The organism is Nocardia sp. NPDC050713, assembly GCF_040654315.1.
Taxonomy (GTDB): domain Bacteria; phylum Actinomycetota; class Actinomycetes; order Mycobacteriales; family Mycobacteriaceae; genus Nocardia.
Map to the genome: position 1 here is coordinate 1 of NZ_JBFAHS010000011.1, position 57,671 is coordinate 57,671.

General features: G+C 65.4%; 52 protein-coding genes (1 of these 52 running past the window's edge). 25 read left to right on the forward strand and 27 right to left on the reverse strand.

Features of this window, described 5'->3' with window-relative positions; all coding sequences use genetic code 11:
* A partial coding sequence (locus AB0H49_RS20350) for an NAD(P)(+) transhydrogenase (Re/Si-specific) subunit beta (protein WP_357253831.1) occupies window positions 1-114 on the forward strand: 114 nt, incomplete at its 5' end.
* Between the two features lie 396 nt (window positions 115-510).
* Here the strand turns inward: AB0H49_RS20350 and AB0H49_RS20355 are convergent.
* From AB0H49_RS20355 to AB0H49_RS20385, 7 genes are all read right to left on the reverse strand, one after another.
* Window positions 511-1,185, reverse strand: a complete 675-nt coding sequence (locus AB0H49_RS20355; protein WP_357253494.1) for a TetR/AcrR family transcriptional regulator — start codon at window positions 1,183-1,185, stop codon at window positions 511-513.
* Between the two features lie 122 nt (window positions 1,186-1,307).
* Window positions 1,308-1,697 carry a hypothetical protein gene (locus AB0H49_RS20360; RefSeq protein ID WP_357253496.1) on the reverse strand — a complete coding sequence of 130 codons (390 nt, stop codon included), beginning with the start codon at window positions 1,695-1,697 and terminating at the stop codon, window positions 1,308-1,310.
* A 152-nt stretch (window positions 1,698-1,849) separates the two neighbouring features.
* Entirely contained in the window at window positions 1,850-2,005 is a 156-nt protein-coding gene (locus AB0H49_RS20365) for a hypothetical protein (protein WP_357253498.1), read from the reverse strand.
* Between the two features lie 47 nt (window positions 2,006-2,052).
* On the reverse strand, window positions 2,053-2,505 hold the full coding sequence (locus AB0H49_RS20370; protein WP_357253500.1) for a MaoC family dehydratase: 453 nt from the start codon (window positions 2,503-2,505) through the stop codon (window positions 2,053-2,055).
* 19 nt (window positions 2,506-2,524) lie between these two features.
* Window positions 2,525-3,286, reverse strand: a complete 762-nt coding sequence (fabG, locus tag AB0H49_RS20375; RefSeq protein ID WP_357253502.1) for a 3-oxoacyl-ACP reductase FabG — start codon at window positions 3,284-3,286, stop codon at window positions 2,525-2,527.
* A 151-nt stretch (window positions 3,287-3,437) separates the two neighbouring features.
* Complete coding sequence (locus AB0H49_RS20380; protein WP_357253504.1) at window positions 3,438-3,971, reverse strand: TetR/AcrR family transcriptional regulator; 534 nt, start codon at window positions 3,969-3,971, stop codon at window positions 3,438-3,440.
* Between the two features lie 356 nt (window positions 3,972-4,327).
* The gene (locus AB0H49_RS20385) at window positions 4,328-7,522 is read right to left on the reverse strand and encodes a protein kinase (RefSeq protein WP_357253506.1); all 3,195 of its coding nucleotides are present in this window, start codon (window positions 7,520-7,522) and stop codon (window positions 4,328-4,330) included.
* Between the two features lie 208 nt (window positions 7,523-7,730).
* Between AB0H49_RS20385 and AB0H49_RS20390 the strand changes: the two genes are divergently transcribed.
* Entirely contained in the window at window positions 7,731-8,714 is a 984-nt protein-coding gene (locus tag AB0H49_RS20390; protein WP_357253507.1) for an LLM class F420-dependent oxidoreductase, read from the forward strand.
* A gap of 14 nt (window positions 8,715-8,728) precedes the next feature.
* On the opposite strand, the gene AB0H49_RS20395 is transcribed toward AB0H49_RS20390, so the two are convergent.
* The 5 genes from AB0H49_RS20395 to AB0H49_RS20415 all read right to left on the reverse strand — a co-directional run bounded on the left by AB0H49_RS20395 (window position 8,729) and on the right by AB0H49_RS20415 (window position 13,578).
* Window positions 8,729-9,919: a thiolase family protein gene (locus AB0H49_RS20395; protein ID WP_357253509.1), complete on the reverse strand. Its 1,191-nt coding sequence runs from the start codon at window positions 9,917-9,919 to the stop codon at window positions 8,729-8,731.
* A 67-nt stretch (window positions 9,920-9,986) separates the two neighbouring features.
* The gene (locus tag AB0H49_RS20400) at window positions 9,987-11,021 is read right to left on the reverse strand and encodes a phosphotransferase family protein (RefSeq protein WP_357253511.1); all 1,035 of its coding nucleotides are present in this window, start codon (window positions 11,019-11,021) and stop codon (window positions 9,987-9,989) included.
* A complete protein-coding gene (locus AB0H49_RS20405) occupies window positions 11,018-12,232 on the reverse strand; it encodes an acyl-CoA dehydrogenase family protein (protein ID WP_357253513.1) in 1,215 nt (404 codons plus the stop codon). Before AB0H49_RS20405 ends, AB0H49_RS20400 begins: the two co-directional genes overlap by 4 nt.
* A 91-nt stretch (window positions 12,233-12,323) precedes the next feature.
* Window positions 12,324-12,644: a 2Fe-2S iron-sulfur cluster-binding protein gene (locus AB0H49_RS20410; protein ID WP_357253515.1), complete on the reverse strand. Its 321-nt coding sequence runs from the start codon at window positions 12,642-12,644 to the stop codon at window positions 12,324-12,326.
* Between the two features lie 70 nt (window positions 12,645-12,714).
* Window positions 12,715-13,578, reverse strand: coding sequence for an SDR family oxidoreductase (locus AB0H49_RS20415; RefSeq protein ID WP_357253517.1), 864 nt, complete (start codon window positions 13,576-13,578; stop codon window positions 12,715-12,717).
* 419 nt (window positions 13,579-13,997) lie between these two features.
* Between AB0H49_RS20415 and AB0H49_RS20420 the strand changes: the two genes are divergently transcribed.
* Window positions 13,998-14,639, forward strand: coding sequence for a TetR family transcriptional regulator (locus AB0H49_RS20420; RefSeq protein WP_357253519.1), 642 nt, complete (start codon window positions 13,998-14,000; stop codon window positions 14,637-14,639).
* Window positions 14,640-14,776: 137 nt separating this feature from the next.
* Here the strand turns inward: AB0H49_RS20420 and AB0H49_RS20425 are convergent, their stop codons facing one another.
* Window positions 14,777-16,126, reverse strand: coding sequence for a phosphotransferase family protein (locus AB0H49_RS20425; RefSeq protein ID WP_357253521.1), 1,350 nt, complete (start codon window positions 16,124-16,126; stop codon window positions 14,777-14,779).
* Between the two features lie 511 nt (window positions 16,127-16,637).
* Between AB0H49_RS20425 and AB0H49_RS20430 the strand changes: the two genes are divergently transcribed.
* Window positions 16,638-17,891 (forward strand): acyl-CoA dehydrogenase family protein, encoded by a 1,254-nt coding sequence (locus AB0H49_RS20430; RefSeq protein WP_357253522.1) that lies wholly within the window; start codon window positions 16,638-16,640, stop codon window positions 17,889-17,891.
* 428 nt (window positions 17,892-18,319) lie between these two features.
* Here the strand turns inward: AB0H49_RS20430 and AB0H49_RS20435 are convergent, their stop codons facing one another.
* Together AB0H49_RS20435 and AB0H49_RS20440 are read right to left on the reverse strand one after the other, a co-directional pair.
* The gene (locus tag AB0H49_RS20435; protein WP_357253524.1) at window positions 18,320-20,728 is read right to left on the reverse strand and encodes a CoA transferase; all 2,409 of its coding nucleotides are present in this window, start codon (window positions 20,726-20,728) and stop codon (window positions 18,320-18,322) included.
* A 755-nt stretch (window positions 20,729-21,483) separates the two neighbouring features.
* On the reverse strand, window positions 21,484-22,155 hold the full coding sequence (locus AB0H49_RS20440; RefSeq protein ID WP_357253526.1) for a GntR family transcriptional regulator: 672 nt from the start codon (window positions 22,153-22,155) through the stop codon (window positions 21,484-21,486).
* 203 nt (window positions 22,156-22,358) lie between these two features.
* On the opposite strand from AB0H49_RS20440, the gene AB0H49_RS20445 reads away from it, so the two are divergent.
* The 19 genes from AB0H49_RS20445 to AB0H49_RS20535 all read left to right on the forward strand — a co-directional run bounded on the left by AB0H49_RS20445 (window position 22,359) and on the right by AB0H49_RS20535 (window position 43,867).
* A complete protein-coding gene (locus AB0H49_RS20445) occupies window positions 22,359-23,606 on the forward strand; it encodes a cytochrome P450 (RefSeq protein ID WP_357253528.1) in 1,248 nt (415 codons plus the stop codon).
* Window positions 23,607-24,008: 402 nt separating this feature from the next.
* Window positions 24,009-26,273 (forward strand): nitrate- and nitrite sensing domain-containing protein, encoded by a 2,265-nt coding sequence (locus AB0H49_RS20450; RefSeq protein WP_357253529.1) that lies wholly within the window; start codon window positions 24,009-24,011, stop codon window positions 26,271-26,273.
* 17 nt (window positions 26,274-26,290) lie between these two features.
* Window positions 26,291-26,734 (forward strand): roadblock/LC7 domain-containing protein, encoded by a 444-nt coding sequence (locus AB0H49_RS20455; protein ID WP_357253531.1) that lies wholly within the window; start codon window positions 26,291-26,293, stop codon window positions 26,732-26,734.
* A complete protein-coding gene (locus AB0H49_RS20460; protein ID WP_357253533.1) occupies window positions 26,731-27,111 on the forward strand; it encodes a DUF742 domain-containing protein in 381 nt (126 codons plus the stop codon). The genes AB0H49_RS20455 and AB0H49_RS20460 overlap by 4 nt, the downstream gene beginning before the upstream one ends.
* Complete coding sequence (locus tag AB0H49_RS20465; RefSeq protein ID WP_357253535.1) at window positions 27,092-27,703, forward strand: ATP/GTP-binding protein; 612 nt, start codon at window positions 27,092-27,094, stop codon at window positions 27,701-27,703. The genes AB0H49_RS20460 and AB0H49_RS20465 overlap by 20 nt, the downstream gene beginning before the upstream one ends.
* A 294-nt stretch (window positions 27,704-27,997) precedes the next feature.
* Window positions 27,998-28,741, forward strand: coding sequence for a glucose 1-dehydrogenase (locus AB0H49_RS20470; protein WP_068062183.1), 744 nt, complete (start codon window positions 27,998-28,000; stop codon window positions 28,739-28,741).
* Entirely contained in the window at window positions 28,738-29,808 is a 1,071-nt protein-coding gene (locus AB0H49_RS20475; protein ID WP_357253537.1) for a phosphotransferase family protein, read from the forward strand. The genes AB0H49_RS20470 and AB0H49_RS20475 overlap by 4 nt, the downstream gene beginning before the upstream one ends.
* 19 nt (window positions 29,809-29,827) lie before the next feature.
* A complete protein-coding gene (locus tag AB0H49_RS20480; RefSeq protein ID WP_357253539.1) occupies window positions 29,828-31,141 on the forward strand; it encodes an acyl-CoA dehydrogenase family protein in 1,314 nt (437 codons plus the stop codon).
* Between the two features lie 30 nt (window positions 31,142-31,171).
* Window positions 31,172-31,393 carry a hypothetical protein gene (locus AB0H49_RS20485; RefSeq protein WP_357253541.1) on the forward strand — a complete coding sequence of 74 codons (222 nt, stop codon included), beginning with the start codon at window positions 31,172-31,174 and terminating at the stop codon, window positions 31,391-31,393.
* 691 nt (window positions 31,394-32,084) lie between these two features.
* A complete protein-coding gene (locus AB0H49_RS20490) occupies window positions 32,085-33,323 on the forward strand; it encodes a helix-turn-helix domain-containing protein (RefSeq protein ID WP_357253543.1) in 1,239 nt (412 codons plus the stop codon).
* Window positions 33,324-33,440: 117 nt separating this feature from the next.
* Complete coding sequence (locus AB0H49_RS20495) at window positions 33,441-35,084, forward strand: NAD(P)/FAD-dependent oxidoreductase (RefSeq protein WP_357253545.1); 1,644 nt, start codon at window positions 33,441-33,443, stop codon at window positions 35,082-35,084.
* A 120-nt stretch (window positions 35,085-35,204) separates the two neighbouring features.
* The gene (locus tag AB0H49_RS20500) at window positions 35,205-36,134 is read left to right on the forward strand and encodes an alpha/beta hydrolase (protein WP_357253547.1); all 930 of its coding nucleotides are present in this window, start codon (window positions 35,205-35,207) and stop codon (window positions 36,132-36,134) included.
* Window positions 36,131-37,744 carry a long-chain-fatty-acid--CoA ligase gene (locus AB0H49_RS20505; protein WP_357253833.1) on the forward strand — a complete coding sequence of 538 codons (1,614 nt, stop codon included), beginning with the start codon at window positions 36,131-36,133 and terminating at the stop codon, window positions 37,742-37,744. Before AB0H49_RS20500 ends, AB0H49_RS20505 begins: the two co-directional genes overlap by 4 nt.
* Before the next feature lie 36 nt (window positions 37,745-37,780).
* Window positions 37,781-38,938 carry an acetyl-CoA C-acetyltransferase gene (locus AB0H49_RS20510; protein ID WP_357253549.1) on the forward strand — a complete coding sequence of 386 codons (1,158 nt, stop codon included), beginning with the start codon at window positions 37,781-37,783 and terminating at the stop codon, window positions 38,936-38,938.
* 245 nt (window positions 38,939-39,183) lie between these two features.
* On the forward strand, window positions 39,184-40,863 hold the full coding sequence (locus AB0H49_RS20515; RefSeq protein ID WP_357253551.1) for an AMP-binding protein: 1,680 nt from the start codon (window positions 39,184-39,186) through the stop codon (window positions 40,861-40,863).
* A 68-nt stretch (window positions 40,864-40,931) separates the two neighbouring features.
* A complete protein-coding gene (locus AB0H49_RS20520) occupies window positions 40,932-41,336 on the forward strand; it encodes a hypothetical protein (RefSeq protein WP_357253553.1) in 405 nt (134 codons plus the stop codon).
* Window positions 41,337-41,398: 62 nt separating this feature from the next.
* Entirely contained in the window at window positions 41,399-42,427 is a 1,029-nt protein-coding gene (locus AB0H49_RS20525) for an alpha/beta fold hydrolase (protein WP_357253555.1), read from the forward strand.
* Between the two features lie 43 nt (window positions 42,428-42,470).
* On the forward strand, window positions 42,471-43,409 hold the full coding sequence (locus tag AB0H49_RS20530; RefSeq protein WP_357253557.1) for an alpha/beta fold hydrolase: 939 nt from the start codon (window positions 42,471-42,473) through the stop codon (window positions 43,407-43,409).
* Complete coding sequence (locus tag AB0H49_RS20535) at window positions 43,343-43,867, forward strand: LLM class flavin-dependent oxidoreductase (RefSeq protein WP_357253559.1); 525 nt, start codon at window positions 43,343-43,345, stop codon at window positions 43,865-43,867. Before AB0H49_RS20530 ends, AB0H49_RS20535 begins: the two co-directional genes overlap by 67 nt.
* A gap of 391 nt (window positions 43,868-44,258) precedes the next feature.
* Here the strand turns inward: AB0H49_RS20535 and AB0H49_RS20540 are convergent, their stop codons facing one another.
* The 8 genes from AB0H49_RS20540 to AB0H49_RS20575 form a co-directional block, all read right to left on the reverse strand.
* Window positions 44,259-45,077, reverse strand: a complete 819-nt coding sequence (locus tag AB0H49_RS20540; RefSeq protein WP_357253561.1) for an adenine nucleotide alpha hydrolase — start codon at window positions 45,075-45,077, stop codon at window positions 44,259-44,261.
* Entirely contained in the window at window positions 45,074-45,733 is a 660-nt protein-coding gene (gene larB, locus AB0H49_RS20545) for a nickel pincer cofactor biosynthesis protein LarB (protein ID WP_357253563.1), read from the reverse strand. The genes AB0H49_RS20540 and larB overlap by 4 nt, the downstream gene beginning before the upstream one ends.
* Window positions 45,730-46,635, reverse strand: coding sequence for a molybdopterin-binding protein (locus tag AB0H49_RS20550; protein WP_357253565.1), 906 nt, complete (start codon window positions 46,633-46,635; stop codon window positions 45,730-45,732). Before AB0H49_RS20550 ends, larB begins: the two co-directional genes overlap by 4 nt.
* A complete protein-coding gene (locus tag AB0H49_RS20555) occupies window positions 46,632-47,429 on the reverse strand; it encodes a hypothetical protein (RefSeq protein WP_357253567.1) in 798 nt (265 codons plus the stop codon). Before AB0H49_RS20555 ends, AB0H49_RS20550 begins: the two co-directional genes overlap by 4 nt.
* Entirely contained in the window at window positions 47,422-48,414 is a 993-nt protein-coding gene (locus AB0H49_RS20560) for an LLM class flavin-dependent oxidoreductase (protein WP_357253569.1), read from the reverse strand. The genes AB0H49_RS20555 and AB0H49_RS20560 overlap by 8 nt, the downstream gene beginning before the upstream one ends.
* 80 nt (window positions 48,415-48,494) lie before the next feature.
* Window positions 48,495-49,859, reverse strand: coding sequence for a hypothetical protein (locus AB0H49_RS20565; protein ID WP_357253570.1), 1,365 nt, complete (start codon window positions 49,857-49,859; stop codon window positions 48,495-48,497).
* Window positions 49,856-50,521 (reverse strand): 4Fe-4S dicluster domain-containing protein, encoded by a 666-nt coding sequence (locus AB0H49_RS20570; protein WP_068062277.1) that lies wholly within the window; start codon window positions 50,519-50,521, stop codon window positions 49,856-49,858. Before AB0H49_RS20570 ends, AB0H49_RS20565 begins: the two co-directional genes overlap by 4 nt.
* Complete coding sequence (locus AB0H49_RS20575; RefSeq protein WP_357253572.1) at window positions 50,521-51,141, reverse strand: helix-turn-helix domain-containing protein; 621 nt, start codon at window positions 51,139-51,141, stop codon at window positions 50,521-50,523. The genes AB0H49_RS20570 and AB0H49_RS20575 overlap by 1 nt, the downstream gene beginning before the upstream one ends.
* Between AB0H49_RS20575 and larC the strand changes: the two genes are divergently transcribed.
* Entirely contained in the window at window positions 51,110-52,414 is a 1,305-nt protein-coding gene (gene larC, locus AB0H49_RS20580) for a nickel pincer cofactor biosynthesis protein LarC (RefSeq protein ID WP_357253574.1), read from the forward strand. The genes AB0H49_RS20575 and larC overlap by 32 nt on opposite strands.
* A 40-nt stretch (window positions 52,415-52,454) precedes the next feature.
* Window positions 52,455-54,137 (forward strand): FAD-dependent oxidoreductase, encoded by a 1,683-nt coding sequence (locus tag AB0H49_RS20585; protein WP_357253576.1) that lies wholly within the window; start codon window positions 52,455-52,457, stop codon window positions 54,135-54,137.
* 231 nt (window positions 54,138-54,368) lie between these two features.
* Here AB0H49_RS20585 and AB0H49_RS20590 read toward each other — a convergent pair whose 3' ends face one another.
* The 4 genes from AB0H49_RS20590 to AB0H49_RS20605 form a co-directional block, all read right to left on the reverse strand.
* Window positions 54,369-55,007: a TetR family transcriptional regulator gene (locus tag AB0H49_RS20590; protein WP_357253578.1), complete on the reverse strand. Its 639-nt coding sequence runs from the start codon at window positions 55,005-55,007 to the stop codon at window positions 54,369-54,371.
* A gap of 265 nt (window positions 55,008-55,272) precedes the next feature.
* Window positions 55,273-56,838 (reverse strand): FAD-dependent oxidoreductase, encoded by a 1,566-nt coding sequence (locus AB0H49_RS20595; protein WP_357253835.1) that lies wholly within the window; start codon window positions 56,836-56,838, stop codon window positions 55,273-55,275.
* Window positions 56,787-57,047, reverse strand: a complete 261-nt coding sequence (locus AB0H49_RS20600; protein ID WP_357253580.1) for a ferredoxin family protein — start codon at window positions 57,045-57,047, stop codon at window positions 56,787-56,789. Before AB0H49_RS20600 ends, AB0H49_RS20595 begins: the two co-directional genes overlap by 52 nt.
* Before the next feature lie 13 nt (window positions 57,048-57,060).
* Window positions 57,061-57,671, reverse strand: partial view of a long-chain fatty acid--CoA ligase gene (locus AB0H49_RS20605; RefSeq protein ID WP_357253582.1) — the final stretch only. Its footprint extends 1,162 nt past the window's final position; only the last 611 of its 1,773 coding nucleotides appear in the window; its start codon lies beyond the right edge, outside the window; the stop codon is at window positions 57,061-57,063.

Below are 57,671 nucleotides of genomic sequence, written 5' to 3' on the forward strand. Positions count from 1 at the left end.
TCCGGCTTCGCCGGCATCGACAACCCGCTGTTCTACGCCGACACCACCTCGATGCTGTTCGGCGACGCCAAGAAGTCCGTCGGTGCCGTCACCGAAGAGCTCAAGGCGCTATAGCAGCACCCCCGAAGCCCGCGCCACAACCGTCAGTGGCGCGCCGTGCCGCCACCGTGAAGACTTCCCTGACTCACGGTGGCGGCACACCCCAAGAACCCGCGCCACAGCCGTGCAATCCCCTCCGTGGCGTGCCTGCCGCCACCGCGGTTACCCCCGCGGTGGCGGCAGTTTCTGTTTCCTGTGCCGAGAGCAGGGTTGCAAAAGCGAAGTTGAAGATCCGATCGACTCGCGAAGCCATCGCCGAGTCGATGACCGCTGCTGGCGGACACAACCGTGGCCACGGGCGTGTCGGCGCTGACCTCGCATACTAGGGCGGAGCAACCGAATTCGGCGCGAATATGCGCCACGGCGATCAACGGTCAGCGCAACTCGCCCGGTGGATACCGCGAGGTCCGATCAGCGTCGACGACTCGCTGCCGCGATCTTCCGCGCCTGCCTTATCTGTTCGACGCTCAGCGCCGGCGGTTGAAGAGGCAGACCGCGGCCGCGATCCGATCGAATTCCGTTCAGCAGCAAGTTCAGGTATCGCCGCCAGTGGTCCGGGTCCACTGGTTGGGTGAAGACCGCCACGCCATGCACCATCGAGATGACACCGAAGATGTCACCTATCGCGATCTCCGGACGCACCAGCTTGTCGACCCGTGCACGTTCGATAATTTCGCCGAGCGGGCGGCTGATCATCGCCTCGTGCCGCTCGAAAACGGCTGCGCCTTCTCGCGATCCGGTCATGGCTGCCATGAAGGCTCGGTTCCCGGCGACGAGTTCGCAAGTCTGCTCCAGCATTTGAACCAAACCGCACCACGGATCACGTCGCTGGGCAGCCGATTCAGCGATCTCGCCGATCCACCCGAGGTACTGCTCGAGGATTTCGGTGATGAGAGCATGCTTGTTGCCGAAATGCCGATAAGCAGTGCCCACTCCTACTCCTGCGGCCTTGGCTACATCGTCGAGCGTCACGTGCTCGCCGTACTGTGCCAGCAGTTCGTCGGCCGCTTCGAGGATGCGCCGACGGTTGCGCGCGGCATCTGCCCGCATGGGGCGGGGACTGGACGTCCTTTTGCGGTCGATCATCGGCTCTCTGCGGTTGGCGAATCTCGGTCGCGGCACCGTAATCGGTCGCCACCTGTGCGGTCTCGGTGTGCCACTGCAGTTTCAGCCCGAACCCATCGAGAAATCAGGCACCGGCGCGCCCATCAATGCGTCGAAGTAAGCGCGGCGTGTTTGTCGAGCTCGACCTCTCCGCGGCCCCGATCGCTGATTGGCGCGACTGCACGGGCCATCACAATGAAGGCCAGAACGAGCAAGATCATCGCCAATCCGAAGGCGATGATCGAAGTGAGTATTCGGTGATCGAGACGACGCTTGCGAGATCCATCCGACCGCGCCTCGTTGCTGATCAACCCCTCCGATCCTGCGACCGTGAGGGTGTTGGAGATCTGGTCGGGACCGTAATCGCAGCCGTCGCCGTGCCAGAACGTCATGGAGTTCAGCACCGTGCCGACCGGAAATGCGTCACGATCGGCGATCCGGCCGATGTGAGCGGCTCGTGGATCGGCGTGGCGACGCAGGATCTCGAACAGCAACTCCTCTTCGGAACCTAGGTGGTGAGGGACAGCGCTTCGCCCGACTCGGGAGCGATGTCCGTTCCCGGTGCCACCGGTCGCGTGAACGCTCGTCTCGCGGAGTCCGATGGTTTCCGCCGCAGGGTGGCATACCCTCTCGGCCATCGGCTCCTTCATGGCCGGTCGATCCCGCCGGGCCGGCCACACCGAAATCGGCGCGGGAACTCGCGCGCGATCCCGCGGATCGACGCGTCGAGTTCGCCAAGACGCCGCGCGGCAACGACAGCCGTCGAACCGGCAAAGGCATATCCGATTTCGGTCCAGTTCATCGCCCCAGGCTCCATGTCGGCTCGTGATCCGCGACAGGCCTACACCGTCAATCCACCAGCAGTAGCACCCATTCGGCCACGCAGGCAGGCTTGGCGCCGCCTTCGATCTCGGCGGTCGCCGTGATCGTGACCTGGGTGCCCGCGGGCGTCGAAGCGGCGGCGGTCAGTTCGGCGCCCGCCCGCACCCGATCGCCAACTCCAACCACGGATGGGAAGCGAACCTTGTTGCAGCCGTAGTTGATTCCCATCTTCAGCCCGTCGATACGCCAGATTTGCTCGGTGAGCACCGGCAGCAGCGACAAGGTGAGAAAACCGTGCGCGATGGGCCCGCCGAAGGGTCCCTTCGCGGCCGCCTCCGGATCGACGTGGATCCACTGGTGATCACCGGTGGCGTCGGCGAACAGATCGACCTGCTTCTGGGTGACTTCGTACCAGCCGCTGTAGCCCAGGTGGCTGCCGACCGCCTGCTGGAACTCGGCGATTCCGTCGAAAATCTTCATCTTTCGCGTTCCCGTTCGTTCAGACGGCCGGACCGCCGGACACGTACAGTGTCTGGCCCGAAATGAATCCCGCTCCATCTCCCGCCAGGAAGGCCACCGCATTCGCGATATCCTCGGGTTTACCCGAGCGGCCGACCGCGATCCCCTTCACCACAGCCTCACGGAACTGCTCGAAGGGCATACCCATGCGCTCGGCCGTCGCCTGGGTCATCTCGGTTTCGATGAATCCGGGCGCGATCGCGTTCGCGGTGATACCGAACTTGCCGAGTTCGAGCGCGAGAGTCTTGGTGAACCCCTGCAGTCCGGCCTTCGCCGCGGAGTAGTTCGCCTGGCCTCGGTTACCCAGCGCCGACGTACTGGACAGGTTGACGATCCGGCCCCATTTGGCTTCGGTCATGTACTTCTGCGCGGCCCGGCTCATCAGGAAAGATCCGCGAAGGTGCACGTTCATGACCGTGTCCCAATCGTTCGCGGTCATCTTGAACAGCAGATTGTCGCGAATGACCCCGGCATTGTTCACCAGCACCAGCGGTGTGCCCAGTTCGTCGGCCACCCGAGTCACCGCCGATGCCACACTGCTTTCGTCCGAGACGTCGGCTCCGATGGCGAGTGCGGAACCGCCTGCCGCCTCGATATCGGAAACAACCGTCTTGCAGGCCGATTCGTCCAGATCGAGAACGGCGACGGCGAAACCCTCGCTGGCCAACCGCTTCGCGGTGGCCGCGCCGATGCCACGGGCGGCGCCGGTGACGATAGCTGCCCGGACGGTGTCAGTGCTCATGTGCATGTTCTCCTGAAGATGACTGTTCGGGTTCGTTTTCGCACCCATCAATTATAGTGAGTATACACTCCATTAAATTGGCTGTGTGAGCGCCATGCCCCTGGTTCGCCGATCCGATCGGCGACTCGGCAACGTGGTCGCGTGAGCCGCCCTAGCGCGCCAGACCGTCGATGACCATCGCCCGGAACTCCCGCGCGATTTCATCGATACTTTGGCCGCGTCCAGGCCGGTACCACTGCGGTAACGAATTCACCATGCCCAGTAGGCCATTGGCCACGATGCGATTGGCGCGGGTCAACGCGCCCGCGCGATAACCTTCCTCCAGCACGCCTTCCCAACAGTCCTGCACTTCTTGCCGCAGTACCTGCAGCTGCCGCATGTGCTCCGCGCTGAGCGCTTCCGCGTCTCGCAGCTGGATGAGCACTTCGCGCCGATGCCGGGCGATGATGGTGACATGAACGTCGATGAGCTTCCCAAGTTTCTCGACCGGATCGACGTCCATCGCCACTACGCGTTGCGCGCCGGCCAGCGCGATTTCGGTATAGCGGCGCAGGATCTCCCACAGGAGTTCTTCCTTGGACTTGATGTGGTAATACAGTGCGCCTGCCTGCAGGTCCGTCCGGTTCCCGATCTCCGCGACACTCGCGGCGTGATAGCCCACCGTGGAGAAGAGCTCGATCGCCACGTCGAGAATCCGTTCGCGTGTCGCCTCGGTATTGCTGGCAACACTCCCCCGCGGCCGGCCCGGACGTCGCGGACCACTGCTAGTCGACTGATCAGATGCACCCACGACGACACAGTCTAGGGTCAGTCCCCGAGAATCTTTGCCCTCCGCGCGGCCCGCGGCCCCGCGCGATCAGAATCGAGGCCGCTGCTACCGCGGCATGACAAGACCGCGGTGTCGCGGCTACGACGCTGCGGCGTGGGTACGTGTCGAGGCGAATTCGGGTGCTGCCGACCATAGATACTGGCCGACGCGGCGCCGACGCGCCCGTAAGCCTCGAATGGCGGACACGAACAGGATCAGCACGGTCGGCTGCTTTATCGCTCGGTGTCTTCCGAAAGCCTGGTGTCGGCAGGTTGCTCGCCGAGTGCGTACGACACGGCTTCGTCCATGCTCATTTCCTGACCGCGCCGGAAGGCCGAATCGAATCGATGTGCCCCGAGGGCAGATCGCGCCAGCCGTTCACATTCGTCGTGATACCGCGGCATTGGGACGATGCTCGCGAGGTTACCCACCGACCGCCATAGTCCTTGTGCGGCACCCAGCAGAACCGCCGCGCGCTCGGCGCCACCGCCGTCGACGACCATCCAAGCAAGCGCCTCGAGGCTCATCGCCGCATTGACCGGGCTTCCCGTTCGCCGGTTCAGACGCAGCGCGTTCTCGACCAGCTCGATCGCCCGGGGCCGCTCACCTTGCTGCCAAGCGCCAACGCCTATGTCCCGTAATGCGGAAGACCGGAAGAGCGACTCGCCGCACGCCTCAGTGATGGAGAGGACTTGCTGGTGGTACTCCATCGCCCGTTGCATGTCGCCGGACATTTCGTGCACCCAACCGAGCACGGTCAGAGCAGCAACGTAAAGGTATCCTTGGCGATTGGAACTGAATCCCTCAGCGGCTCGTTCGAAACAGGCGGAAGCCTTGGCAAGCCCACCCCAGTAGAACTGCAAGGCGCCGTCGCAGTAAGCGATCAACGCCTGAGCCATCGGGGTGGGAGCCTGCTCAGCCAGCACGCGGGCCTGCTCCGCCAACGTATCGGCATCCTGCAGGTCACCCTGCATCGCCGCCAGGACACAGCCCGCATACAGTGCTTTGACGCGGTCGGGCACTGGTTGTCGCGCAGGGTGGTCGAGGACTCGCCGAATCCAGGATCGAGCCTCGCCGTACATGCCTCGGAAGTTCCAAAACATGAACAGCGCGGTGGTGGTCTGTAGCCCGGCTTCGGCCGCCTGCTCGCTGTCGTCGGCCAAGCAGTATTCGAGCGTGTCGCGCAGGTTCGGTTGCTCGCGTTCGAGTCTGGCAAGCCAGTAGGGCTGCCGGTCGCTGATCCATCCGGCTTCCGCGTCCAGCGCCAACCGGTGATACCAGTCGCGGTGCCGGTGACGCATATCGGCGAATTCGCCGACCTCCCGCAGCTTCTGCCTGCCGTATTCCCGCACCGTCTCCAGCATCCGGAACCGCACCACACCCTTGGCCTCGTCCCGAATCAAGATCGACTTGTCCACCAGGGAGGACAACACATCCAACGGGTCCTCCGGTGCCAGATCAGCGCCGCAGACATCTTCGGCGGCGTCGAGTTCGAAGCCGCCCGCGAACACCGACAACCGGGCCCACAGCCGCTGCTCGGCCGGGCCGCACAAGTGGTAGCTCCAGTCGATACACCACTGGAGCGTCTGCTGCCGCGCGGGCGCGGTGCGGCTGGCACGGGTCAGGAGCGCATAACGGTCGTCGAGTCGCCGCAGAATTTGCTCGGGCGACATCGTGCGCATCCGCGCCGCGGCCAACTCGATCGCGAGTGGCAATCCATCCAGCCGGGCGCAGATCCTGGCGATGGCGGCCTTGTTGTCCTCCGAGACTTCGAACCCAGGCACGACCGCGGTCGCTCGGTCCGCGAACAACGTCACCGCGTCGTCGCTCGGCAGTCCGCGCGGCGACAGCTCCGCATCCGGCACCGTCAGCGGCGGCACCCGCAGCACCGTTTCCCCCGCGATATCCAGTGGTTCACGGCTGGTGATCAGGACCCGCAGCCCAGCACAATCCCGCAACCAAGTTTCGACCAGACCCGCGACCGCCGCCACCACCTGCTCACAGTTGTCCAACACCAGCAACGACTCCCGGTCGGACAGGAACTCCGCGACCACCTCCGACAGCGGCCGCGTCGACTCGTCGCGCAACCCGACCGCCGCCGCCACCACCGCGATCAGCAGCGAAGGGTCGGACACGTCGGCCAGCTCGACCAACCACACCCCATCGGCGAACTCCCCGCGCACCTCGAACGCGGCACGCAGCGCCAGGCGCGTCTTGCCGACCCCGCCGATCCCCGTCAGCGTGACAAGCCGGGTCGAGGCCAGCAGATTCCTCAGCTCCGTCAACTCAGCGCGGCGGCCAACGAAACTGGTCAACTCGAGCGGCAGAGTATTACCGCTGCGGCGACCCGCGAACGGCGCGGCAGGCGCACGCCAGCCCCGCGCCTGCGGCTTCCCATCTGGGCGCAGCGGGCCCGGTTCGGCCTGTATGGCCATCTCATCGACCGTGAACCCATGCCTGCGCTGCGCCTGTCGGATCATCTCTCCCAGCGCCGTCGCCGACGGCCGATCGCGCGGATCGCGGCTCATCGCCGCGGCCACCAGCGCCGAGACGTCCTCGGCTATACCGCTCTCACGCAGGTCCGGCGTCGGCTGTGTGGTGATCCGCAGGAACTGGGTCACCACATTCTCCCCGCTTCGCCGCTCGAACGCCGCATGCCCGGTCAACGCGCAAAACAGGGTGGCGCCCAGCCCGTAGACATCCGCAGCCGGGCCTGGAGTATCACCCTCGAGCACCTCCGGAGCGGTGAACGCAGGCGACCCGGTCAAAGTGCCCGCTTCGGTTTGGAATCCCCCAGCGATGCGCGCGATACCGAAATCCGTCAACGCCGGCTCGCCGTAATCGGTCAGCAGAATGTTTCCCGGCTTGACATCCCGGTGCACGATATCGACGCGATGCGCGCTCTCCAGAGCCCCAGCGATCTTGACCCCGATCCACAACACCGCCTCCACCGGCAGCGGACCCTCCCCACGGATCCGGGCGTCCAGGGAGTCCAACGGGTGATACGGCATCACCAGAAACGGACGCCCGCTCGCGGTGGTACCCGCCTGGAGCATGATGACGATATTCGGATGCCCGGTCAGCCGCCCCATCGCCTGCTGCTCCCGGAAAAACCGCGCCCGATTCTCGGAATCCAGCTCCGCGGTGAGGATCTTCACCGCCACCGTCCGGTCCAGCTCCACCTGCGTGCACCGATATACGACACCGAAACCACCCCGGCCGATCTCCTCGGCATCGGCGAACCCGGCCGCGCGCAGCTCCTCCGCGACCGGCTCGGACACCTCACGCGCCGTCCGGAATGGGTCATCCTCGGCCATCAGCAGCACACCATCCGACACCGCGTCCCCACCGGGAGCACGCGTCAACACTCGGTTAACGACCAGCGTATCCCACTGAGCATCGGCGATTGAGCTGTTCGGAAGACGCATCGAGTCACCGATAGCCGAGCCGATAGCCGATCAGAATGTTGCTACCTGAACGTTCGTTTGCCACAATCACACCGCCAGATGCTCTCGATTCGGCATTGAAGAACCAGTTCGTAGCCCGCTTGTCCCATCGCACAGCCTGCTACTACGAACGAATGTTCAGCGTCTCCGGTAGCCTCAGCTCGACCGGATGCAACGGGAAAGAGGATTCATGAGCCGACTCGGCCTGACGATTCCGTTCGGCGATACACCGCTCGCACGGCAACGTGAGCACCTCGACGGCATCGAAGCGAGCGGCTTCACCGATCTGTGGTCGGCGGAGGCATCGGGCGCCGACGCGTTCACCCCGCTGGCGGCCGCCGCGGTCAGCCATCCCTCGTTCCGGCTCGGCACGGCGATCGTTCCCGCGTACACCCGCAGTCCCGCGCTGATGGCGATGTCGGCCGCGGCCTTGGCCGACGTCGCGGAGGGCGAGGTGGTACTGGGCATCGGCACCAGTTCCGATGTGATCGTGGAGAAGTGGAACGGTCTGAGTTTTCGCGCGCCCTATCAGCGGGTGCGCGATGTAGCGACCTTCGTACGCCGGGCCCTGTCCGGCGAACGGGTCGACATGGCGTGTGCCAGCTTCAGCATCAACGGGTTTCGGCTCGACCGGGCCCCACAGCGGCAACCCAAGATCATGATCGCCGCGTTGCGGCCGGGCATGCTTCGCCTGGCGGGGACCGTCGGTGATGGAGCGATCGTCAACTGGCTGTCTCCCACCGACGTCCACCGGGTGACGCCCTATGTTCTCGAGGCCAATCCGCAAGCCGACATCGTGGCGCGGTTGCTCGTCGTTCCCAGCCGAGACCTGACCGCGGTGCGCGAGACCGCCCGGCGGGCGATCGCGGCCTACTTGAATGTGCCGGTTTACGCGGAATTTCACCGCTGGCTCGGCCGGGGCGAACAGTTGGAGCCGATGTGGCGGGCATGGCGGGCCGGTGACCGCTCGGCCGCGCTGGCCGCGATACCCGACGAGCTCGTAGACGAGCTGTTCCTATATGGCACGCCCGATCAAATCAGCACTCGCATCAGAGATTACGCCGACGCAGGCGTCACCACGCCAGTCCTCGCGATCATGCAGGCCGCCGGAGAAGCGCCTCCCTCCGCCGCATCAATAGCGGAAATCGGACGCGCCTACACCGGCGATCGCTGATCGGCTACGACGTATCAAATGCGCTCGATGAGCGTGGCGTTGGCCATGCCGCCGCCTTCGCACATCGTCTGCAGTCCGTATCGGCCGCCGGTCTGCTCGAGGTGATTGAGCATTGTCGCGAGCAGTTTGGTCCCGGATCCGCCGAGCGGATGTCCGAGCGCGATCGCCCCGCCCCGCGGATTGACCTTCGCCAGGTCCGCTCCGACCTCACGCGCCCACGCCAGGGGAACCGGAGCAAAGGCTTCGTTGACCTCGAACACGTCGATCTCATCGATGCCGAGCCCGGTCCGCTGCAAAATTCGCTGTGTCGCCGGGATGGGACCGGTCAGCATCAACAGCGGGTCGCTGCCGACCACGGCGAAGGAGTGGAAACGCGCACGTGGGCGCAGACCCAGCCGTTCGGCGCGCTCACGACTCATGATGAGCACAGCGGATGCCCCGTCCGTCAACGGCGAGGAGTTCCCCGGTGTGATCGACCATTCGATCTCGGGGAAGCGCTGCGCGAACTGCGGTGTGTAGAACGACGGGTTCAGACCGGCGAGGCCCTCGACAGTGGTGTTCGGCCGGACCGTCTCGTCCAGGTCGTGAATCACTGAGTCTCCGTCGGAGCCGGGCACGGCCACCGGGATGATCTCCGCGTCGAACGCGCCGGCGGCCTGCGCCTCGGCCGCCCGTCGATGCGAGGCCGCGGCATACTCGTCGAGCTCGCTTCGCGACAGCTTCCAACGGCTCGCGATGAGCTCCGCACCGACGCCCTGATTCGCCATGCCATCCGAATACCGTTGCGACAGTGGGGCGAAAGGATCGCCGCCGACCGCGGAGGCCCCCATCGGCACTCTGCTCATCGACTCCACGCCACAGGCGATGACAATGTCGTTCACTCCCGCCATGATCGACTGGGCGGCGAAATGCGCGGCTTGCTGGCTCGAACCACATTGCCTGTCGATCGTGGTGGCCGGGACGGCCTCGGGGAACCCCGCCGTCAACAGGGCGGTACGCGCGACGTTGTAACTCTGATCCCCCACCTGCGAAACGCAGCCGGCGAAGACGTCGTCGACGAGAGCCGGATCGAGCTGGTTGCGATCCGCCAGTGTTCGCAGTGTGCTGCCGAGCAACTCGGCGGGATGTAGGGCAGAGAGCGCTCCGCCCGGCTTGCCGCGTCCGACAGCGGTTCGAACGGCGTCGACGATGACGGCTTCTGACATAGGAAATCTCCGATCAATTGTTCAACTCACGCGCTTCGTAGTCGAAGCGTCTGTTCTCAAACTGCCGTCAAATAAGCGCCTCTCGCGCAGCGGCGGCCAGCTCGCGAGGTCGGGCGGAGAGCACGTCGAGCGGGGTCGTCGGGCGCCCCATCATTCCCGCCGCGTAGCGCTGGTATACGCCCTCGCTGATGCACGCGAGCCGCCACAGCGCGAACGCGATGTAGTACGGGATGTCGGACGTGTCGTGGCCGGTCAGTCGCTGGTAGTCGGCGGCGAGCTCCGAGGCGGTGGGGAATCCGTCGGCGCGGTCCGGCGACCAGCCGTCGTCGGTGTCGAGGATCCACCAGGCGGCAAGCCACCCGAGGTCGGCGAGCGGATCGCCGACCGTCCAGAGCTCCCAGTCGAGGACCGCCGCGATCTTCCCTTCCGCTGTCACCAGCATGTTGCCCAAGCGGAAGTCGCCGTGGGTCAGCCCTGTCCATCTCTGCGGTGGCCTGCGCTCGCTGAGGATCTTGTGGACATCGACGATCTCTCTAGTGCGTGGGCCGCCCGCACCGTCGATCTGGCGCAGCCACAGTCCGAGTTGCTTGGTGACGTAAGAGTCGGTCTGCGTACCGGGCCGCCGACCGACAACGCCGGGATCGATCTGATGCAGTCGCACCAGCGTCGCGACGATGTCGTCGGAAAGGCTGCGCCGCGCGTGCGGGGTGAGGGCCGCCGCGTTCTCCGCGCTGTCGATCACGATCCCCTCGACGTGGTCCATGACGTAGAATTCGGCCCCGGTCACCCCCGGATCAGCGCAGAACGCGGCCGTCGGCGGCACCGGAACGGCGCTCGTTTGCAGGGCTGTGAGAATGCGCCACTCGCGTTCCATGCTGTGCGCACCGGGACGCAGCGGTCCGGCGGGCGGGCGGCGCAGCACCCACGATCGGCCGCGCTGATCGGCGACCCGATACGTGAGGTTCGAATATCCGCCCGCCAGCACGTGGAACGACAGCGGTGGCCTCGCGTCCGGCACCGCGGCACCGAACCACCGCTCGACGGCTTGCGGATCCAGGCCGACCGCCTCGGGGACGGCCGACCGCGAAGGGTGCGCACTCATGCGCTGGCCAGCTCGGACCGGGCGATCGACCGGAGGTGCACCTCGTCGGGTCCATCCGCGATTCGCATGGCACGCGCCGTCGCCCAGAGCAGCGCCAGCGGAGTGTCACCGCTCACCCCGGCGCCGCCGTAGAGTTGCACGGCGTCGTCCAGGATGCGGCACACCCCACGCGGGACGGCCACCTTGATCGCCGAGATCTCCGTGCGGGCCGCGCTCGCTCCGCGCCGGTCGATCAACCACGCCGTCTTCAAGACCAGCAGCCGCAGCTGTTCGACGGTGATGCGCGCGTTGGCGATCCACTCGCCGACCACACCCTGGCTCGCGAGGGGCCGGCCGAATGTGACCCGCTCCCCCGCCCGCTCCTTCATCAGAGAGATTCCACGCTCGGCCATGCCGATCGCCCGCATGCAGTGGTGGATACGCCCCGGCCCGAGTCGTGCCTGCGCCATGGCGAATCCGGCTCCCGGCTCGCCGATCAGGTTCTCGACGGGGACCCGTACGTCGGCGAAGCGGACTTCTCCGTGACCGTTCTGGTCGGTGTATCCGTAGTAGCTGAGATCGCGGACCACCGTCACCCCGGGAGCATCGGCGGGAACGATCACGAACGAGTGCCGCTTCGACCGATCGGCCTCGGGGTCACTGACGCCCATCACGATGTAGAACGCGGTGCGCGGGTCCAGCGCCCCGGTGGTCCACCACTTGCGTCCGTTGACGACGACCTCGTCGCCCTCGATCCGTACGCTGGTACCGATATTGCTCGCGTCGCTGCTCGCGACATCCGGCTCGGTCATGGCGAAGGCGCTGCGGATTTCGCCTCGCAGCAGCGGATCCAGCCAGCGCTCACGCTGGGCATCGGTCGCGAAGAGGTCGAGCAGCTCCATGTTGCCGGTGTCCGGCGCCGAGCAGTTCATCGCCTCGGGGGCGAGCTGCGGATACCAGCCCGCGCGCTCGGCGAGCGGCGCGTAGTCGAGCACCGACAGCCCGTGCGCGGGATCGGTCGAATGGGGGAGGAACAGATTCCACAGCCCTCGCGCGCGCGCCTCGGCCTTGAGCTCCTCGAGGACGCCGGGCACCGCGTGCGGGGTTCCCGCGGCGGCGAGTTCGCGCCGCTGCTGTTCGAAACGCGCCTCCGCGGGGGCGACCCGGCCGTCGATGAAGGCATCGACGCGCTCGAGATAGCCCCGCGCGCGCTCGCTCGGTTCAAAATTCATTCAGAATCCTTCCTTGATCCTGTCAAGCCTGTGCTCGGTCAGCTCGCGATTGCGACAACGTGCTCCGCCTCCTCGCGATCGCACCGATCGACTACTGGGTCTCGGGGATGGTGACGACCATCCCGTCCAGAGCAGCCTCGAACCGAACCTGACAAGAAAGCCTGCTCGACTCCGTCGGCTCCTCCGCTGCCACCTCGAGCATGTCCACCTCCTCGTCCGACCGTCCCGGCAACAACCCAGCCCACTGCCCACCGATGAACACATGACAAGTCGCACAAGACAACTCACCCCCGCACTCGGCCACGATGCCAGGCACCAGATTCGCTCGCGCCACCTGCATCACCGACTGCCCGTCGACCGCCTCGACCTCCTGCTTCGACCCGTCCGGCTGGACGAAAACCACACGACCCATTACCTGTTCCTCACGATTCCTTGTTGATTCACGGCAGCGACCTGGAGAGACCAGCCGCCTCCGTCAGCGACTAACGCCCACCGGCGACCGGGCAAGCGCTCACATCGCCCGAGCCGTCATGGAGGTGATCTTCCGTGGCGTCGACGACGGGAAGCTGCTGGATGTCGATCATCAGATTGCGTGCGTGTTCCATCGCGAACGCTCGGCTGTGGGAATTGGTGGCGATGACCCTGGTCCCCGCCAGCAGACCGTCGAAGGCCCGCGTGGCGACCTCCTCGGGCTCTTGCGCATACGGCATGATTGCCGCCGCTGATTCAGGATTCGCCTCGATCAAGCCTCGTACGTTCTCGGTGAGGGTCCAGCCCGGAGCCAGCATCGACACGCCGATCCCCGCCGGACCCAGATCGCGGTGCGCGGTCATCGTCAACCCGAGGACGGCGTACTTGCTCACCGTGTAGATGCTGATCGGCTCGACGAACGGCGGCACCCCCAGTGAATGCTCCGATCCCGTGTTCAGCAGATAGGCGGGGCGGCCCACCGCGGCAGACTCCAGGAGCGCCGGAGCGAAGACATGGATCACGTGATAGGCGCCCTCCACGTTGACCCCCAGAACGCGGCTCGCGTCCTCCGGCCGCACGTCCTGCAACATGCCGAACGCCGCTGTGCCCGCGTTGTTGCACACGACATCGACGCCACCGAAACGCTCGATGGTCTCGGCCGCTGCCCGCCGGACGTCGGCCACATCGGCCACATTCGCGATCGTCGACTCCACGGTGGCGCCCTCACGACGCAGCGTCGCGACCGTCTCGCTTGCGTCGTCGACATCCACGATCATCACCCGGGCGCCACGTTGCACCGCCTCGCGGACGAGCGCCAGTCCGATTCCCGTGGCACCGCCGGTGACCACGACGACCGCATCGTTGAGATCAGTCACGCCTTGCCTCTCTTTCCGACGGGCCACCCTGCGCCCGAATCACTTTGTATGACGGTATCCCGTACACGGTAATCTCGTCAACCATAGGTCTGGACCGCTCCTCTTACCGTGGCGGTCAGCTCGGTGAGGGCTCGCAGGACGCCGAAAGACCTGACGACCCGCGTCACTGGGGCCGATGCGCGCTGACTTCGACGGCGGCTGTCAGACGCCTGTGACGCAGCGGGCGAGGCCTCACGGATCGCGGCCATGGCGACGTTCGCACAGCCCAACCCGCGGAGCGGTTCGGCCAGCGATTCCCGCACGCATCAGACGCTTGCACCCACCTCGTCATCGAACGATGTTTCAACGCATTCAAAGACTGTCCGCGGCGCACCGCGCCCCACATTCGAACGACCGTTCAAATCGCTTAGGGTGACAGCATGGTCAACGCCGAGAAGTCACGCTCCGGCTCCGGGCTGCCTTCCACCACCCTCACGCTGCCGGACGATGAGCCGACCGCCGCCGCGCTGATCACCGCTGCCGTCGAGGTGATGGGGACGCACGGCTACCACGGCACCTCCGTGCGGGACATCGCCGCCGCCGCCGGCACCAGCCCGGCGATCCTCTACCACCATTTCGGCTCGAAGCAGGTGCTGCTCGCAACCCTGCTCGACCGGGGGCTAGACATGCTCATCGCGGCGACCGAACAGGCGCTCGACCTCGCCGGAGACGATCCAGCCGACCGGCTCAGGGCGATTGTCGAGGCACACGTGCGGGTGCACTTGGAGGCGCAGCGGGAAAGCTTCTTGGGCAACAGCGAGCTACGTGCGCTAGAGCCGGGGTGGCGACGGGTCGTGCTGGCCAAGCGGGACGTTCAGCAGCGAATCTTCGATCGGGTCGTGCGAGACGGCGTGCGCCGCGGGGTTTTCGCCGCCCCGCACGCCGAGGACGCCGCCCGGTTCGTCACCGCTGCATGCACCGCCGTCGCTGCCTGGTATCGACCGGGCGGGCCACTCGGCCCGGACGAGATCATCCGACGACACCAGGAGATCGCGCTCGACGCCGTGCGTTATCGCCGATGAGCCCGGCGCAGGCCCCTTGCCGCTGAGCAGAATCTCGAGTGTCGAGCACGGCGGCCGGGCGGCCGCGACCTCCGCGATCTGGGCGTTCACGAAGGCCGTCGCGTCGGCGCGAGCCGGAGGGGCACAACGAGAGAACGTCACGCACTCCGGGCAGGCGCGAGATAGCGCGGATTCGCGACGACCACCTGCGCAGTGATCGAACTCCGCACGACCGCGATGATATCGGGGTCGTCGTCCGGCACCGTGCCGCTACGAATGCGAGCGGCCAACTCGCCGTCGTCCGCACAGCCAATGGCAGCCAGCCGGGCGCGGTGCGCGGCCCGCTCCTCCCGCCCGAGCCGCATCTCCCGGCGGACGATGGTGAGCGCGTTCGCGGCGACCTTGGCGAGATAGGCGCTGCGCGGGTCCTCGGTCGTCAACTCCTCCCGTAGGAACCCGGTGACGGCGCTCAACAGTTCGTCGACGGTCGGGCGGGCGTACACATCGGGTTGCTCGACGGGAGCGGGCTCGCGGAGAGGGTCCGCGATCATCTCGGCACCGGTGAGGCCGAGGGCGAGAAGGGCGTCGTGCTCGGCCTCCGCGATCCGCCTGCCCAGGACGGCCAACTCCACGGACTGCTCGGTCCCGCCGAGGTGTCGTTCGGCCTGCGTTCGACAGAGCACAGCCCAACGGGCGCAGGCATAGGCCTCCCACCATCGCACCGCTTCCGGATCGGGGTAGGTCCCCGTGGCCTGTCCATAGCTCGCGAGCAGGTCCTCGAAGGACCCGAAGCCGCCGACCTCTGGTCTTTCGCCGAACCTCCAGGCACGCGCACACAACCAACCGAGGTCCTCGCGCGGATCGCCGATATGGGCAAGCTCCCAGTCGAGCACGGCCCGCACCCCACCGTCGTCGATGAGCAGGTTGCCGTTGCGGAAGTCGCCGTGCACCAGAGTGGGCGGGACCGGCTCCGGACGCGTCCGTTCCAACCGGCGGAAGATCAGTTCCATCGCAGGCCGGTCCTCGCCGAAGACCGCGTGGCTCTCACGCAGACGGGTGAGCGGGTCACCATCCTCCTCGAGCCGGGGCACCTCCGCTGGAGCGATCGCGTGGATGCGTCCGAGAATCTCGCCGAACTGGTGGACCAGCTTCGGCCGGACCGTGGCCCAGCGGTCCTCCCTGAGCAGCCGGTGCGGAAGGGTCTCGCCGTCGAGCCGTTCCATGAGCAGGTACGGGCTGCCCACACCGTCCGTACCGTCGCCATGGGCCACCAAGGCCGGGACGGGTACGCCCGCACTCGCGCACGCGCGGAAGCAGTCGGCCTCTCGCGCCATCCCCTCGGCGTCGGGAGCCTCGGGCGGGTCGCGGCGCAGTATCAGCCCGCGGCCCTCGGCATCCATCGCCCACGTCTCGCGGCTGGCCCCGGCCGAAAGCCGGCGCAGACCAGTGATCTGGGCGCCGACCACACGCTCGAGCGAGTCGGCCAGAGTGTTCGCGCCCGCCGTCATCGAGGGCACCTCGAATTCTCGAGCCACGAATCCGTGAGCGCTGCCCGCCCGACGAATCCGATGGACGTCGAGTCGGCCGTCCGTCCCTCTACTTCGAATCCAACCATGAACACACCATAGCTTCCTTGACCAATTGTTCAACCGCTGATTGACACTCCAGGTAAGGAGTCATACATTGAGTTGAACGATCGTTCCATTGAGTGGATCGACGACCAGCATGCGCGACACAGCGCCACACGGCCTGCATCGGGTACGCGCCGCGGATCACCAAGCCGGGAGCCGCGCAATCGCTGCTACAGCAACTGGCTCGAGGATCTCGGGCGTACGACGCCGAGCGGCAGGCCGCGGCGGTCTCGACCTTCCACGGGCCATCGGCGAGGGAGCCGGCGGCGTTCTGGGGCCGCCCCTCGCTTCGCAACCCACCACACACACCCACATCGAGAAAAGGACGACTGATGATCACTGACCCCACGGCCACCTCGGCCGGACGACGCGCAGCCGGGTGGCAGGCATGAGCAATGCATTGCCACCGGACGTGACCGACCTGCTGCATCGGCTCGACGCGTTCATCGACGCCGAGATCGCTCCGTTGGAGGAGCAGGACGACAACCGCCGCTTCTTCGACCACCGCAGGGAGTGGGCTCGCACGGATTTCGAGAACGACGGCCTGCCCCGGCACGAGTGGGAGGAACTCCTCGACGAAGTCCGTAGGAGGGCGGACGCGGCCGGTTTCTACCGCTATTCGCTGCCGAAGGATCTGGGCGGCAACGACGGCTCCGATACCGCCATGGCCGCTATCCGAGAACATCTCGCCCATCGGGGGCTCGGACTACACAATGACCTCCAGAACGAACACTCGGTCGTGGGCAACCTCGTCTTCGCACACCTGATCCACCTCTTCGGCACGCAGGCGCAGCGCGAGGAGCTCGTGGAAGGTCTGATCACCGGCGGCAAGGGCCTGACGTTCGGGCTGACCGAGCCGGAGCACGGCAGCGACGCGACGTGGTTGGAGACGACCGCCCGTCGTGTCGGGGACGACTGGGTCATCAACGGGGCCAAGCGGTGGAATACCGGAATCCACACGGCTACCCACGCTCTCATCTTCGCGAGGACGTCCGGCGAGCCCGGCTCGGCGAAAGGGATCACAGCCTTCCTCGTCCCCACTCACGTACGGGGCTTTCAGGTCCCGTTCTACTGGTGGACGCTCAACATGCCCACCGACCACGGTGAAGTCGTGCTCCAGGACGTGCGCGTGCCCGCGTCGGCGGTGTTCGGCGCGGAGGGCGAGGCATTGACCATCGCGCAGACCTTCCTGCACGAGAACCGGATTCGGCAAGCCGCTTCCAGTCTCGGAGCCGCGCAGTACTGTATCGACCGCGCGGTCGCCTACGCCAAGGAGCGGCATACCTTCGGGCGCCCCTTGTCCACTCGGCAGGCGATCCAGTGGCCCTTGGTGGAACTGCACACCGAGGCCGAGATGTGCCGGGCGCTGATCCGCCAGACGGCCGCGGACCTCGACGAGTGCCGAGCCGAGGGACGGCCCGCGGTCTCGGTCGGCCACAAGGTTTCGATGTGCAACTACCGGAGTAACAGGCTCGTCTGCGAGGCCGCCGATCGCGCGATGCAGGTGTTTGGCGGCATCGGTTACTCGCGACACGAACCGTTCGAGCACATCTACCGCCATCACCGCCGCTACCGCATCACCGAAGGCGCCGAAGAGGTCCAGATGCGCCGGGTCGCCGGCCAGCTGTTCGGATTTATCTGAGCGCCGTAGACGGTCGACCTCGTTGTGATAAAGGCTGCCCGCTCGATGCCGGGCGGCCTTTATCGATCGTCGTTCCTACTTGCGGAGAAGCCGACGGGCGCTTGCCGCGGAATGCCCCTCGACACAGTCGTCAGATATGAACAATCGAAGGGGTCCCGAGAGCGGGTGATGGCCTCGACTATCCCGACGGACTCCCGGAAGGCTACGGATGGCGTCGTCCGCAGACATTGCGCAGCTGAGCCGCCTCGACAAGTCCCGCAACGCATCTGGCGTGCGCGGCCAGCGCATGCGCGGTCGCCGTCATCTCTCCGCTCGCCCTTGGAATCCCGCGCGCCTCACGACGGTCGGGTGCCGCAGGCGGCTGGCCGTGCTTCGCGACGGCGCTTCGATCCCGGCGCCCGGCTGGGCCGGTCGGTCGATCGCCGGGCTTATCGCACCTCCGCTCGTTCCGCCGCTCCGCTGCTGTCTGATCGCATTGACGACAGACCGGGAGTTTCCCCGTCCAGCTCGGGCAAAAGATTGGTCAGGAAGGTGATGTATTCGTGCGACCGCGGATCGGCCACGTCCTCGCCGAGGCCGGGAGCCGGACCCGGATCGGCGGGGGCGAAGCCGCGAAGGATCATCGGGAAGCCTTTCAGCCACCCGCCATCGGCACCGCGCAGAGCGAGGCGCCGCTCGCGGTAGCGCGACTGGACGGCTCGGTCGGCCGCGGTGCACACCGGCACCGCGGGCACACCGGCTGCGCGCAGCTCGGCCACGGCCTGGTCCCTCGTTCGGGTCGACGCCCATTCGTTGATCCGCGCATCGACGTCGTCCTGGTTGTCCCACCACCACTGTTCGTCTTCAGCGACCGGCAGCCCGGGAACGAGGGTGCCGAGTGCCCGCCGATGCACGTCCGCGGTGCAGGAAAGAGCGATCCACGCCGTCTCCGCGGTCGGGTAGACATCGTGTGGCGTCGCGCCCGGCCTGCGGTTGCCCGTCGGATGCATCGGCCGACCTTCCCAGACGAAGGCAGCGAGCTGGTCGGCCAGCGTCCACGCCACCAGCTCTCGCTGCGACACGTCGAGCCATGTGCCGGCCCGTCGCGTCGCGACGGCGTGCGCCACCAAGGCCGCGCCCGCCAGCGCCACGATCTGGTCGGGAAAATTCACGTCGCCCGACGACCAGATCGGCGCCTCACCGCGATAACCCGTGACAGCGGCGAGACCGGAGAGCAGATCGAGGGTGGAACCGTAAGAGCTGTACCGAGATTCCGGTCCCACACTGCCCTGACTCGACAGGGACAGATAGATCAGATCGGGGTTCAGCTCCCGGGTGGTGTCCGGGTCGATCCCCATCCGGTGGGTGACTCCCGCCCGGAAGTTCTCGACCAGCACATCGGCCCGCCGGATGAGGTCGTGCACAATCCGGCGGCCGCCCTCGCTCTTGAGGTCGACGCACAGGCCGATCTTGCCGACGTTGTTCGACGCGAACATTGGCGAGACTGTGGGAATGACGCCGGCGTCCGCGCCCGGCATCGCCCACTGGCGGAACCGGTCCGGCCGGGCGTTCGACTCGATCTTGATGACGGTCGCGCCGTAGTCCGCGAGCAGTCTGCTCGTGGCCGCGCCCGCGGTGATCGTGCCGAAGTCCAGTACGAGCATGCCTGCCAGAGGCGCGTCACCCAGTCGGCCGACTCCCACCTCGGCTGCGGGCGTCACCCCGGCGACCGCGGCGCGACGGACGATCGCGTCCTCGCCGAGCGCGGGCGCCCGCTCGGCTTCGACGGTCCTCGCATCGGGCAGGAGGAAAGACACCACCGGGGCGTCTCGCCGGCGCCGGTCGGGAGGGATCACGAAACCCCTCTTAGCGAGCTGGTCGGCGGCGAGCAGATCCGCTGCCGTGGCCGCGTAGCCGAACGGGAGTCCCAGGCGCTGGGCCGAGGCGTAGACCTCGGCGGCATGCCGCCGCCTGATCGCGTCGGCGATGACCGGCCACAGTTCCTCCGCCCGTTCGAGCCGGACGCTCGCGTCGAGGAACTCCGGATCCGCGAGCCGGTCGTCATCGATCAGCTCTACGACCGCAGGCCACTGGTGGTCCAGGAAGATGACACCGACCCAGCCGTCCTTCGCCTCCACAATCCGCCACGACCCGCGCGACGCGCCGGTGCGGCAGGGAACCGCGGCGCCGAGCTCGTATGTCACATCGCTTTTCCAGTCCATATACGCGGCGACATCGCTCAAAGCGACCTCGACATGGTCGCCGGTTCCGGTCCGAGTGCGTCGGTGTAGGGCGAGCGAAGCGCCGAAAAGACCGACGAAGGCCGCCGCGTACGCTGCCTGCTCGCCGCCCAGTGTCAGCGGCGACCGGTCCGGCTCGCCGACCATCTGCGCCAACCCGCCGTAGGCCTCCGCGAGCAAACTGTCTCCCGCGGTCTCGGCAAACTCTCCCTCCAGACCGAACGCCGTCAGCGAGACGGTAACCAGCCGCGGAAACCGTCGCGCGAGACACTCCGGGTCCAGCCCGAGTTCCCGTGCTCGACTCGGGGACAGATCGATGAGCAGCACGTCAGCGGACGTCAGCAAGGCTTCCCAGTCGGCGGGGGCGAGGGCCGGATCGCACACCACGCTGCGCTTGCCCGCTGCTGTCGCGGTGAACGTGAACTCACGCGCACGGAGCGGGTGCCCGGCCGCGGGCTCACACAGCGTGACCTCGTGCCCCAGCCCGGCGAACAGCCTGCCGCACGCGGCTCCTGCCACCGACCGCGTCAGCTCGATGACCCGAAGAACCTCCGGAACATCCATTCCGCCGTCTCCGGCGAGCTCGCAGTGGCGACCGTTGCTGTGGGACTTCGTCATCGCCGATACCTCCTCCCCCGCCTGGCATGCGCCAGGTAGGACGTGTGCCCGGCCCTGGGCGCGCCCCCTCGGCGGGCCGACCCGTTGTCACAGGCGCATATGTCGAGATCGATGGCAGGAAGGACGACTACCCGTCGGTACACCCGGAAGAAGGCAGTCGGCTTCGTCATCTATATTTTGTATGACGGTATCCGATATACCGTAGCTTCGTCAATTTGCGCCGGATGATCGGACGCGCCGACGTGCAACGGCTCTCCGCGGGCGGCACACAACGACGCCCGGTGCCGCACCCGACCGAAGATGCCGCTGGCGAGGGGGAATTCGGGCGCACCACGAACTCCCCTTCCGGCATCGAATCGGGTTGGGGAGCGAAGCGCCCAGCCGACGCCGATCGATGGCAGCGCGACAGCCCGAATCCTCGGTGCAATCAACCGGACGTCACGAAACTTGTTCCCGCTCCGGCCTCGCACACCACCGCAAGGTCAGCGCGGATTCCCTCGGTGCGCGCTTGTTCATCCCTTTGCGCGTCGCTCCGAATGGACAGCTAGTCGATCCCCGGGCAGCCACCGGGTTCAGCCCCTCCCGCGCGACCACGGGCACTGCACATGGCGAGATGCTAGCCCGCGGACGGACCGCCAGCCGCCACACCGTTCATGGCGGTAGCGGTCACACAAACCACCCCACGTCAGCCGATGGCCGGATATCGAGGGCGCGGCATCGAGCCGCGATCCGTGACTCCTCGCCGATTCGAAGCGTCAGGCGGCGCCGCGCCCGAGCGCCGCCAGTGCCGCAGCCTTCGCCGCGAGCACGTGCGCACGTGCCGCCGCGGCGGCAGCCGGCCCATCTCGCTCGGCGATGAGGTCGATAATCTCCATCAGCTCTCGCCGACTGACCTCGGCACGGCCGCCGATCCGCAGGGAAACCCGGCGCAGCGCATGGATCCGCGCTTCGATCGACCCGAACATCTGCTGAAGAATCGAGTTGCCCGCGGCGTCGAGAAGAAGGTCGTAAAACTTCCGAGTAGCGGCGAGCTCATCATCGAGCTCACCGGAATCGGCCGACACCATAACGGCGCGGAGGTCCGCCACCTGGGCATCCGTGGCGTTCCGCACGACGAGTTCGACCGCAGCCGCCTCGAGCGGCGCGCGCACGTCGTACAGCTCGTTCACCACCTCCGCGGTCAGCATCGCGACCCGCAATCCCCTCGGGCCGGACCGCTCGACGAGACCCTCCGCCTGCAGGCTCCGAAGCGCCTCACGCAGGGACGTCCTGCTTACACCTGTCAGCTCGACGAGCTCCCGCTCGGTGAGCCTGCGGCCCGGCTCCAGATCACCCCGCGTAATGGCCTCGCGTACCGCGTCGGTGACCCGCTCCCGCAGCAACCGCTCTGGACGCTCGACCAGGAGTCCGAGATCACCGTCTGCCACTGAGACCTCCTTGGTTTTTGTAGGACCGACACATCATACAGGCCGACAGCCCTGGCGCCGCAATCCCGACCAGGACGTACAGCGACGTTCCCATCGGGTCGGATCACCCATCACCGACACGTTGACAGATTTCGTATTACGTAGTCCAATACTACAACGTGCGGCTAGTGAGAGCGCCGTCACACTCTGCAAAGGAGCATCTTGTGCCGTTGACCTACGAACAGACGGGGAACCTCTACATTCCGGACTTCAGTGACCCGGCCACGTTCACCGAGGAAGTCCCCCGCGCAGCCTTCGCCGAGATCCAGCGCCGACCGGGCCTGCACTGGGTCCCCACCACCGTCGCCAACAAGAACGGCGGGTACTGGGCGGTCACTCGGTTCGCCGACATCGTCGCTGTCGAGAAGGATCCGGCCACGTTCAGCTCGACCGGGGGCCCGTCCTTCCCGTACACGAACCTCTCGCCCGACCACCCGTCGGTGGACATGATCATGTGCACCGACCCGCCGCGGCACAACTACCTGCGCCGCGCGGCAGCGAAAGGGTTCGGCCCGCGTATCGTCGCGAACTTCGAGCCGTGGGTCCGGGAAGTCGTCACCCAGGCGATCGACGCGGTCGAGGGCAGGTCGGAGTTCGACTACGTCGAGGAGTTCGCCCGCACGATTCCCGCGTACGTCATCGCCACGGTCCTCGGCGCGCCGCGCGAGGACCGCGCGTATCTCGTGGAGCTGCTGACCGACTTCTTCGACGCCGCACAGCATTTCGAGGGGCTCGAGGAAGGAGAGGGGACGGCTGACCGTGTGATCCCGTTGCTCGGGCAGCTCACGGAGTACGCCGCGAAGATGCAGCAGGTCAAGCTGGTGAATCCGGGGGACGACATGTTCACCGAGCTGAGCCGGTGCGTCGAGCGTGGCGAGATCAACCAGGCGGAGTACCTGCAGTGGATGTTCGTCATGATCGCCGCGGGCTTCGAGACCACGCACACGACGATCGGTCAGTCGATGCGGATGTATCTGGAGGACCCGGAGATCGCAGCCCTGACCGACAAGGCCGTGGAGGAGGGTGAGGCCGGCCGCGCGGTCGATGAGTTCCTCAGGGTCATCAGCCCGGTGTATCAGATGGCCCGGACCGCCACTCGTGACTTGACCTTCGCCGGAGAACAGATCCGCGAGAACGATGTCATGGTCCTCTACTACACCGCCGCGAACCGGGATCCGGCAGTCTTCTCCGACCCCGATCGCTTCGACCCGTGGCGCCCCGAGAAGGAGATGCTCGCCTTCGGCACTGGCGTGCACCGCTGCATCGGCGCCCACCTGGCGAAACTGGAGCTGACCATCCTCTGGGAGGAACTGCGGGCCCGCAATGTGCGGCTCAAGCTCGCGGGCGAACCGCGCCGCGGCTGGTCCAACTACATCAACCTGCTGACCGAACTCCCGGTACGCCGGGTCTAACGCCAGAGTCGCGGCCGGCGCTGGACCGCCGAACGTCAGGGTGCTGGGGCATTCGATCTGTCCGACGCGCAATCGAATTCCTAGAACAGGACGCTCCGACTCGGCATGACCATGGCAGCCCGGCTGCCGCGCACTCGACATCAAGGAAGCTCGATTGACCGACCACCCATCCCCCGCGCCGGGAGAGCAGGACGGCGCGGGTTCGCGCGACGGCTTTCTGCACCTCACGCCCGAATCGGCATGGCGCACAGTTCGCGTCATCGAACACAATCCTTCGTCGAAGACCAGGCACGAGGCCCGTCGGTGCGAGCTCCGATAGGACCGCGGACCGAGAAGGGCGCTGCCCCGAGTGCACCGGCTTCCCGATTCAGTGCTCGGCCCAGCCGCGGTATTCGCACCCGCGTGCTGGCCATCGCGTTGATTCCGTGCGCGGCCCTTCTTGTCACGGGTACGACATTCGTCGTCACTCTGGCCAACGAGGCACGTGCGGCGGATCGCTGGGCCGAGTACCTGAACGAGCAGCTGGATTCGTTCGTCGGCTTCATCGTCGCGGTGCAGGATGAGCGAACCACCAGCTTCGCCGCCCTGAACGGCGACCCGTCGGCGACGTCCGACCTCGTGGCGCGGCGGGCGAAGACCGATTCGGCGCTCAGTGATGCCGCCCGAATCGCGCCGAAGATGCAGGAACTGAATCCCGAGGCCATCGCGAAGGCCAATCCGGCGTTCATGCGACTCGCGGCAGGCACGCCGACCATGCGGCGAGCCGTGGATGTTCGGCAGGCCACCACCGCGGAGGTGGACGACTTCTATACACAGCTCGCCGGTGTCGTGGCGACCGGAATCGAGGGGCTGGCACGCCATACTCCGGAGGCATTGACGTCCTCCGAGTTGATGACCGCTTCGGCACTGATGCAGGCGGCCGAACTCCACTCGCGCGCCGCGGGGATCGCGGCAGCGACGGCGACCGATGGACCGCTCTTCCCGGAGGACCGGCGAATGGTTGCCCAACTCGTCGGCGGCTATCGGCACCAACTCGAGGGACTGGTTTCCCAGCTGTCTGACGACGATCGGGCGCGATACCAGAAACTGATCGAAAGCCCCGAGTGGCACACGGCGACCCAGGGGCAGGACGAGCTGGCCGAGCAGGGGACTCTCGGGGTCTCGTACCCCGAGTGGCAGGCTGCCGAGCGTGCCGTCGACGCCGAACTCGTGGCCATGTTCCGAGACCACTTCCAGTTCGCGACAACGACGGCCGCAGATGCCGCCGACCGGACGCTTGATCGGTTGATCCTGGCCGGTGCGGCCGTGGCGATCGCCGCGACCCTCGCGTTCGTGCCGGCCCTGCTGCTGGCCAATCGCCTTGTCCGGCGCCTGCGGTCGCTGCGTTCGCGAAGCCTGGAACTGGCCAACGAGACACTGCCGTCGATCATCCAGCGTCTCCACGACGGCGAGCTCATCGACCTCGATGCCGAAGTGACGGTGGTCGACAGCGGCACCGACGAGATCGGGCAGGTGGCGGACGCGTTCAGCACGGCGCAGCGCACTGCGATGACTGTCGCCGCCACCGAGGCGCGGACCCGGACCGGATTCAACAGGGTCTTCCTCGACATCGCCCGCCGCAACCAGGTCGTGGTTCGCAGACAGCTGGACGTACTGGACATCGCCGAGGCCAAGCAGAACGATCCCGAACACCTCGAATTGCTGTTCCAACTGGACCATTTGGCGACCAGGGCGCGACGGAACGCCGAGAACCTGCTGATCCTCGGCGGCGGTCGAGCCGGTCGCCGCTGGCGTGATCCGGTCGCGCTGGAGCAGATCGTGCGCAGCGCGGTCTCCGAAACCCACGATCTCACCCGAGTGAGCGCGGTACGCCTGCCGGAGGCGTACGTCCTCGGCAACGTTGTCGCGGACCTCATTCACCTGCTGGCCGAGCTGATCGACAACGCGACGACGTTCTCCCCACCGCAGGCGCTCGTATCGGTGCATGGGAACCTCGTCGGCCGCGGCGTGGTGGTCCAGGTGGAGGACCAAGGCCTCGGCCTGCGGTCCGATGAACGGGAACGACTCAACCAACTGCTCGCCGACCCGCCCGACTTCCAGAAGATGGCGCTGGCGGGACAGCGGAACCTGGGCTTGTTCGTGGTCGGCAGGCTGGCGCGACGGCACGGCATCGCGGTGAACCTAGAGGATTCGGCGTACGGAGGGATCAAGGCCGTCGTGCTGATTCCGGTCGCCTTGCTGAGCGCCGATCCGTCTGCGGATGACGCCGATCCGAGCGGCACACCGGGGACGGGCGGGCATCGGCGCATACCGGCCCCGCCCGCGGCCGGCGAACAAGTGCACCACCTATCCGGCCGCGACGGTCCACAGGAGCAGCCACAGCCGTCCGGCGAACCAGTCGGGCTGCCGACAGCAGAGACCCCCGTCAACGGCGCTTCCCACCGGTTCGAGCCGCCGCGCCCGACCTCGCGCCAGCGGGCACCGCTGCCCCGGCGGCAACGCCTCGCCCACCTCGCACCGGAACTGCGATGGGACGAAGCGAATCCCGACAGGAACCAGCCGTTCCACCAATCCCGGCGCCCCGCTGACGAAATACGAAACTCCATGTCCTCCTTTCAACGAGGAACACGCCATGCACGCGAGTCCGCAGCGGACTCCAACCAGTGAAAGTCGACCCTCTGAAGATGAGAAACGAAGTGGCAGACCAGAAGTCCGGTCGGAACGCACTGGACTGGCTCCTCGACGGCCTCGTCACCCGGGTACCGGGAGCCGAGCACGCGATGGTCCTTTCGGCCGACGGACTCCCGGTGGCCCGTTCGAACGAACTGGAACGCGAGGATTCCGAACATCTCGCCGCCATCGCGTCCGCGCTGCACAGCCTGGCTCGCGGTGTGGGTACCCGCTTCGACAAAGGCCAGTTCCGGCAAACGGTCGTCGAACTCGAGGACGGGTACATGGTTGTCACCGAAGCGGGGCAGGGCACCTGCCTGGCGCTGCTGGCGGCGATCGATGCCGACCTCGGCATCGTCGCCTATCAAATGAATGTCATTGTCGGACAGGTCGGCACTCAGCTATCGGCGACGCCCCGCACTCCACAAGGCACACTGCGCGCATCGTCGGTGCGATGAACCGCCACGAAGGCGACTCCTGGGCGTTCGCCGACGATCCCGGACCCCTGGTCCGGCCGTTCGCGGTGACCCGCGGCCGAGCCGGGACGAACCTTCACTCCCTCGATATCCTCACCCTGGTCGTGGCCGTACGGACGGACCCCAACGCCGCCACCCTCGATCGGGAGTATGAGGAGATAATGCGGCTGTGCCAGGGCAGGCCGATATCGATCGCCGAGCTCGCCGCCCACTTGAACCTTTTGCTGGCGGCCGTCAAGGTCTTGGTCAGCGACTTGATCGACTCCGGGCACGTAATTTTCAGATCTCCGCCGCCGCCCGCGGACGGCCCCGACCCATTCCTGCTGCAGATGGTGCTCGATGGTATTCGCAAACTTTGATCCCGTGACTGCCGACATCGACGCGGTACAGGTCGTCAAACTGCTGATCGCAGGCGGTTTCGGCGTCGGCAAGACGACACTGGTGACCGCGGTCAGCGAGATCACACCGCTGCGCACCGAGGAACGGCTGTCCGAACTCGGCGCCGCGGTCGACGACCTGACCGGTGTCGAGGGCAAGACGACAACGACCGTGGCGCTGGACTTCGGCCGCATCACGATCAATCCGCAGGTGATGCTGTACCTGTTCGGCACGCCCGGGCAGGACCGATTCTGGTTCATGTGGAGGGAACTGTCGCTCGGCGCCCTCGGCGCGGTCGTCCTCGCCGATACTCGGCGCCTGGAGGACTCGTTCGCCGCGGTGGACTACTTCGAGTCCCGCGAGATCCCGTTCATCGTCGCGGTGAACTGCTTCGCCGGGGCCGATATCTACGAAGCGGACGAAGTCCGCGCGGCCCTCGACCTCCCGTCCCACGTCCCGGTCGTCTTCTGCGACGTACGGAACCGGCAATCAGCGAAGGATGTGCTCGTGCACCTGCTCGAGCACATCGCGACCACATCGCCTGCTGGACGCCACCGAACCCCTACTCCCTGAGACGAACAGTCGCCAAGGCGATGATCGATCTCGAGCGTCGCCGTGCATGCGGTCAGCGCCACCATCCTCCCCGGGACGCTACAGTGCCACCACACGCGCGCAGTCGATAGCCCCGTCCTCGACGTGCTCACCAATCGCGGCTATAATGTAGTGGTCACTCAATACAATGATTGGGCGGATGCGGCAGGAATGCGGACTGGAAAGGGGTCCTCCCGGGACACCGAACCAACGACGATCCCGAGACCGGAGCACGTCGGCCCGAACACCAAATTCCACTGAATCAACGAGGTCACAATGGAATTCGATGGCAAGGTAGTAGTCGTCACCGGAGGTAGCCGAGGGATGGGCCAGGAGATGGTCCGCGCCTTCGCCGCCGAGGGCGCCCATGTCGTGGTGGCGAGCCGCAAGCTCGCCGATTGCGAGGTGGTGGCGAAGGCGGCCGAAGCACTGCACGATCGCCGGGCGCTAGCCGTACCTTGCAACGTCAGCGACTGGGCACAGTGCGACGCCCTGATCGATACCGTGTACCAGGAATTCGACCGGGTCGACGTGCTGGTCAACAACGCCGGACTGTCGCCGTTGTACCCGTCGGTCGATCAGATCACCGAGGCGTACTTCGACAAAGTGATCGGCGTGAACCTCAAGGGCCCGTTCCGGTTGGCATCGGTCATCGGTGCCCGGATGGCGGCGACCGGGGGCGGCTCGATCATCAACATCTCCTCGATCGAGGCGATACGCCCGGATCCCAACGCGGTCCCCTACGCGGCCGCCAAGGCCGCGCTCAACAACCTCACCGAGGGTTTGGCGCAGACCTTCGGGTCGTCCGGCGTTCGGGTCAACGCGATCCAGTGTGGACCGTTCCTCACCGACATCTCTCATGCCTGGACCGAGGAAATGCGCGCGCATTTCGACAGCCAGGCGGCCCTGCGCCGGTGTGGCAACCCCGACGAAATCGTCGGAGCGGCATTGTATTTCGCGAGCGAAAGGGCATCCTTCTGCACTGGTGCCGTACTACGGCTGGACGGCGGGGTCCGATGACCGCCGTGTACGCGGACGCGAACGTCGGTGTCCCCGGGGTCGAGCTTGCCGCCCTCACCGACTGGATGGACACCCAGGGCCTCGAGTACGGATCACTGACCGAAGTGCGCGCCATCGGCGGCGGCACCCAGAACATCATGCTGCGATTCACTCGTGGCGCACGGGAGTTCGTACTGCGCCGCGGTCCACTGCATCCGCGTGCCACGACCAATGACAACCTTCGCCGGGAGATGCGGCTGTTGGCGGCGTTGTCCGACACCGCGGTGCCACATGCCCCGCTGATCGCCGCCTGCCTCGACGAATCGGCGCTTGGCGAGTCGGTCTTCTACCTCATGGAGCCGCTGGACGGTTTCAACGCCGCGGTGGAGCTGCCCGCACTGCACGCCACGAACGAAGGCGTTCGCTATCGGATGGGACTCGCGGTCGTCGACGCGCTGGCCACGTTGAGCACGGTCGACTACGAGGCAGCAGGGCTGGCCGATTTCGGACGGCCCGAGGGCTTCCTCGAACGTCAAGTGCCGCGCTGGCTGCACGAGCTGGATTCCTATGCACGGCTCGACAACTACCCCGGCCACGGCCTACCGGTCGAGTTCGTGTCCGAATGGCTGACTCGTAACCGTCCGTCCAGCGGGCCGATCGGGATCATGCACGGCGACTACCACCTCGCCAACGTCATGTTCGCACCCGACGGACCGCAGGTGGCAGCGATCGTTGACTGGGAGATGTGCACGATCGGCGATCCGATGCTGGATCTGGGGTGGCTGCTGGCCACCTGGCCGGAACCGGATGAGCGCGGCGACGTCCTCGGCTCCGCACTCGCGGGCGCGGGCGGACTGCCACCGGCGCAGGAGCTGGTCCGACGCTACGGCGAACGCACCGGATTCGATGTGTCGGCCGCGGACTGGTACGCCGTGCTGGCGTGTTTCAAGCTCGGCATCATCCTGGAGGGCACCCACGCGCGGTCTTGCGCCGGACTCGCCCCCGCCGACGTGGGGCAACGGCTGCACACCAGCGCAACAACCCTGTTCGCCCGGGCATGCAACCTGATCAACCGCAACCAATCGTAATCACGAATCGAGGACCGCAATGGCGTGGGATTTCTCTACCGAACCAGAATTTCAGAAGAAGCTGGACTGGATCCAGGATTTCGTCCGCGGCGAGGTAATTCCGCTGGAGACGCTCGATCTGGATTGGACGCAGCTGCGTCGCGCGATCGCGCCACTGCAGCAGCAGGTCAAACAGCAGGATCTGTGGGCCGCACATCTCGACCCGGAACTGGGCGGCCAGGGCTACGGCCAGGTCAAGCTCGGGTTGATGCACGAGATCATCGGCTCGAGCTGGCTGGCGCCGCTGGTTTTCGGCAATCAGGCACCCGATTCGGGCAACAGCGAAATCCTCGCCGCCGCGGGCACACCCGAGCAGAAGGCGCGGTGGCTCGAGCCGCTGCTGTCCGGCGAGATGTACTCGGCGTTCGCGCTCACCGAGCCGGACAATGCCGGTTCGGACCCGACTCGCTTGTCCACCACGGCCGTGCGCGACGGCGACGACTGGGTCATCAACGGACACAAGTGGTTCGTCTCCAACGCCTCGACAGCGGACTTCATCATCGTCGTGGCCGTGACCGACCCCGAAGCCGAAAAGCACCGGCGCGCATCGCAATTCATCGTTCCGGTCGGCACCCCCGGCGTGCGAATCCTGCGCGACCTGGCCACCATGGAGCACCCGACCATCCAGCCGAACCACTACCCTTCGCACGCCGAGGTACAGTTCGAGAACGTCCGGGTGCCTGCGGACGCACTGCTCGGCGGCGTCGGCGACGGCTTCCGCATCGCCCAGAAGCGGCTGGGTCCGGGCCGCATCCATCACTGTATGCGCTGGATCGGGCAGGCCAAGCGCGCCTTCGACATGATGTGCGAACGCGCCGCCGCCCGCGAGCTGCACGCCGGCGTGCTGGCTGACAAGCAGACCATCCGAAACTGGATCGCCGACTCGGCCGCCGAAATTCAGGCCGCCCGCCTGATGACGTTGAACGCGGCCTGGATGATCGACAACCACGGCACCTCGGCAGCACGCAAGGAAATCGCCTTCATCAAGTATTACGGCGCGAAAGTGCTGCACGACGTCATCGACCGCGCCATCCAGACTTGCGGCTCCCTCGGCTACTCCGCCGACCTGCCGTTGGAGGGGATGTACCGGGCGGCCCGCGCGGCCCGCTTCTACGACGGCCCCGACGAGGTGCACCGCGACAGCGTCGCCAAGCTGATCCTGCGCGGCTACACACCTCCGGCGACAGGTGTGCCGACCGAACACGTGCCCACGCGTAGAGCTGCGGCCCAAGAGCGATTCGCGGAACTGCTCACCGCCACAGCCGACGCCTCGTCCGAGAAATCTGACCTGTAATCACCGCTCGCTGTCCGAGGAGTCAAGCCCATGACCGCAGATGCACCGCTGCCACCCGAAAACGATGTGCACCTGCGGATCTGGCTTGCCGACATGATGTTCGACTACGTCGCTACCGCCAGAGCGGCACGCAATCTGATCGACGACTGGCAGCGGCGGAAACATCGGCATTCGGTCGAACTGATCCGCAGTACCGTCGAGGAGCGTCGGCTGCTACCACGCCTACCGTGTGAACGATTGTTCGCCTGCTGAGCGGGCCACGGCGAAATGGGGAAGTTCGGAGCCATGTATTCGCTCCCTGCCGCTCGTTCGCCTACGGTTTTCCGCCTCGCTTGGTCCCCGCTGCCCGCGAGATCCTGGGCGTCTCGACTCTCGATTTGCGCTCCTCGAACAAGGTGATCGAGAAACCGGGACCGGGCGAGGAAAGGCGAAGACGAACACTTTTTACTTCGACACGCATTTCTTGTCCCGTTCTCTTGTGGGCGCTACATTCGACCCCATCGTCCGCACCTCCCACGGTGAGCTGTTTCAGATCCAGAAGTGGTTAGCGCGGTCGGTCGCGGGCCTGCCACGGCGAATGCAATCGACGATGCCCACCCGGGCGGTATCCATCCGCCAGGGGACCCCTCCGCTGACCGCACCAGATGTCGTCGAGCGGCCAAAATCGAGCACATGTCGAACATGTCAGCGTCGATCTCCGTTGATTCGCGCGGCCAATCGCGGGGTTGGCGACGACCGCGGTCGCGACTCATGTCGCCATTACACGGAGGTACCAGTTGCCCGCCGAGGAGGCAATCCGACGTGCGGCCGCACAAGCACTCGACGGGCCGCAACCGCACGGCGACCGCGGGTTCGGCCGGTGCGCGGGAGACAGCGGTGACCTCGAGGCTCACGGTCCCAGATTCCTGGCGATGGCCCGGTGCGATCGCGATAGCGTGAGCTGATGTCCACCTCGACGCTGGGATGGGAGCCACCGTCGGCGCACGTGTCCGGGTTGATCACCGCGACCGTCGAGGGATTCGTGGCGAATCTGGACGGGCTGGTCGATGAGATGGCGGCAGCTGCCATCGCCGCGGCGCCCGCGCTGGCTGGTGACGCCGCGCTCGAAGAAAGCGTGCGCGCGAGTGTCCGGGCGATGACGTTGCGCTGGGTCGACGCCCAGCGCCGCCGACCGGGCGGGCGGGTTCCCGTCGATGTGCCTCCCGCAGCCCTCGACGTCGCCCGTGACTTGATCCGGCACGGGGTCGACTTCCAGCAACTCCTGACCGGTTACCGCTGCGCCGAGAATGTCGGGTGCCGACGGTGGGTGCTGGCCGCGGCGCAGGCGGTGCCACCACAGGAGGTCGCCGTGGTAGCCGACTTCGGTCTGCGTTCCATCAACGATTGGGTCGACGCGGCGCTCGCCTTGATCAACCGTCAGATCGAGCGGGAGCGCGACGATTTGATGGGCGGCGTACTCACCCGCCGTCTGGAAACGGTCACGCTGATCATCGACGGTGCGCCGATCCGGGAAGAAGTGGCGCGTGAACGCCTCGCATACGATCTGTCGGCCTGGCATACCGGGATGGTGTTGTGGTCCGCATCGCTGGATCACGAGCACGGCCTACTCGAGAAGGCGGCTCGCCTGATCGCGATGGAAGCAGGCCTGCGACCACCACTGATTCTTCCGGCCACCACCGCGACGACGTGGGTATGGCTCAGCGGCGACCAGCGGCTCGATGTACGCCTGCTCCGCGAGGTCATGGCCGAGGCGCCGGAGGGAGTGCTGGCGACCGCGGGGTCCAGCAGGGAGCGCATGGCCGGATTCCGCAGAACCCATCGGGAAGCAGTCGCCGCGCGGCGCGTGGCCGAGCGAAACCCGGGGAGGGAACGGTTCACCGCCTACGACGATGTCCGTATCGCGGTGCTGGCGTCGCAGGACGAGGAGACCGCCGGGCAGTTCGTTTCCGACACGCTGGGTGAGCTCGCCGGCGCGGATACCGACCTGCGCGAGACCTTGCGGGTCTACCTGCAGGAGGACGGCAACACCGCCCGCACCGCGGCGCGGCTGTTCACACATCGCAACACCGTATTGAACCGCCTGGAACGCGCGGAACGACTACTGCCGCAACCGCTGTCGGGGCGCCGTCTCAGCGTGGGGCTGGCGCTGGAGCTGGTTCATTGGTCAGGCGGGTGGTGCTGAGCGACCCGCGCCGGGTTGTGCAGACACACAGCAACTGGTTCCTGTTCTGTGCAACGAACACTTCTGGAGTGACGCCGATCACGCGTAGCGTCGGCGGTCGTCGCGAAAGGAGAAATGGTGAGCGACTCAATTGACTTCGACGCTGTGGTTATTGGGGCAGGATTCGGCGGTCTACGGGCCTTGCACGATCTGACGCAAATGGGATTGTCGACGGTTCTCCTCGAGGCCGGAACGGATGTCGGCGGTGTATGGTACTGGAATCGCTATCCGGGAGCACGGACCGACAGTGAGGCTTGGTACTACTGCTACTCGTTCTCCAAAGAAGTACTCACTGAATGGGACTGGTCGCAGCGTTATCCCACCCAGGCCGAGATGTCGCGGTACTTTCAGTTCGTCGCGGATCGGCTCGATTTGCGCAAGCACATCCGATTCCAGACCCGCCTGACTTCTGCCGTGTGGGATGAGTCGGCCAAGGTCTGGAAGGTTCAGACCGACGACGGGCAATCGCTCACGTGCCGGTATCTCGTTTCGGCGGCAGGTCCGCTCTCCAAGCCTTTCCTGCCCGACATCCCGGGATTGAATTCCTTCACCGGCGAGTGGTATCAAACCGCGTTCTGGCCGAAGCACAATATCGATTTCACCGGCAAGCGAGTCGCCGTAATAGGTACGGGCGCCTCCGGCGTTCAGGTCGTACCGGTGGTCGCGCTGTCCGCGGCGGAAGTCACCGTGTTCCAGCGGACGCCGAACTACGTGCTGCCAGCGCGGAACCGGCCGCTCGACGAGGCCGAGCGTGCGGCGATCAAGGCCGATTACGAGAACATCTGGGCACGCGCCCGTCGCCAGTTCTACGCGATGGACTTGCCGGTGTGCGAGCAGAGCGCGGCCGACTTCAGCCCGGCAGACCAGCAGCGGGTACTCGAACGAGCCTGGGAGGTAGGCGGATTCCGCTTCCTGTTCGACACATTCAACGATCTTTGGCTCGACGGCGAGGCCAATGAGATCGCATCGGAGTTCATCCGATCCAAGATCCGGGCGATCGTCAAGGACCCCGCCACCGCGGAGCTGCTGTGCCCGCAGTACCCGCTGGCCGCCAAGCGTCCCCCATGCGGGCACGGATACTACGAGGCGTACAACCGCGACAACGTCTCTCTCGTGGATGTCAGCAAGAACCCGATCACGGAGATCCTCCCGACGGGCCTGCGCACGGCCACCGATGTCTACGAGGCCGATGTCATCATCTTCGCCACGGGCTTCGACGCCATCACCGGACCCGCGCAGGGTGTCGATATCCGCGGCCGCGACGGTCGGCGCCTGAGCGAAGTGTGGGAGACCGTCCCGCGCAGCTACCTCGGAATGGCAGTCGACGGGTTCCCCAACATGTTCACCGTGGCAGGTCCGCTTGGCCCCTTCGCCAATGGCCCGACCATGGTGGAGGGGCAGGTCGAATGGGTCACCTCCGCTATTTCGCATATGCGGCGACGCGGCGCGGTCGCGCTGGAACCGATCCCTGACGCCGTCGATTCCTGGGTCCGTCATGCCGAGGAGATCCTCGAGGGGACGGTCTTGGCCAACGCCGCGACAGCGAACTCCTGGTTCCTGGGAGCGAACATCCCTGGTAAACCGCGTGGCATTCTGGCCTACTTCGGCGGCGCGGGAACGTATTTCGACCGACTCGAGAGCGAAGTCGAGTCGGATTTCCCGGGGTTCGCCTTCACCGCACAAGCCGAAACCGCGCAGCAGGCCGTCGCCGTCAACAGCTGAGGCCGCGCGTCCGCCCGCCCGCGATGAATGAAGTCGTGGAAGGAAAGGCCCGATCACATCGGGCCTTTCGATAGCGGGCGCGACCGGAGTCCGGCAATCGGTTCAGAAAGGAATGTGCAGATGAACGAAGTCGAGTTCATCAGCGGCGGCCAGCGTTGCGCCGCCTGGTATTTGCGTGGCGTGGACTCGGAGCTGGACGTCGGCAGAGGACGACCTTGCGTGGTGATGGCACATGGGTTCGGCGGAACACGCGACAGCGGATTGTTGCCGTTCGCTCGCGCCTTCGCCGACGCCGGAATCGACGTTCTCGTTTTCGATTACCGTGGTTTCGGTGATTCGGCGGGCACTCCGCGTCAGCTGGTCTCATTCCGACGCCATCGCCGCGATTACGCCGCAGCCATCGAGTTCGCACGCGCGCTCGACGGCATCGACCCCGACCGAATCGCGCTGTGGGGGACCTCCTACGGCGGTGGTCATGTTCTCGCGGTCGCGGCTCACGATCCCCGGATCGCCGCGGTGGTGGCGCAGGTGGCCGCCGTCGACGGCATGGCGTCGCTGGCAGGCACCGTCAAAGCGAACGGTCTCGGTTTCGTACTGAAGGTCAACGTCGCGGCATTGCGCGACCTCGCGAGATCCCTGACGGGCCGGCCGCCGTTGCTGGTACCCGTCGTCGGACCGCCCGGTAGTGTCGCGGCGATGAACTCGCCCGACGCCGTGTCCGGCATGCGGGCCTTCGCCGGGCCCATGTGGCGCAACGAGTTCGCGGCCCGAGAGCTGCTAGCGATACCCCTGAATCGCCCGATCACCAAGGTCGGCCGAGTGAAGTGTCCGGTGCTGCTGCAGATCGGAGAGCACGATGCGGTGGCGCCGCAGGCGACCCTCGAGCGCGTCGCGCGACGAGTCGGCAGCCGTGCCGAGGTGTGCCGTTACCCGGTAGGACATTTCGACGTCTACGTCGAGCCATGGCTGACACCGAACGTCAACGACCAAGTCGCCTTTCTCAGAAAACATTTGACGCCGACGGCGGTCGGCACCGCGGAGATGCAATGATCACGACATCCGGTCAACACCCGACGGCCGAGGCGAACATCGACCTCGCGCGCGCACGGCGGCGCCATTGGAACAACCAAGTTCGCCGCCACGCTCAGATGATTCCCGACCGTCCCGCACTGCGGTATCTGGGCCGCACCGTGACCTGGGAAGAACTCCACGATCAGTCGACCGCACTGGCGCGCGCGCTGCGGCAGCGTGGAGTCGAGCCCGGCGATCGCGTCATGGTCCTCATGCTCAACCGGCCCGAATACGTCGAAACGCTTCTCGCGGTCACAGCCGTCGGTGCCATCGCAGTACCTGTCAACATCAGGATGAGTCCGGCCGAGGCCGTCTTCGTAGCCACCGATGTCGGCGCGAAGGCGGTCGTCACGGACCGAGCCATGACCGAACTGGCAGCCGCTGTCGCCGCGGACTCTCCCGCCGTCGAGTTCGTTGTCACCGTCGATGACGCAGAGCAGGGGCAACTGAGTTTCCAGCAGTTGATCGCCGACAATATTGGCGAGTTGCCCGATGTCGACGTGCCCGATGAATCCACCGCCTTGATCCTCTACACATCGGGCACCACGGGAAGACCCAAGGGCGCGATGATCTCCCACTCGAATCTCAACGCGATCTGCATGGCGTTCATCGATTCCCTGTCCTGCCGACGCGGCGACGTGGTTTCTGTCGCAGTACCGCTTTTTCACATCGGGGGCATCGCATCGGTGCTGCCACAGTTGTATTTCGGCGGTCCGTCCGTGATCCATCCGCTCGGGGAGTTCGATGGCGACCGCACCCTCGACGTCTTCGAGGAAGAGGGGACGACGTGGGTGTTTCTGGTGCCCGCCCAATGGCAGGCGGTGGCGGACGCCCAGTTGCGACGACCGCGCCCAGTAAGTCTGCGCGTGCTGAGCTGGGGCGCGGCCCCCGCTTCCGACACCCTGCTGCGGGCGATGGGCGACGCGTTCCCCGCCGCCGAAACGGTGGCGGTGTTCGGGCAAACCGAAAGCACCGGGTTCGCCTGCTATCTGGACGGTCGCTACAGCCTGAGCAAACTCGGCTCCGTGGGGGTGGCGACGTCAGCGCTCGAGGTTCGTGTGGTCGACGACGAGATGCGTGATGTACCCGTGGGTGAAGTCGGTGAGATCGTCTTCCGAGGGCCGACGGTGATGGCGGGCTACTGGCAGCGGCCGGACGCCACGGCCGATGCGTTCGCGGGAGGCTGGCTGCACTCCGGCGACCTCGGCCGTCAGGACGACGAGGGATTCCTGTACATCGTCGACAGGAAGAAGGACATGATCATCTCCGGCGGCGAGAACATCTACTGCGCCGAAGTCGAGAACGCGCTGATGGACCACCCCGACATCGCCGAGGTCGCCGTCATCGGGCGCGCCGACGAACGCTGGGGCGAGATCGCCGTAGCGGTACTGGCGCTGCACGAACACCGGCCGCTGGACTTGGCCGAGATCATCGAGTTCCTCGGACCTCGACTCGCACGGTTCAAGCACCCCAAAGATCTCGTCGTGGTGGACGAGCTTCCCCGCAATGTGGGCGGAAAGGTTCTCAAGACCGTTCTGCGCGACACGTTCGGCAGCAAGGATCACGGCCTTTCCCAGCCCACCGCTTGACGGTTGGGCCCCAGTACGAGAATACGGAGTTACTTCATGCCCGAGGCATACATCGTCGACGCCATCCGGACACCGGTCGGCGTCGGCAAGCTCACCGGTGGCTTCGCCGCCATTCATCCCGCTGATCTCGGCGCGCATCCGATCGACACCCTCGTACAGCGCGGCGACTTCGACCCTGCCGCAATCGACGATGTCGTCTACGGCTGTCTCGACACCATCGGTTCGCAAGCGGGGAATATCGCCCGCACCTGCGCTCTGGTCGCCGGGTTACCGCTGACCGTGCCGGGTGTGACCATCGATCGACAGTGCGGATCCTCGCAGCAGGCAGTGCATTTCGCGGCGCAGGCGGTCATGAGTGGCACGGCCGATCTGATCGTCGCCGGCGGCGTCCAGAAGATGAGCCAGTTCCCGATCGGTTCGTCCTACTCCGCGGGCGACCCCTACGGCGCGACCGATCCTTGGAGCGGCTCGCCAGGGTGGATCCGACGTTTCGGCGCCGGTGAGGTCTCCCAGTTCGCCAGCGCCGAACGCATCGCATCCGACTGGGGCTTCTCCCGGCTGGATATGGAGGAGTTCGCACTGACCAGCCACCAGCGGGCGGCCGTCGCGCAACAAGAGGGCCGCTTCGACCGCGAGATCACCCCGTTCGCCGGTGTCACCGCGGACGAGGGCCCCCGACCGGGCACCACCCTGGAGAAGATGGCCCGCCTCGGGACCTTGCGCCCGGACGGACAGCTCACCGCAGCCGTTTCCAGTCAGATCTCCGATGGCGCCTCTGCCGTCCTGATCGCCTCGGAGCACGCCGTCGAAACGCACGGCCTGACCCCCCGGGCGCGAATCCACCACATCTCAGCACTCGGCGACGACGCGGTCAACATCCTCACCGCTCCCCTACCCGCCACCGAACACGCGCTGCGCCGCGCGGGCATGGCAATCTCCGATATCGACCTCTACGAGGTCAACGAGGCCTTCGCCAGCGTCCCCATGGCGTGGCTGAAACACCTCGGCGCCGACCCGGACAAACTCAACGTCAACGGCGGCGCCATCGCGCTCGGACATCCTCTTGGCGCCTCCGGCGCGCGGCTGATGATCACGCTTCTACACGAACTCGAACGCACCGGCGGCCGCTATGGTCTGCAAACCATGTGCGAAGGCGGCGGCGTGGCCAACGTGACCATCGTCGAACGCCTGTAGGAGGCCACGGCAGGCTCCTCGGGACCGAGTAGCCGCATATCGACCTGCACGAGCGAAAACAATGCTCTCGCCCACCGATTTCGTTGCACCGCAAGTGTCTCCGTGGTGACCATGTGTCACCACGGAGACCTCGCGAAGTCGGAGATTCGCTCCTGGTTTGACCCATGTAGGACAGCATTTTAATATAGTGTTCACTCAATACATTCGAGCGAACCTCGAAGTGAGTGCGAAGGGGAGATCACGCCATGGTGCGAGCCGAGATCGATGAGCTGTTGGCCGAACGCGCGATGAGTGCCGACGACTACTGGGCGGTGGTGGAGAATCGCCTGGACCGTCCGATCGCGGACGGCTTCAACTCCGCGCACGAGGCCTGTGACCGATGGGCTCGTGACCGCGGGCGGCTCGCCATGATCGTCCGGCATCCCGACGGCAGTAGCGAACGCTGGACTTTCGCCGACATGGCCGAGGCATCCCGCCGGCTGGCCAACGCACTACACACGGCCGGACTGAGGCGCGGCGACAGGTTCGCCGCACTGCTGAACCAGGGCGTCGATGCGTATATCTGCGCACTCGCCGCGTGGCGCTCCGGAATGGTCTACATGCCGTTGTTCGTCGGTTTCGGCCGCGACGCCTTGGCGGAGCGCCTCAACGGCGGCGAGCCTGCTGCCATCGTGGTCGACCACCGATACCGAGACACCTTCGAGGCCACCCGCGAGTTGCTCACTTGCGATCCCGCCGTGTACACCGTCGCCGGGCCCCAAGGGCGTGGCCTCAGGGCCGGAGATCGCAGCTTGTGGGCCGAGATCGATCGGCACCCCGCTGACCACGAGATGGCCGATACGTCGGTCTCGGACCCCGCGACGCTGATCTATACCAGCGGCACCACCGGAGCTCCGAAAGGCTGCATTCAGCCGCACGGCATGCTTCTGACGCTACTCCCCTTCGTACGTCACACCTTTGCGCTGCGACCGCACGACATGCTGTTCACGGGCGCGAGTCCAGGCTGGGCGTACGGCCTGTACACGACCGGCTTCGCAGTCATGGCGCAGGGCTCGCCACGAGTCGTCTATACCGGCGACTTCGATCCCGCGGTCTGGCTGAGCCTCATGGACGAAGAACGGGTGACCTACCTGGCCGCTGCCCCCAGCGCGTACCGGCAACTCGTTCGAACCGCTCAGCGTCGCGGCCTTCCCGAACACCTCCGCGGTGCGACCAGCGCAGGCGAGCCCCTCGACGCTCCGCTCGTGGAGGCCTGGCGGGCATTGGGACGGCAGAGCGGCCGTGAGGTAGGCGATATACAAGATGGATACGGCCAGAGCGAGGGCGCGATGGCGCTGGCCAACCTGGCGTATCCCGATGAACCGGTCGTGCCGGGAGCCTTGGCGTCGACCGTTCCGGGCTTCGATGTCGGACTCGTCGACGAGGATGGCAACGAGCAATCCGAACAGGGAATCATCGCTCTGCGGAACCCTCGATACCTCGGCAGTATCGGATATCGGAACGCACAGCAGAAGTGGGACGCGCGGTGGCGCGGCGAGTGGTTTCTCACCGGCGACGTGGCCCGCCGCGACGACAAGGGGCGCTATTGGTTCGTCGGCCGCGACGACGACCTGATCGTCACCTCCGGTTACAACGTCGGACCGACCGAGGTGGAGAACATCGTTCTCGCCCAGCCCGGGGTCGCCGACGCCGCTGTGGTCGCCGCTCCGGACCAGATGCGCGGTGCCGTGGTGCGCGCCGTCGTTGTCGCCGACGGAACCGTTCCACAGGCAACGCTCACACGCGACATCCAAGCCGCGGTCAAGGAAAGACTCGGCAGGCACGCGTATCCGCGCATCGTCGACTTCGTCGAAGCGCTACCTCGCACCGAGACCGGGAAGATCCGGCGCAACGTACTCAGATCTGCTGTAAGCGAAGACTCGTAACCTCTCTCAACACAACGTCGTGTGCTGCAACACCTTTGAACACCCCCGCTGACTCGGAGAACAACAATATGAATACGCCGTTGCATGGACACACGACCGCAGGAACCGCTCACCACGAACCAGGAACGACCGCTCCTGTCACCGCAACGGTCGTCGCCCCACGCCGACGCCCGGAGCCTCCGGCATGGCGGCAGGCGTTCAACCAGGTGGAAGTCTTTGTCGGACGGCCCCTGGAGTCGGTGACCAATTCGCCCGAAGCCGCAGCGATCCTGATCGTGACCGACCGGCTCGCGCGCGGGGTATTCCAGCAGATCGATGCGCTCGCATCATGGGGCATACATCAGCTACATCTGCCCTCCCAACGCGATGTGCGGATGCTTCAGCGTCAATTGAGCGCAATTCAGCGCCAGCTCAGCGATGTTCACGCGGAGCTCTACGATCTTCGGGGCCGTGATGACAGGCCGGGCCGATGATCTCCTGGCTTCCCGGCGCAGACACCCTCCGGTCGATGGGTCTCGAAATCGATCGCACGCGAGTGCGCGCGCTGAATGGGATCAAGATCGTAGCCGGCATCAATCCACCGCCGCGCATCGGAACAACACCGAAAGAACTTGTCTGGTCCAGAGGTAAAGCGCGGGTCTGGCGCTATCGGTCCGACAATATCCGTTTTCGTGAGCCTGTAGTGTTGTTCATCGGGCTCATGTCCCGCTCCTACATCTTCGACCTGCGTCCGGGAAATTCCTTCGTCGAACGTTTGGTGGACGCCGGATTCGACGTCTACCTCATCGATTGGGGGATTCCCGACGCGGCAGAGGGAAACCACACCCTCGACACCTATGTCGACGACTACCTCGCACCGGCACTCGAGGCGATCCACCGGTCCTCCGATGACGCCGAACTCAGCGTCCTCGGGTACTGCATGGGAGCGATGATGGCTCTGCTGCTGTTGGGCAGCCGCGACGCCCCGGTCGCGAATCTGATCGCCGTCACCGCACCAGTCGACTTCACCCACGTCCCGGAGCCGTTGAAATCGATCGCCGAAGGAAGTCTCGACGCCGATGACCTGATAGACGAGCCAACCGAAACGGTGCCGCCCGATGTACTCGAGGCCTTCTTCAAACTGCGCCGCCCGACCGCGAGAATCGTGCAGTACGTGGACCTTTGGGACAACCTGTGGCGCGACGATTACATCGAGGGTCACCTGGCCATGTCCCGTTGGGCCTGGGACCATATCCCCCTCGCGGCAGCGACATTCCGTCAGATGATCGACGAATACATGCGCGGCAACGCGTTGACGAAGGGAACGGCGCGCGTTTCGGGTCGACCGGTCCGGCTCGACCGGATCGACATTCCGCTCCTGCACGTCGTCGCCGAGATGGACGATTTCGTTCCCCCGGCATGCTCGGACACCTTGCTCGACCTGATCGGCAGTGAAGACGTCGAGCAAGCACGAGTACCGGCCGGGCACGCGGGACTCATCGTCGGCAGGCAAGGAGCGAAGATCAGCATCCCCGCGATCATCGACTGGCTGAAGCGACACTCGACCACCAAGGAGCTCACATGACCACCGCAGTCGGTACGCTCGAACGCGCTGTCCCAGGACCGAAATGACGTCGCAAGTAAGCGTGTGCGGACTCCGGATCGCCGTGGACGTGCGTGGCTCCGGTCAGCCGGTGTTGCTGATCAACGGGCTCGGCGGAAGCCTCGGACTATGGGAGCCACTGCGTCGCGATCTCGCGGATCTCGAGGTCATCAGCTTCGACGCGCCCGGGGCCGGACGATCGACGACACCACGCAACGTGTACTCGATGTCGGACCTCGCACGGTTCGTCACTCGTCTGCTCGACACCCTCGGTTACGACACCGTCGACGTCGTCGGCCACTCGTTCGGCGGCGCGCTCGCACAACAATTGGCGCACCAGGCGCCGGATCGAATCCGGCGCATAGTGCTCGCCACGACAACATGTGGTTGGGGCGGAGTGCCGGGCACGCTCGGGAGCGCCTTCACGGCGCTCACCCCCTTTCGACTGTGGTCCAAACGGGTATACCGGCTCACCATCCCGTTGCTTGCCGGCGGCCGCCACAATGACGAAGCCGAACTATTGCGCGCATGGGCCGGAGAGCGACTGAGCAAACGACCGTCGTTCGGCGGTTACTCCAAGCAGCTTCTCGCGGGGTGGACTTGGTCAAGCCTGCCCTGGCTGACCACTATCGAGCACCCCGTCCTGGTCGTCGCGGGAAGCGACGATCGATTGCTCCCCCTCGCCAACAGTCAGATTCTCGCCATGCGCCTGCCGAACGCACGCATGCTCGTGTTCGAGGGACACGGCCACTACCTTCTGCTCGACCAGCGATCGGGGGCCAGCGCGGCGATCGGCGATTTCATCCGCTCATCGGACCTGAACGAAAGCCAGACCTGGCGCACAGCTCACGTCGTTTCACCTGACGACTTGGACGACAGCCTCCGATCACAGAACCGGTGGTCGCCGATCGCGATGCCGCACACACTCGTGCGGCGCCGCTGGCAGAGCACCGCGAGATACTGATTCAGGCGCCACATCGCCTGTCCGAGATCGGATCGGACTTCCACGCACCCGGCTGCCCCAGACGCAGGGGCCTCATGAGCCGACTCGGATCGACCATTCCACTCGACTCGACGCCGCTCGCGGGGCAACTGGGGCAGCTCGACGACATCGCAGCGCGTGGATTCACCGATCTGTGGTCGGCAGAGGCATCCGGCGCCGACGCGTTCACCCCGCTCGTCGCCGCCTCGGTGAGCCATCCCTCGTTGCGGCTCGACACCACGATCATCCCCGCATACACCCGCGGCCCCGCGCTCATGACGATGTCGGCCGCGACCTCGGCCAACGTCGCACACAGCGAGGTGGCACTCGGCATCGGCACCAGCTCCGACTGTGATCGTCGAGAAGTGGAACGGCCTACGATTTCACGCCCCCTTTCAACGCGTGCGCGATGTGGCAACGTTCGTACGCCCGGGCACTGACCGACGAGAAGGTCGATTTGGTCTGTGAAAGATTCAGCATCAACAAGTTCCGGCTCGACCGCATTCCAAAGCGACAGCCCAAGATCATGATCGCCGCGCTGCGACCGGGCATTCTGTTCCCGCCGACGCCCACCGGGTCACGCCCTACGTATTCGAGGCCAACCCGCGAGCCGACATCGTGGCGCGGCTCTTCGTCGTTCCCAGCCGAGGTCTCACCGCGGTGCAGTGCGTGCGGCCGAGCGACGGGCTATCGCGGCCTACCTGAATGTGCCGGTATACGCGGAATTCCACCGCTGGCTGGGTCGAGGCGAACAGCGGGATCCGATGCGGCGGGCATGGCAGGCCGGAGACCGTGCCGGCCGCGATACCTGACAAGCATATTTTGAACGGCTTATTCGGGGCGATCGGAAGAGTGCGATACACCGACGAACGCACTACCCCGGACATACCGTTCGATCACTACTGCGGTGCCGGATTCAGGCCATTCTCGCTCGACCCATCGCTCGATCAGTTCGCGACGCTGGTCTGTCAGGATTCGGAGCGTGTCGTCGTCGAGTTCGATCACCACACCGCGGTCGCGTAATCGACACCGGACCGCGCTTGGAGACACCATCGATCGCAGGCCCCTTTCGACTCGGTTCACAGCCAACAAAATCTGCGGATCAATCGGTATGCCGGTCTCGATCCGACTTGCCAGACAAGGTGCCGCGGGCAAGTCCGCGACGTCTCCCAGCCCGAGTTCCCTTGCCATGGACCTGATCTCGGCCTTGCCGATCCCGGCTTCCACGTATGGATGCCCGACGCCGAATTTTTCCGCAGCTATCAAACCCGGCCTGAATTCACCGATGTCGTCGACATTGGTGCCGGACACTACCGCACTATCTGTTCGGCTCGCAATCGCGCCATAGAGATGGGACTTACAGGTAAAGCACCGATTGAGAGGATTACTTGTGTATGCCGGATCGTCGAACTCTCCGGCATTGATGACCTGGAGGTCCCATCCCTCGGCAGTCGCCAACCGGCGGACGAGATCGGTCGCCTCAGGCGGCACTGCAGGTGACACCGCATGGAACACTTCCACCACAGCGTCGCTGCGTGCTCGCTGTGCGAACGCGGCAAGAGTGAGACTGTCAACTCCCCCACTCACCGCTATCGCCAGGCGGCTCGGCATTCGGATGGCGCGCTCGAGAATCGCGCGGCGCGCGTTCATGAGAGAGCCCGCATCGCCGCACACGCCGCACCATAGCCATTATCGATGTTCACGACGACTACCCCTGGTACGCAACTCGCGAGCACGCTTCGAAGCGCCGTTTCTCCACCTCCGGATACGCCGTACCCCACCGATGTCGGCACAGCGACGACAAGCGAGGGAATGAGACCGGCCAGTACCGTCGGCAGCGCGGCCTCCATCCCCGCGACGGCGATCACAATCCGGTGGCGGGATATGTCGGGCAAGCGCTCCTGTAGTCGCCACAGCCCCGCGACTCCCACGTCATAAACCTCGGTCACCGGACGACCGTGAAATGTCAACGTTCTGACGGCTTCACGAGCCACCGAAACGTCCGATGTCCCACCGGAAACCACGGCGATCTCTGGGTCACCCGCGATGTCCGCCGCGGAACCGAAGAATGCCGTCCGGGAGACGGAGTCGTAGTCCATCCGGCACTGAAATCTCTCGGGGAGAGCGCTGAAACGACTCGCGGACAATCTCGTCAACAGAATCGATCGGTCTGCGGCGTCTACGCGTCCGAGCACATCGACCAGCTGTTCAAGCGATTTGGCATCCGACAGGACCGCCTCGCCGAAACCGATTCGTCGGGCGCGATCGAAATCCAGGTTGACCTCAGCCGCTTCGACCGGGTTCATCGGTGTTCTCCTGAGTGTTGGTACCGAAAGCGGTCTCTGAGTGCCGCGGCGACGGCAGCAGCCACCTCCCGTTTGTCTCGGGTGCGCGATAGCGCGTCGACGAGTGTCGTCGCGCCGAGCGTCGCTTCCGGGTGGGGCCCGGGAAGACATACGACAAGGGCGGTGCCGACTTCTCCGACGCCTATACGCACCTGCCCTTTTTGGTGACGTCCAGATCCGGCTGTCACCGTGAACAGGGCCGGAGTGGCGGCGTCGTTGTCCAACAAGAGCAGCGCTTCTACGGTGTGGTCTTTCCCTTCGGCTCCCACACCGCCAGTGGTTACGACGACTCCGAATCCACGGTCGAATCCCGCGCTGCTCAACGCAGCGGCGATCGTGTCGGTGTCGTCAGGAAGATTCTCGCCTTCGGCGACGGTGAAACCTGCCTCGCGCAAGCGCGCGGAAATCCAGGGTTTGTTGGTATCCCGGATCTGGCCGGAGATCACTTCGGGGCCGGTGGAGAACACGATCGCGCGCCCGGCGATTTTGCGCGAGATCTCATCGGCCATCTGGTCACCCAACCGAAGCGACTCGAGGGCGGTGTCTCTGTCACCTGCTATCCAACCGAGCATGCCCTCGGCGCACACGGTGGTATTGTCGGCGACCGTGACGCCGGGCAGCGATGCGAGCGCGGCGAATAGCGGAACCTGTTGTCCTGCAATCGCATACGGGTCCACGCCGCGGCTCAGAAGGTCCAGCGTCAGGACATCGTCTCGTGCATCGATGACCAGTACCTCCGGGTGAGGCAGCGACAGCACGTCTGCGACGGCCGCGGCGACGGCGGTCAAATCCGCGCCGTCGAGCCCGATCTCTTCGATCCGCAGTTCGGTCTTCTGAAGCAGGTCTCCCTTGCGATCACTCATGGTCGCCCCTCGACTCGGAGCTTCATATCCAGCAGCGGTGCATCGACGACGGACCTGCCGACATCGATGACATCTACGTCCATGCCGCGAAGCACATCGACGTCTTCGATCGAGAGGCCGCCTCCGAACGCGAGCTCGACATCCGAACGCAGACCATGTGAGCGCAGCGCATCCGAGATCAGGGAGAGATCGGCCAGTCGGCCGGTGTCGACGAAGACGGTCTGTGCGCCGCCGCGGGCAGCCACAAGCGCCTCATCCGCGGTCGTGACCTGAATGACCCGGCGATAGCTCGCCAACTCGGGATGGGAATCGACCGCCGACAGCGTCTCGGCTACACCGCCCAGCATGGACACGAAGTTCTTGTCCAAGTATGCGAACGGCCACTCGGCGATCCTCGGCTCCATGCCTCCGGCCGCAATCGCCGTCCGGATCATCGATTTCTGGCTGAATGGGAGCTTCTTCCAGGCTCCGGAGACGACACGTATCGAGCCTGCCGCGCGTTCCACGAAGCGCGCGGCCGCAGTCGCGATGCCTGACGGTTTTGCCATGATGCCGACGAGACGCTCTTCCGCCAACGCTATCGAGAGCGGGTTGCCTTCGATGGACAGCACGGTCCGACCCGCGTCGACCCGTACCGCCTCCTCGATACGGTGGCATACAACCGCACCCACTTCGGCGGTAGCCTTCGCCGCTTCTTCGACTCCGACGATGATCCCGGGCTCTTGCGCGACCACGTCCGCGCGGATGATGGTGTCGGAGATGCTTGTGAAGAGCAGCGGACGAGGGTCAGACATAGGATCGGCTCCAGTTGCCGGGCGCGAACGTAGAGAAGGTTTCTCGTTGGATCTCATGGTCATCGGAGAGGCAGTAAAGAATCGGCGTCGTGATCCCGGCGTCGACATATCGCTCCACCCGTTCCACACAGTGCTGCCGATCCCCGATGACCGCGATCGAATCGACGAGCTCATCGGACAGCGCCGCACGGGCGCGCTTCCAGTCACGACTGCGTCCCGCTTCCAGGATGATCGCGGCTTCGTCGGGGTAACCCGCCGACGACAGAAATCTGTTGTACACCGGGTTCGCGTAGTACGGAGCGAATTGATAGCGAAACTCGTCGCGGGCGGATGCGACGTCGTCGGTCACCATGACCTGGAATCGGCTGGCGATTTCAATCTGATCGATACCGCGGCGATGGCGCGCTACCGCGTCACGGAACCGGCCGACGATGGTGTCGAGTACCGACAGCGGGAACAGGTTCAGGATCACACCGTCAGCCACCTCAGCGGCAAGATCGAGCATTTTCGGTCCGAGCGCGGCCATCAACAACGGCACCGTGCTCTCGGTCGCCGGTTGCCGATAGCCGTGACTGCGCAGCGTCGCGCCGTCGAAGTCGGTTTTCAGCCCGGCGAGCATCTGCTGGAGCAGGATGGTGGTTTCACGCATACGCGCCAACGGCCTGTCAAGTGACAGCCCATGCCACCCTCCGATCATCCTCTCCGAGGAGGTGCCCAGCCCCAAGGCGAACCTGTCAGGTGCGATGTCGGCGAGTGTCGCGACCGTGGCGGCGAACACGGCCGGCGTCCGCGTGTATGCGGGAACGACCGCTATGCCCACGCGGATTCGATCAACGCGTCCCAGGACGACGGCAGCGAGCGTCAGGGCGTCGACCCCACCGCGGTCTGCGAGCCACACATCTTGATAGCCAATGGATTCCGCCCACGTGATCAGCTCGATGTTGCGCTCTACCGCTCCAGCACCGCTCCAGAACGGCGGGGTCAACGCCGCTCGATACCTCCGGGTGCCGCCCGACGTCACGCGGACTCCAGTCGACTGTTCGCCACGAGCGTTCCTTTCCTCCACTACAGATCGCTCTCCGAAAGATTGCGTTGACGAAGCCATTTGGGCAGCAACTCTTCGTCGACTCGGCGCGACACCTCAGGTGCCATCGCGAGCAGGTGTTCGCCCATGGATCGGGTCAAATTGATCGAGCCGTAGCAACCGTCGAACACGATGCCCTTGTCGGTGCCGGTCTGTTCAGTCGCGATTCTCACCGCGTGGGCTAGATCGTCCGCGATGATCACCGGCTTGTCGGTGTGGATACGGGTGAGGTCTCGCCCGACATCGCCGTCCGCGGCCACCGTGAGATCGGCTGCCGCGAAGAGTTTCCACGCATAGTTCATCACGACTGCCTTCACCGGTCCCTTGATGGGATTCTTGTCCGTAGCGGCGGGCCGGTGAGCCGGAAAGTCGAGATCCAAGTGGTCGTGCCCGCTTTCGTACAGCGCGCAGGCGGTGAGCCCGCCGGCGTGCTGATACGGCAGCCACCGGGTGTCATCGGCGATGGCAAAACATGTGTCGATAGTCTCGAAAAGCTGCAGCATCTTTCCGTACCGACGCAACATCGCGGCGCCGGTACGCCGATCCAGCGCGATCAGGTCGTTGTCCGCATCGATCCCCATGGTTCCGGTCGGGGAAGTCGAGAGCACTGCCGAGAACGCCCACCGGTCACGGATATAGGCCGATTCGTAGATCGCACGCGGCACGATGTTCGCGCTGCGCGTGGGGAAGTTCGTATGGAACACCGATCGAGTCTCCATCCGGGCATAGCTCATCGTGAAAGACTTGAGTAGCCGCCCGTTGATGTGATGGAAGTGCACTTCTCGCGGGTCGTCGTAATGAGCGTGGATCAATCGATCCGCGGCATAGGCACTGCGGATGCCGTAAAGCCGACCGATTTCGGTATCGATGGCTACGCCGCGATCGTATGGCCCGAAGGCGAACGTCTTTCCTTCGAAATAATCGTCGAGTCCGTGCTTCGGCACGATCTCGTCCTTCTCCGACTTGCTTGCCGCGGACGACACCGCCAGCCTGATCCGGGTCGCTCCGGTGCGCTCGATGACGACGTCCCGGATCATCTTGATCATTTCGGCGTATGCGTGACCACCCATCATCCCGAACCCGTGTTCAGAGCACAGGATGTTGACCGAATCGCCGGGACCGATCATGCTCATGTCGATCCGGGAAAGAGCCGCCTCGGCGGCGTCACGTACCGGAGTCAGGTCTTCGCCGTACTGATGGATCGGATCGGGAATGTCGTCGAACAGGTCCTGCACTCGCACCGAACACATCTCGGGCAGTTCGGCGGCGCGCATCGCGGGAGCCTTACGCCCATAAGCGAACTTCGACTTGCTGAGCGGCGGCGGTGTCACGGCGGGCCGGATCATGCCGGATTCCCATCGAGGTCCTGTCCGGGTTGGACATCGGGAAACCATGGTGTCGGGCTGTTGAGGGCCAGTCCGGACTCCACCGCTGCCAGGTTTTCGCGCAGCCGATACTCCGGGTACTTGTCGGCCACATCGTCGGGAATGGTCCAGATCGCGACGTCGGTGCATCCGTCGGGATACAGTCGCCGATCGTTGTAGGGACGCGTGACTTCGACTCCGTGGGCAGCGAGCAACCGCATTGTCGGTGTAAGACACCACATTCCGCACTTCGATCGCACGCCGGTCGCCAGTGTCAGTTGCTCGGGCTCCTCGACACCTGCCAGCACGGCGGCCGCGATCTCGGCGGCGCTAGTGCCGGTACACACGCACACCTTGGCATCTGGAGACAGCCTCGCACGCCGACACAGCTCATCGACCTCAGGCTGCGAATACTCCTCGGCCGGTACGGTCAGCACCCTCGGATTCGGATCCCGAACCACCGAGATCGCGCCGAACGGCGCACACGCCTCGACGCACTTGAAGCATCCGACACACGCCGATTCGTCCACGACTGCCTGGCGGCCTTCCATTGACAGCGCATCCGCCGGGCACACGGCTACGCACTGCCGACAGCCCACGCACGCCTCGCCGCTCACCGCGACCACGGCCGACGTTTCGAACATCACTCGACTCCGATCATCCGGCACAACAGCAGCTCGATGCGATCGAACAAATCGTCGTCATCGAGATCGAACCTCTCGAGCACCGCGAGAGCAGCCCGAGCCGCCCACTCGACGTCCTTCTCGAATTCCACTCCCGGCGAGCCTGGTACGGCATCACGCAGAAGGCGAGCCAGGATGCGCGGCGGTTTTCCCATCAGTTGGTCGTACTGCTCACCGACGTCGGGATCATTGATCATCAGCGACAACATCGGCCGGTACATACGACAGAAGTTCACCGCACCCTTCGTCCAGCTGCCGATGATTTCGCGGGGTAGAGCCGTCTGCCACCTGGGCCGCGCGCCCCACGCCTCCATGGTCTCCGCGGAGCGGACCGCGAATCGCTCGTGAGCGGCGAGCGCCAGACCCCGTTTGTCTCCGAATCGGCCATACAAGGCACCCGAGGTCAGCCCTGCGCGACGTGCGATCTCCGCCACCCCGATGTCCGCGTAAGGCCGCTCGTCGAGCAATGAGACAAAGGCATCCAACAGGGCACCGCGGGTCTCGCGGGAACGTTGCTGTTTCGGCTCGCCCACACCGACCACTGCCGACGTGCCTTCATGCAGGTCGGTCGTTTCAATCAACGCGGCCTCCTCACTGGGTCTTGTAAAAAATAATAGAAGAATTATCATTTGTCCACGCCCTCTTCAGTGGGCCGACATACGACGAGGAGAGGTAGTGACGACGAGGCTGTACTTGGACTGCGTCGGCGGCGCGGCGGGCGACATGCTGCTGGCGGCTCTCATCAGCGCCGGAGCGGATATGGAGAGGATCGCGTCGCAGCTTCCGCGGTGCGGAGTGACACTGCGGACCGAGCGGACCGAGCGGCACGGTGCGGGGTCGACGCGGGTGATCGTCGACACCCACGCGGATGATCACCCACACCGACATTGGTCGGACATCCGCCAGATGATCGACTCGTCGGCGATGCGGCCTCGGGCGCGTCAGCTCGCCCACGCGGCATTCGAAAGGCTCGCCCACGCCGAGGCGAGAGTGCACGGGGTCACCCCCGAGGATGTCGTCTTCCACGAGGTGGGCGCCCTCGATGCCATAGCCGACATCTGCGGCGTCGCGATCGCGGTGGACGAACTGGGAATCGACCAGATCACATGCTCGCCCCTGCCCCTTGGCCACGGCACGACCGTGGGTGCACACGGAGTGCTCCCCCTTCCGGCGCCGGCAACCCTGGAAATGCTCCGGCAGGTGCCTGTTCGGGGAGTCGAGATCGACGCCGAAACCGTGACGCCGACCGGCGCGGCGCTGATCACCTCGATGGCATCATCCTTCGGCAGGTGCCCCGAGATGCGATTACTTGCGGTCGGAAGCGGCGCGGGCACAGCGAATTTCGAAGCGATTCCGAACATAGTCCGGGCTCTCGTCGGCGAGTCTCCCAATCGAATCGACGAGGCATCGACACCACTTGTACTCGAGACCAACCTCGACGACCTCAACCCCGAGTTCGTTCCCGACGTCGTCGCCGCCTGCCTGTCCGCGGGCGCCTCCGACGTATGGACCACACCGATCGTCATGAAGCACGGCCGCCCTGGTGTCACGCTCGCCGCAATCGTCCCGCCGGACGCCGAGCGCTCCGTCGCCGAAGCGATGTTTCGGCATTCGACCGCCCTCGGAATACGACTACGCCGATCCGAACACCGCTGGACACTCGATCGGCAGTTCTATTCCGTTGAGGTAGACGGACATTCGGTAGCGGTGAAGATCGGGATACTCGATGGCGACATCGTCAACGTCAAGCCGGAGCACCGCGACTGCGAGCGCGTCGCCGAGTACACCGGCCGTTCGGTCAAGTCGGTCTGGATGACAGCGCTCTCGGCCGCCGAACGCCTTCTCCCCAACTGAACTTCGCGAGCCTATCCCCAACGAAAGCGGAGCAGAGTCCATGGTCCACGTAGTCACACAGTCGTGCTGTAATGATGCGGGCTGTGTCACCGCATGCCCGGCCAACGCCATCCATCCGACGCCTGACGAGCCCGGCTTCGCAACGGCGGAGATGCTCTACATCGATCCGAGCACGTGTATCGATTGCGGCGCCTGCATCGACGAGTGCCCGGTGGATGCGATCTTCCCCGAAACCGAACTCAACGCCAAGGGCGAGCGCTATCTCGCGATCAACGCCGCCTACTACACCGATCACCCCTCGGCCGCCGATACCCGCGGACCAGCCGAATCAAGGGAACCTTCGATGGCGAAGACATCGCCCGAACGCACGTTGCGTGTCGCGATCGTCGGTGCCGGACCTGCCGGCTTCTACGCCGCCGAAGAGTTGCTCCGGCACCCCGGGGTCGAAGTCGATATGTTCGACCGGTCGCCCACGCCCTACGGACTGGTCCGTGCCGGTGTCGCGCCCGATCATCCGTCGACCAAAGGTGTCGAACGGGCGTTCGCCTCGATCGCGGCCAGCACATCATTCCGTTACCTCCTCAACGTTGAAGTCGGCAAGCACGTCATGCACGCGGACTTGACTTCTCGCTACGGCGCGGTGATCTATTCGTCAGGCGCCTCCACCGACAACAGACTCGGAATCAGCGGCGAGGATCTCGCTGGGTCCATTCCGGCGACCGACTTCGTGGCGTGGTACAACGGCCACCCTGACAACGCTGACGACACATTCGATCTTTCCGTCCACACCGCTGTGGTGGTCGGCAACGGGAACGTTGCCCTCGACGTCGCACGAATCCTGGTCACCGACGTCGAAGCGCTGGCGAAGACGGATATCGCCGACCACGCACTGGCGGCGCTTGCCGAGTCTCGAGTACGAGAAGTCCAGATCGTCGGACGCCGCGGTATCGCCCAAGCGGCCTACACCAACTCCGAGTTCCTCGCGCTCTCTGACCTACCGGGCGTCGACGTCGTCATCGACCCTTCCGAGTTGACATTGGATCCGTCGACCGCGTCGGCATTCGACGATCGAACTCTCGACAGCACGATCATGACCAAGATCAGTCTGGCTCGCGCTGTCGCTGGGCGTCGGCCAACCGCGCGTAACAAGCGTGTCGTTTTTCGGTACTTGCTGTCTCCTACCGAGATTCGTGGAGCCAACGGAGTGTCCGCGCTGGCATGCGTACGTAACGAGTTCACTGGCAGCCCTTCTGGCTCGGTTACTTCGACCGCTGATCTGTCTGTCGTCGACTGCGGCCTCGTCATGCGCGCCATCGGCTACCGAGGTCGACCGATCGACTGCCTCCCCTTCGACACGTCGCGTTCGGTGGTGCCAAACGACCAGGGCCGGGTCCTCAGCGAGCCCGCTGGAGAAACGATCGCCGGCGTGTACGTCGCCGGCTGGATCAAGCGTGGCGCCTCGGGCGGCATCGGCATGAACAAACGATGCGGGCAAGAGACCGCCACTTCGGTGCTCGCAGACTTCGCCAACGACCGATTGACCATGCCCACCATGTCACACCATGACCTGGAAGAACTGATCGCCGCCCGGGGCGGCACACCGGTCGGCAGCCTAGGCTGGCTGAACATCGACAGAGCCGAGCGCGCGGCTGGCGCACGCCGCGGTCGCCGTCGCGTCAAGATCGTGCGCACCGACGACCTGCTACGCGCGGCCGCCCGGTGACGGACCGAGCGCAGTCGCCCGAGGACAACCGGGCACGGGCGCCGCCGCCCCCGGTGTCGGCGACGCCCTCTCCCTCAGAGCCCCAGCGCAGCCGCTACTGGTCGGGTCGGCGCCCCGGCGTCCAACGCGGTCATCGATTCATCCTCCGGCGAGTCGCTGGGTGACACGCCAAAGGCCATAGGCGCTTCACGGCGTCTTGGAGGTCGGTCCGTCGCACCGCCACTCCGAACGCTATTTCACACCTGGGAATTCGCATCCGTCCGTCACGGCGGTTACCGTCAGCCAGACTGTGACGAGCTGGTCGATGAACTGGTCCGCAGTTGCCTCTATGCGGCCATCGAGCCAGTCCAGCATGGTCCTCATACTGCCGTGAACCAGAATGGATGCGGCCACATCGACGGTGGGGTCGGTTGTTGCTCGCACGGTTCGGGCATCCATCACGAGTATGTCGATGATCCGCTGCACAGCGGCGGCTCGGGCTTGTGCGGCGGTTTCGTTGGAGCCGGCCTCCCTGAACAGTACGCGGGTTCTGGCCGGGTGCGTAGCGGCGCGATTCACCAATTTTTCGACCATGCCTCGTACGAGTAGCGGGGTCGGGGTGGACAGATCGTCCGCCACTACCAACTCCAATACTTCGTCGGCGAGCTGCTCGACCACGGCCGCGGCGAGTGCGTCGAGATTGGCGAAATTCTCGTAGAAGTAGCGCTTGTTCAAGCTGGCTGCTTCGCAGACTCGGTCGATTCTGAGCTGGTTCCAGCCCTGCACGGCGACCAGGGCGATGGCCGCCTCGATCAGTGCCGCCCGCCGCCGACCGACGCGTTCGTCGCCGGTTTCACCAGCATAGGTTCGCTGTTTGCTCGTCTCAGGCATTCGCTTCCCTGACCGGTCTTGACACGCCGTATCGTTCTGACACAGAAACGTACCAGATGATCTGGCACAGATCTGAACCAGATTACGGCCACGCCTTCAACAACCTGCGCTGCCGCTGCGACCGGTGCCGTGAGGCGAACCGCCGCCGGCGCAGCCGATACATGAACCAGGTCCAGGCCGCCGGGCGAATACTCGGCAACCACGGCAGCACCGTCGCCTACGACAGCGACTGCCGGTGCGATCCGTGCACGCTGGCAACAGTTTGTCATCTACGCGACCCCACCCTCGACACCCGACTCCACAACTCGTCGATGATCGTGCCGACCAGACCGCGGGGGGTCGCGCGCTGTGCAGGGACGACCGTAGCGGTCGGCTTCAGATCGGAAGCCAGTGGTGAACGAGGTGGAGCGTCGACCGCGACGGACAATTGGTCGGCATAGGTCGTGATTTTGACGCGGGGGCGTCCCGCGAGCTGGCCCGCGGCCAATTCGTGGCGTTCCAGGCGCAGCCATGCATCCCAGTCGACCAGTCGTGGATTTCGTTGTCGTAGACGCGATTCAACTTCCATCGAGGTGAGAGTACTTGCGGTAGGCAATATTCCGGCGGCAGCATCGGCCAATAGCGCACGCACCGTGTCGCGGGCGCACTTCTTGTTGGTTCCGATGATTCCGCGGGGGCCTCGTTTGATCCAGCCGGCAACATAGGTACCGGGAACGATGACGGAATCGTCGACTACGCGGCCATCGAGGTGCGGGATAGTCCCCCGCTGTGTGTCGAAAGGCAACCCGGGAAGAGTGCTGCCGCGATAACCAATGGCGCGCACGACCAGTCCCGTGTCGAGGATCTCTTCGACGCCGGACGTGGTGAGGGGTTCTCCGCTGTTGTCCGTGTGGCTGATCCGCAAACCGGTGACACGGTCGTCACCGCGAATCGCGACGGGTGCCGTGTGGAATCGGAAGACGAGGCGGCGTTCGCGCCCATGGCCGCCGCGTTGAGCGTAGCCCTGCACGATTTCCATCCGGCGGCGTTGAGCAGGCCCGAGGGCGTCGATCCCCGATGCCTCGTCGCCATTCTCGACCACTAGGTCGGTGCCGGGGAGATCCCCGAGGGCTTCGAGCTCGGGAGCGTTACAGGCCAAGTCGTGCTGGGTGCGCCTGCCGAGCAGGACGACCTCGCGGATCGCGCTGTCCCGCAGAGCCTTCAGGGCTTGGTCGGCGATATCCGTGCGTGCCAGAGTGTCTACGGGGGTGAGCAGAATGCGGGCGACATCGAGCGCGACGTTGCCGGTGCCGATGACGATCGCGCGGTGGTGGCTCATGTCGACGGCAAGGTCGCCGTAGTCGGGATGTCCGTTGTACCAGCCGACGATCTCGTTTGCGGCCAATGATCCGGGGAGATCCTCGCCCGGTAGACCGAGACGGGCGTTGTCAGCGGCTCCGGTCGCGTAGATGACAGCGTCGTACCATTCGGCGAGCTCGGCGTGGTTGACGTCCATACCGACGACGATGTTGCCGAAGTATCGGAAGCCGGCGCGGGCAGCGACGTCCGCGAACATGGCCGCGACTGATTTCTTGTCCGGATGATCGGGCGCCACGCCGTGGCGGACGAGCCCGAACGGTGTGGGAAGCCGTTCGAATACATCGACTTCCACCGGGCGATCGACGAGGTGGGTACGGCGTCCGTCCAGCAGTGTTCCAGCTGGTCCTTCGAGGAGATGGCCGGCGGCATAGAAACCGGCAGGACCCGCGCCGACGATCGCGATGCGCAGTGCTCGGTCGCTCACGCGTCGGTCCTGAACCAGTCGGCGTTCACGGACTCGTAGTGACTCCACTGTGGTGGCAGTTCGGGAGCGTCGTAGACCGCACCGACAGGGCAGGCGCTCACGCACGAATCGCATTCGATGCAATTGGCCGGGTCGATGTGGAGTTGCTCGGCGGTCTCGAACTCGGGATCGTCGGGTCCGGGGCGTATGCAATCGGCCGGGCAGACTTCCAGGCATGAGTAGTCGGCCACGCACGGGGCGGCGATGACGTAGGCCATGGTGTGGCTCCCTTCAGGCGTATAGGTCTTCGATGGTGGCCGCGTACCGATCGGCGATCGGTCGACGGCGCAGTTTCATGGTGGGGGTGAGAACGTCGGTGCCGGGCTCCCAATACTCGGGGATGATGGCGAACTTCTTGATCTGCTCCACGCGGGACAATTTCGTGTTCGCTTGCGCCACAGCGGACTCCACGATCGCGCGGATGTCAGGGTCTTTGCTGAGCGTGGCGGCGTCCGCGGCCAGACCCAACCGTTGGGCTTGCGCGACGGCGGCATCGGGGTCGAGCGATATGAGTGCGACGTTGTACTTGCGGTTGTCGCCGATGGCCACGGCGTGAGCGATCAACGAGGAGGATGCCTTGATCCAATTCTCGATGTTGCTGGGAGACATATTCTTTCCAGAAGCGTTGATGATCAACTCCTTCTTCCGATCGATGATGCGCAGGTAGCCATCCGCATCCAGCTCGCCTATATCGCCCGAGTGCAGCCAACCCTCGGAGTCGATGGCCTCGGCGGTGGCGTCCGGCCGATTGAGGTAGCCCTTCATAACGATAGGTCCGCGGACCAGCACCTCGCCGTCATCGGCAATTCGCAGTTCGCTGCCGGGCACGATAGTGCCGACGG

Coding starts and splice junctions, on each gene's coding strand:
- AB0H49_RS20520 (WP_357253553.1), top strand. CDS start 40,932: ATGAATACGCCGTTGCATGGACACACGACCGCAGGAACCGCTCACCAC.
- AB0H49_RS20430 (WP_357253522.1), top strand. CDS start 16,638: ATGAGCAATGCATTGCCACCGGACGTGACCGACCTGCTGCATCGGCTC.
- AB0H49_RS20425 (WP_357253521.1), bottom strand. CDS start 16,126: ATGACGGCGGGCGCGAACACTCTGGCCGACTCGCTCGAGCGTGTGGTC.
- AB0H49_RS20420 (WP_357253519.1), top strand. CDS start 13,998: ATGGTCAACGCCGAGAAGTCACGCTCCGGCTCCGGGCTGCCTTCCACC.
- AB0H49_RS20515 (WP_357253551.1), top strand. CDS start 39,184: ATGGTGCGAGCCGAGATCGATGAGCTGTTGGCCGAACGCGCGATGAGT.
- AB0H49_RS20485 (WP_357253541.1), top strand. CDS start 31,172: ATGACCGCAGATGCACCGCTGCCACCCGAAAACGATGTGCACCTGCGG.
- AB0H49_RS20540 (WP_357253561.1), bottom strand. CDS start 45,077: ATGAACGCGCGCCGCGCGATTCTCGAGCGCGCCATCCGAATGCCGAGC.
- AB0H49_RS20465 (WP_357253535.1), top strand. CDS start 27,092: ATGGTATTCGCAAACTTTGATCCCGTGACTGCCGACATCGACGCGGTA.
- AB0H49_RS20590 (WP_357253578.1), bottom strand. CDS start 55,007: ATGCCTGAGACGAGCAAACAGCGAACCTATGCTGGTGAAACCGGCGAC.
- AB0H49_RS20435 (WP_357253524.1), bottom strand. CDS start 20,728: ATGACGAAGTCCCACAGCAACGGTCGCCACTGCGAGCTCGCCGGAGAC.
- AB0H49_RS20365 (WP_357253498.1), bottom strand. CDS start 2,005: ATGAACTGGACCGAAATCGGATATGCCTTTGCCGGTTCGACGGCTGTC.
- AB0H49_RS20480 (WP_357253539.1), top strand. CDS start 29,828: ATGGCGTGGGATTTCTCTACCGAACCAGAATTTCAGAAGAAGCTGGAC.
- AB0H49_RS20600 (WP_357253580.1), bottom strand. CDS start 57,047: ATGGCCTACGTCATCGCCGCCCCGTGCGTGGCCGACTACTCATGCCTG.
- AB0H49_RS20410 (WP_357253515.1), bottom strand. CDS start 12,644: ATGGGTCGTGTGGTTTTCGTCCAGCCGGACGGGTCGAAGCAGGAGGTC.
- larB (WP_357253563.1), bottom strand. CDS start 45,733: ATGAACCCGGTCGAAGCGGCTGAGGTCAACCTGGATTTCGATCGCGCC.
- AB0H49_RS20530 (WP_357253557.1), top strand. CDS start 42,471: ATGACGTCGCAAGTAAGCGTGTGCGGACTCCGGATCGCCGTGGACGTG.
- AB0H49_RS20565 (WP_357253570.1), bottom strand. CDS start 49,859: ATGATCCGGCCCGCCGTGACACCGCCGCCGCTCAGCAAGTCGAAGTTC.
- AB0H49_RS20455 (WP_357253531.1), top strand. CDS start 26,291: ATGAGAAACGAAGTGGCAGACCAGAAGTCCGGTCGGAACGCACTGGAC.
- AB0H49_RS20405 (WP_357253513.1), bottom strand. CDS start 12,232: ATGAATTTTGAACCGAGCGAGCGCGCGCGGGGCTATCTCGAGCGCGTC.
- AB0H49_RS20555 (WP_357253567.1), bottom strand. CDS start 47,429: ATGTCTGACCCTCGTCCGCTGCTCTTCACAAGCATCTCCGACACCATC.
- AB0H49_RS20475 (WP_357253537.1), top strand. CDS start 28,738: ATGACCGCCGTGTACGCGGACGCGAACGTCGGTGTCCCCGGGGTCGAG.
- AB0H49_RS20500 (WP_357253547.1), top strand. CDS start 35,205: ATGAACGAAGTCGAGTTCATCAGCGGCGGCCAGCGTTGCGCCGCCTGG.
- AB0H49_RS20550 (WP_357253565.1), bottom strand. CDS start 46,635: ATGAGTGATCGCAAGGGAGACCTGCTTCAGAAGACCGAACTGCGGATC.
- AB0H49_RS20490 (WP_357253543.1), top strand. CDS start 32,085: ATGTCCACCTCGACGCTGGGATGGGAGCCACCGTCGGCGCACGTGTCC.
- AB0H49_RS20460 (WP_357253533.1), top strand. CDS start 26,731: ATGAACCGCCACGAAGGCGACTCCTGGGCGTTCGCCGACGATCCCGGA.
- AB0H49_RS20395 (WP_357253509.1), bottom strand. CDS start 9,919: ATGTCAGAAGCCGTCATCGTCGACGCCGTTCGAACCGCTGTCGGACGC.
- fabG (WP_357253502.1), bottom strand. CDS start 3,286: ATGAGCACTGACACCGTCCGGGCAGCTATCGTCACCGGCGCCGCCCGT.
- AB0H49_RS20355 (WP_357253494.1), bottom strand. CDS start 1,185: ATGATCGACCGCAAAAGGACGTCCAGTCCCCGCCCCATGCGGGCAGAT.
- AB0H49_RS20510 (WP_357253549.1), top strand. CDS start 37,781: ATGCCCGAGGCATACATCGTCGACGCCATCCGGACACCGGTCGGCGTC.
- AB0H49_RS20370 (WP_357253500.1), bottom strand. CDS start 2,505: ATGAAGATTTTCGACGGAATCGCCGAGTTCCAGCAGGCGGTCGGCAGC.
- AB0H49_RS20570 (WP_068062277.1), bottom strand. CDS start 50,521: ATGTTCGAAACGTCGGCCGTGGTCGCGGTGAGCGGCGAGGCGTGCGTG.
- AB0H49_RS20585 (WP_357253576.1), top strand. CDS start 52,455: ATGGTCCACGTAGTCACACAGTCGTGCTGTAATGATGCGGGCTGTGTC.
- AB0H49_RS20505 (WP_357253833.1), top strand. CDS start 36,131: ATGATCACGACATCCGGTCAACACCCGACGGCCGAGGCGAACATCGAC.
- AB0H49_RS20385 (WP_357253506.1), bottom strand. CDS start 7,522: ATGCGTCTTCCGAACAGCTCAATCGCCGATGCTCAGTGGGATACGCTG.
- AB0H49_RS20470 (WP_068062183.1), top strand. CDS start 27,998: ATGGAATTCGATGGCAAGGTAGTAGTCGTCACCGGAGGTAGCCGAGGG.
- AB0H49_RS20390 (WP_357253507.1), top strand. CDS start 7,731: ATGAGCCGACTCGGCCTGACGATTCCGTTCGGCGATACACCGCTCGCA.
- AB0H49_RS20400 (WP_357253511.1), bottom strand. CDS start 11,021: ATGAGTGCGCACCCTTCGCGGTCGGCCGTCCCCGAGGCGGTCGGCCTG.